Genomic DNA, 57,671 nt, shown 5'->3' on the forward strand with positions numbered 1-57,671 from the left:
CTATCGCGGTTTGGCGAAGAATACGAATCGACTGTATCTGCTAGCGGGCTTTACCAATCTGCTGCGGGCAGATTCATATAGGACGACATAACGGGATAACTCCGTCTGGAGTTTGCTGAAAAGCAAAAACCGGACGGAAAACAGAGGAATACACAGGGGGTTTCCACCCCAGAAGCCAATAAATAGAGGCTTCGGAAAGCGGCGTGGAAATTCATGAGTTGTTCAGAGCTTCCCTAGAAATTCACACCCCGCTAATAGACTTACTAAAAGAGTCATCTGAAGATCGTTCATCCACTGTCAGGCGTGTTTCAGCAGAAATTCTCACAAGAGAAATGGACAATCTAGGTATAAAAGCCAGAGTTTTTGCTGAACGTTTTGCTTCAGATAACTCACACGCCGTATCTGAACGGGGTGATTTTGCCTTAAGGCAATTAAATGAGACAGAGAGTGCCAATGCCTCTTAGCAAGCGCATGTTGTCGGACTGGGGTTCTACCCCTCTACACTGGATTACAAAATTCCAGCAGAGTATGAGCGCAAATGCGCATAGTTAGAGTGTCGACTTTTTGTGGGTAAGACCAGCAACCAAAGAAGGAACAGATATGAATGAGAATAGATTTGTAATAGCTGCATTAATTGTAACTTCAATATTTCTACTATCTGAGCCCGCCTTTGCTGGGCCTGGAGGAAAAATCGCAAGCGCTGCTTTCGAAACATTTTGGGGTCGGATTGCTCTCGGGTCATTGACGATAATTTTTCTTCCTTTGATCACATACATTCTGCTACGTGAAAAGCTATCCGAGCGAAGAGCTCGGAAAGATCTACGCTTTATGGCTGCGCATTGTTCACAATTTGAGTGGTTAAAAATACAAGAAAGAGTAAAAGACTGCTTTTTTCGTGTTCACTCAGGCTGGGAGGATGAAGACCTGTCTGGTGTTAAAGAGTGGATGACAGACTGGTATTGGCAAAATCAACAGTTGGCGCATCTAGAAAGATGGAAAAAAGAAGGTTTAAAGAACATATGTGATGTGAAGAAAATAACTAATATCAAACCTCTGCTCTTTGTGCATAGGAACCATGGCCAAGAACATGAAGATTCGATGGTTGTTATTTCAATTGAAGCGAAGATGAAGGACTATCTAGAAGATCTAAGGTCTGGGAAGGTTGTTGAGGGAAGTAAACGATACAAAGAAGTGGGAACGATCTGGTCTCTGACTATGAGCAATGGCCAGTGGAAAGTTTCAGATATAGAAGAAGGTAGCATGTCTCTAGCTTATGCAAAGCTTGTTAAGGATTTGCCAGATATAGAGACCACAGTAGTTTCAGATTTGAGAGCCTAACAAAGTTCTGCTAGGGACAAATGATCTTCCCCCGCTTTGACGGACACCAAAGTCAAACAGAGGCGGCATCTAATTCCCAAGCACTACAATCCCCCGGGGGCATGACTGCACTTGCGAGACGAGCTATCTCCAGCTTGAAGTCGCGATTGAAGCATTATAACGGCCGACTCAATGGACATCTCTGTCTCGAACAGCGACTTCACCACCCAAACTGCTGTCTGGGATTAGTAGTCCACCACAAGGCGTACAGCAGGTATCTTCGGGGCGGGCTGTGATAGGCATTGCGCCCAAGTATCGGCGGAACGACAGCCCACGCCTCGGGGGCGCGGGCTAATCAGGAGAGGGAAATCAGAGGGCTGCGGTGGCCTGAACCGAGACTGCGCGCAGGGCCGCCATGTCTTTGAGCCAGACGATATCGGCTGGGGCCACTTGCGTGCCGGTGGCGCCGGACAGGGCCGCGCTCAGTTTCTGCAGTTGCTCAGCCTGAGCGGCCTTTTCTTCCAGCGGCAGCTCCACCCACAATTGCCCATCCTGATCGATCACGGTGCGGCTGTCGTTTTCGCCCACCGCACTCAGGTGGCGGTCGATGGCGGAGGAGCCTCCGGCGGGCAGGTAGATAGTGCCATTGGTGAAGTCCACCGCGAAGGCGACGATACCCGGCAGCACGCCGAACAGCAGCGCGGCGCCATCGAGAATCACAACCACGGGATCGATGCGCCCGCCGCTCTGCCCCTGACGCTCGGGGTAGAGGAAGTAACCGCAGGCGGTCAGGTTGACGGCGAAGGCGAGCAGGCAACTTGCGGCGATGCCGCGTTTCACTTTCTTATGCATTTCTGTGATCTCTCTTGTGTGATCTTCGGTAGTCTTTCTTCTGTGGTCTCTCTGCCGAGGGTATCGGCCGGGCTGCCCTGGCGGTGGGATAACGGCCCGTTTAGGGGTGCCCGGAGATTGCCCCAAGCTTACCGAAAGGCTGGCCATGCGGAAAGTGGCGCCAGCCCGGCCTGTGGGGTACAGGTCGCAAAGCGATAAGGAAACGATCTGTGTCGCGCTGGGCTGTGTTGTGCTCCCCAATGTCTGCACTGGAAGACAGGGTTGAGAACTTGACCACTCCAGCGCCAATTATCCCTCTTGCAGCCTGCAGCCACCTCGCGCTGGCTAAACTTTAATCAGCACCAGCTGCGGTATGTCAGGGAGCAGTAACCGATTTCTGACAGTGCGGGATCGTGCGCTTGTGATCTGGCCAAGGCAGTTAAGTAGTCGTCAGGGTTTCACCACCGGAAATTCGAAGGAGCAGTAGTCGCAGCAGGTGCCGCCAGGGATTGGCTAAGAGGCACGGTATCGTTCGCGGTACCGTGCTTTTTATTGCCTGCCGCCTGCGCCTCAAGGCGCATCAGCAAGACGCATCAGCAAGGCGCCATCAGCAAGGCGCCACTGGCAAGGCAACAGCAGCCCTGCAAAAAGCCTTCGCTTGCCTGTATCCTTGCCCGATTGATCGAACGGGAGTCCCCCTTAATGCATATCAGCAGCGCTTTTGACAGCGGCAATATCGAGGTCGTGAACGCCGACAGCCATCCTGTGGAGCTGGCCATCCGACGCGACAACAATTCCGATTTTTACCAGTGGTTCCATTTCCGACTCGAGGGTGAGGCGGGCAGCCAGTATCCGCTGCGCATCGTCAATGCCGGCAAGGCCGCCTATCCGCAAGGCTGGCAGAATTACCGCGTCTGCGCCTCCTACGACCGCCAGAACTGGTTCCGCATCGGCGCCGAGTACGATGGCGAAGTGCTGGATTTCACCGTCGAGCTGGAGCAGCCGAGCATTTACCTGGCCTATTTCGCCCCCTTCTCCTGGGAGCGCCACCTGGACCTGATCGGCTGGGCCCAGGGCAGTGAGCAGGTCGATGTGGAAACCCTGGGGCAGACCCTGGACGGCCGCGACATGACTCTGCTCACTATCGGCAATGCAGAGACCGCCAAGCACCGCGTGTGGATGATTGCTCGCCAGCACCCCGGCGAGACCATGGCCGAGTGGTTTGTGGAGGGCTTTCTGGAAGCACTGCTGGACGCGGCCAACCCGTCCGCCCGCGCATTGCTGCAGGACACCGTCTTCCATGTGGTGCCCAACATGAACCCCGACGGCAGTGTGCGCGGCCACCTGCGCACCAATGCGGCCGGAGCAAACCTCAACCGCGAGTGGCTGGAGCCCAGCATGGAGCGCAGCCCCGAGGTCTATCTGGTGCGCCAGAAGATGCTGGAGCTGGGCGGCGATATCTTCCTGGATATTCACGGCGACGAGGCCCTGCCCTTCAACTTTGTGGCCGGCAGCGAAGGAGTGCCCGGCTACGACGAGCGCCATGCGATGCTGGAGAAAACCTTCAAACAAGCCTTTGTGGCGGCGAGCCCCGACTTCCAGACCGAGCGCGGCTATGACCTCGACAAGCCCGGCGAGGCCAATATGACCGTTGGCACCAACTGGTGTGGCCACCAGTTCCGCACCCTGGCGCTCACCCTGGAAATGCCCTTCAAGGACAATGACAACCTGCCGGACCCCGTCGAAGGCTGGTCGCCGGCACGCTGCCAGCAACTCGCCCGGGACATTCTGTTCCCGATCCGGGAGACTTTGAAAGTCCTGTGATCGGCAGGGCCCGCAGGCCCAGAGCGATGCAGGCTTATATTCAGGCCATATAAGAAGGCTACTACAGGCAGCAGCGGGGGCTGCTGCCAGATACCATCCAAATAAACAGATCCTCTGCCAGCGGGCGGATATTCAGCACAGAATCGTTCGGTCGCAACCACTCTTTTTGATAAGTTATCCGCTGATAAAGAAGATTAGTGGTAAAGCTCATGGAAATTTCCCCCTTTTGGCGCGGACTCGGCCTGACCGCGGCCATCGCCAGCCTTAGCGCCTGCGGCAAAGACGCCCCAGCCCCCGCAGATGCGGCCTCTGCCGACAGCCAGATTCAGGTCATGGCAGATGAACTGCACCAGCACATCGCCGTACTGGCCTCCGATGAATTCCTGGGCCGCGCCCCGGCCACCGCTGGCGAAGAGCTTACCGTCAACTATCTGGCCGAACAGTTCGCGGCCCTGGGGCTGGAACCCGGTGCCAGCGATGCCGACGGCGAACCCAGCTGGTTCCAGAGCGTGCCGGTGGTGGAGATGCAGATCCAGTCCACACCCCTGACCATCTCCGGCAAGGGTTTCGAGCAGGCGCTGCAGCCCCTCGGCGACATGGTAGCCTTCACCCAGCGCCAGACCCCCTCCTCTGCCATTGAAGACAGTGAATTGGTGTTCGTGGGCTACGGTATCGTGGCGCCGGAGAACGACTGGAACGATTACGCCGGCGTGGATATGACAGGCAAAACCGCCGTCATCCTCGTCAACGACCCGGGCTATGCCACTCAGGACGATAACCTCTTCAACGGCAATGCCATGACCTACTACGGCCGCTGGAGCTACAAGTTTGAAGAGGCTGCCCGCCAGGGCGCCGCCGGTGCCATCATCATTCACGAGACCGGCGCCGCCGGCTATCCGTGGGAAGTGGTCAGCGGCAGCTGGTCCGGCGCTCAGATCAGCCTTGCGGCGGCAGACAAGAATGCCGACCGCGTAGCGGTGGAATCGTGGATCACCCAGGACGCCGCCCGCACACTGTTCGAAGCCGCCGGCCTGGATATGGACAGCGAAGTCGCCGCCGCCCACCAGCGCGGTTTCAAGCCCAAGGCGCTGGGCCTCACCGCCAGCGTGGCGCTGGAGAACAGCCTGCGCACTTCCGACTCCCGCAACGTGGTCGCCAAGCTGGCGGGCAAGAAATACCCCGAGGAAGCGGTGATCTACACCGCGCACTGGGACCACCTCGGCGCCCATGACCATTCCGATGGCAACGCCCAGGGCGAAGACCATATCTTCAATGGCGCTGTCGACAATGCCACCGGCACCGCCGGCCTGATCGCCATCGCCCGTCAGGCTATGGCACTGGGCGAGCGGCCAGACCGCTCCCTGCTGTTCGTCGCCGTCACCGCCGAGGAATCCGGCCTGCTCGGTTCCAAGTACTATGCCGCCAACCCGGTCGTGCCACTGGAGAAGACCGTTGCCGGCATCAACTTTGACGCCCTCGGGGTACTCGGCCCCATGCGCGATGTGGTTGTTGTGGGCTACGGCAACAGTGAACTGGAACCCATGCTGGAGACCGCCGCCAAGGGCCAGGAACGCTATCTGGCACCGGAGGAGCACCCCGAGCGCGGCTATTTCTACCGCTCAGATCATTTCAGCCTGGCGAAAAAAGGCGTGCCGATGCTGTACTTCAAGTCCGGCACCGACTCCATCGATAAAGACCGCGAGTGGGTTCGCGCCAAGGGACAGGAATACCTCGCCAACGCCTACCACAAGCCCGCCGACGAATATGATCCGGAGTGGAATCTGGAGGGCACGGCCATGGACCTGCAACTGGGGCTGGAGCTGGGCCTGAAGCTCGCCAACAGCCGCGACTGGCCCAACTGGTATCCGGGCAACGAGTTCCGCGCAGCCCGCGATGCGAGCGCCGAAGCCCGCCAATAACGGCTCTGTTCCCCATAAAAAAACCCGGCGTTGCCGGGTTTTTTTTAAGTTCGCACCGCACAACTCCAGGCTGAGGAATTCTTGTCTCGCAGCCGACTTCCCCCCGCCCTCTCGCCAATTCCTGCCCTTATCTACCGTCTGCCATTTTGCTGTTGCTGGAAAATTTCCATGAGTGGGCTTGCTCGACTGTTTTCTTCCTGCTCACTTCTGGCTATTTCCTTCTGACGACTTCCAGCTCTTCATGTCTTTTACAAAACCGGAGCGGCTCGGTGGTGTTCATTGAGCGCGAATACAGCATGGGGATTACTGGCGACAGGAGCAAAAGCCTAGAGTGTCTGCCTAGAGTCTCTGCCCCGACCGTTGTCCGCCTTTCAACTTCCCTCCGCTTGTCGACCTCTATCCGCTTTCGACCAATATCCATTTCTCGATCTCTATCGGGTTCAACCAGCATCCGTTCGCGGACCTTTCGCGGTCAGCACCCGTCGCCGGCCTTGATCGGCCCGCTGAAACTTTGCAATCGCGCCCAAAAGCCCGCCAGCAGAAAATGACACACATAAAAAAACCCGCTGTTGGCAGCGGGTTTTTTTGACACGGATAAAACGCTTTTATCAGGCGTTTTCCAGCGCCTCGATCTTTTTCAATTCCTCGTCGCGCAGTTCCCGACGCAGAATCTTGCCGACATTGGTCTTCGGCAGGTCGTCACGGAATTCCACCTGCTTCGGCACCTTGTAAGCGGTCAGGTTGTCGCGGCAATAAGCGATCAGTTCCTCTTCTGTCAGGGCATCGTCGGCCTTCACCACGAAGATTTTCACGATCTCGCCACTCTTCTCATCGGGAATACCAATGGCCGCCGCTTCGGTCACTTTGTCGTGGGCGCTGACCACGTCTTCGATCTCGTTCGGGTAGACGTTGAAGCCGGACACGATGATCATGTCTTTCTTGCGATCGACAATCTTGATGTAACCGTCGTCCTGGATCACTGCCATGTCGCCGGTGCGCAGCCAACCTTCGCTGTCGATGGTTTCAGCGGTGGCTTCTTCACGCTGCCAGTAACCCTTCATCACCTGCGGGCCGCGAACGCACAGCTCGCCGGGGGTGTTGTTGGGCAGGTCGTTGCCGTTCTCGTCGATCACCTTGACTTCGGTGGCCGGCACCGGCTTGCCCACGGTACCCAACTGCACCGCTTCTGCGGGGTTGAGGGATACTACCGGGGAGGTTTCGGTCATGCCGTACCCTTCGGTCACTACACAGCCGGTCATTTCTTCCCAGCGCTTGGCGGTATCGCGGGTGAGCGCCATGCCACCGGAAGCGGTGGTATGCAGACGGCTGAAATCCAGCTCGGCGAAATCCGGATTGCGCATCAGGCCATTGAACAGGGTGTTGAGGCCGACAAAACCGGTAAAACGCAGCCCTTTGAGGGTCTTCACGAAAGCCGGAATATCGCGCGGGTTCGGGATCAGTACCGAGTGGTTTCCGGTTGAGAACAGGGACATGCAGTGAATGGTAAAGGCGTAAATGTGGTAGAGCGGCAGCGGCGCGATGTAGGTTTCCTCGCCCTCTTTGATGGACTCTCCGAGCGCTTCCCGTACCTGTTCCATGTTGGCAACCAGGTTGCGGTTGGTGAGCATGGCGCCTTTGGCGACCCCGGTGGTGCCACCGGTGTACTGCAACACTGCGATATCTTCCGGGGTGCGCTTGACGTCGCTGTGGGGCTGCTTGCCGCCCAGGTTCATGGCATCGCGGAAGTTCACCTGGTTGCCGAAGGAAAACTCCGGCACCATTTTTTTGACGTACTTGGCCACGCTGTTGATCAGGGTACGCTTGATCGGGCTGTGCAGGTCGGCGATCTCGCTGACAATCACCTGCTCCACGCCGGTCTCTTCAATCACCTGGGAGGCGGTATCGGCAATATTTGCCAGCACCACCAGCGCCTTGGCCCCGGAATCGTTGAGCTGGTGCTTCAGCTCGCGACGGGTGTACAGCGGGTTGGTGTTGACCACCACCAGACCGGCGCGCAGGGCACCGAATACCACAACCGGATATTGCAGCACGTTCGGCAGCTGCACGGCGATGCGATCGCCGGGCTTGAGGCTGGTGTGGTTCTGTAAGTAGGAAGCAAAGCGGCCGCTCAGCTTGTCGATATCGGAGATGGACAGGGTATGCCCCAGACAGGTAAATGCGGGCCTGTCACCGAACTTGGCGCAGGCGTCGGAAAATACGTCAATGATGCTGCGGTCGAGGTCCAAATTTCTTCTCCCGGTCCTGTTGTTGTTTTCTCTCAGTCCGTTTATAGCCGACTTACGGCGTTACGGATCGGTTAATTATTGTCTATACGTGCCCCGGCGGTGAATTAATTGCCTCGCCGGGGTTTATCGCCCCAAATACCGCTTCTGCGGCGGGGTTTTTATCCTCCCTCGCGGGCTTTTCACCCTGGGGAATTTGAGGCTCAGGCAGCCGGAAAAAGGTCTGCCAGTGCCGCGGCCAGATCCCGGTCTCCGCTATAGCAGAGATCGCCGAGTAGGAACGCGTGCCGCGCGCTCAGCGTGCCAGCCAATATCGCCTGCAGAGTGCGCTCGGACATCTCCAGAACCAGTTGCGGCGCTTTGGCCTGACCGAACTCTGAAGTGACTGCCAAGTCCTCACCGAGTGGGGGCAGCGCGACGTAAAAGTCGCTGGCATCCGGAAGCCGGAACTGTACCCGAGTGAGTGGGTGCAAACAAGAGAGCCTTTGAAGGCGCTCAATAACGGCGGCCGGCAACTGCATAATGCGGTCCTACGTCTAAAGCGGGAAATATTGGCAGAGCAGAAAATGCAGACCCCGCCAACGCAATGGCGCTGTGGGTCCGCATAAAAAAACCGCCGGCAACAGCCGGCGGTTTTCATTGGTACTCAGCCTCAGAAGGCGAAGTATTCGGCGTCGAGTTCCATCAGGTTCTGCGCACCGCTTTTCATCGCAGCGGCATGGGTAGCCGTGCGCGGCAGAATCCGATCGAAGTAGAAACGCGCAGTCGCCAGCTTGGCGCGGTAGAACTCCGCCTCGCTCTCACCGGCGGCCAGCTTCTCACTGGCCACCTTGACCGCTCGCGCCCACAGGTAACCCAGTGTGACGTAGCCGGAGTACATCAGGTAGTCGACGGAGGCCGCACCCACTTCGTCCGGGTTTTCCATCGCCTTGGCACCCACGTGCATGGTGAGGTCGCCCCACTCCTTGTTGAGCTCCTGCAGCTTGGCCACGAACGGCGCCAGCGTTTCGTCCTCGGCTTCGGCCTGGCAGAACTTGTGCACCATCTTGGTAAAGCGGCGCAGCAGCTCGCCCTGACTCATCAGAACCTTGCGGCCCAGCAGGTCGAGCGCCTGGATACCGGTGGTACCCTCGTAAATGGTGGCGATGCGCGCATCGCGCACGTTCTGCTCCATTCCCCACTCGGTGATGTAACCGTGGCCGCCAAAGCACTGCAGGCCCAGGTTGGCCGACTCGAAGCCGGTCTCGGTCAGGAAAGCCTTGGCGATCGGCGTCAGGAACGCCAGCAGTTCCTCGGCTTCCTTCTGCTCCTCTTCGGAACCCTTGTTGGTGCGATCCACCTGCTGGGCACACAGCAGCACCAGCATACGGCCACCCTCGGCGAACGCCTTCTGGGTCAGCAGCATACGGCGCACGTCCGGGTGCACAATGATCGGATCGGCGACACCGTCGGGGTTCTTGGGCCCGGACAGGGAGCGCATCTGCAGGCGATCCTTGGCGTAGGCCAGGGACTTCTGGAAGCCCGCTTCTGCGTGGGCCAGGCCCTGCAGGGCGGTGCCCAGGCGCGCGGTGTTCATAAAGGTGAACATGCAGTTGAGGCCCTTGTTCGGCGGGCCGATCAGGAAGCCCTTGGCGCCGTCGAAGTTCAGCACCGCGGTGGCGTTGCCGTGGATGCCCATCTTGTGCTCGAGGGAGCCGCACACCACGCCGTTGCGCTCGCCCAGGGAGCCGTCTTCGTTAGGCAGGAACTTGGGCACGATAAACAGGGAGATGCCCTTGGTGCCCGCCGGCGCGTCGGGCAGGCGCGCCAGTACGATATGGATGATGTTCTCCGCCATATCGTGCTCACCAGCGGAGATAAAGATCTTGGTGCCGGTGATGGCGTAGGAACCGTCCGCATTGGGCTCGGCCTTGGTGCGCAGAATGCCCAGGTCGGTGCCACAGTGCGGCTCGGTCAGGCACATGGTGCCGGTCCAGGTACCCTCGACCAGCTTGGTCAGGAAGGTGGCCTTCTGCTCCTCGGTGCCGTGGGCCTCAAGGGTGTTCATGGCGCCGTGAGACAGGCCCGGGTACATGCCCCAGGACCAGTTGGTGGTGCCGACCATTTCGCTCATGATGGTGCCGAGGGACTGCGGCAGGCCCTGGCCACCGTGTTCGAGAGCGTGGGCGAGAGACGGCCAGCCGGCCTCGACGAACTGCTGGTAGGCCTCTTTGAAGCCGTCCGGCGTGGTCACCTCACCGTCTTTCCAGGTGCAACCCTGCTGGTCGCCCACGGCGTTGATGGGCGCCAGCACGTTTTCACAGAACTTGGCGCCCTCTTCCAGAATGGCATCCACCACATCCGGGGAGGCTTCGTCGTATCCCAGGGAGGCGTAATGCTGGTCCCAATCCAACAGCTCGCGCATGGCAAAACGCATGTCGCGCAATGGAATCTTGATATCAGTCATCCTGCTACCCTCAGTTCGCTGTTTGTTCACCGACCGGATTTGAAACTACCCAGTCAGTTTTGTGACTAGTTTTAAGGTTTCGTTCATCATAGTAGCAATGGACAAATTTGCTCTATGGCGAAATCCGTCCAAAGCGGTAACAAATCTAGGCGGGATAGAGGCTGGATAGCAGGATTGGTCAGGGGCTGAGCAGCCGGGCAGGCGGCGAGGGCCGCTCACCGGCAGTGGCGACAATAGCGAATCTCAGCCGGCTTTGCGACTGCGATATTCCCCGGGGGTAATCCCCGTCCACTTCTTGAAGGCGCGAAAAAAGGCGCTGGCCTCATCAAAACCGAGCATTTCCGCAATCTGCGCATTGGAGAGATCGGGGCAGCTCAGGTAATGGAAGGCGGCCTCCATGCGGCATTCGTCCTTCAGTTTCTGGTAGGAAGTACCCTCCTGCTGCAAGCGGCGGCGCAGCGTCGTCACCGACATATTGAGGCGTTCGGCCACCACTTCCGCCGCCGGCATGGACTCGCTCACATCGCGATTGAGGATCGTCTTGACCTTGGTCTTGATACTGTTGGCGCTGCCATCACTGATCACCAGGTGATAGGGAGCGGTGCGGATAAAGTCTTCCACCGTCTGCGGGTTCTGCACCACCGGGTAGTCCAGGTAGCGACTGTCGTATTCGAGCGCATTGCAGGGCTGCTCGAACATCAGCTCCCCGGCCTCGCTCTGGGCGAGGGTCTGGAACTCCTCCGGGCAGGGAAAGGAAAAGTGCAGGCGCGCCAGCGGTATTTCCCGACCGACCAGCCAGCAATAAAAACGGTGCCAGACCGCCAGTGTGGTGCGAATGACGCTGGGGGAAGTTTCGGCTATCAGCCGCTCGTATTCGCCGTCCCTGAGGGAGCTGATACCGCGAATCGCCACCCGCTCGCGCCCCTCGCCGGCGGATTCCAGCACGGGCTTCACCTTGAAACCCCGGCAGATCTCCATGAACTCCGCACTGAGAGTGATCGCCTGGCGGACCGTGGCGCAGTTCACCACGGTCAGGCACAGCAGGCGGAAGGAACCGGAGCGCACCCGGCCGCCGCTCAGCATGCCGAACCACTCATCCTGCACCTGCCACATGACCCGCTGATACAGGCGCCCGTACTTGAGCGCCGAGAAGGCCGCGGCTCCCACCAGCTCTTCCTCGCTGATATTCACCGCGGCCAGCAGCTCCTCGCGGCGACAGCCGTGCCGGGCCGCCTCATCGAGCAATCGCTCCAGATAGGCGATGGGAATGCGAATATCCTTATCCAGCGCGCTCATTTATTTTTTGCGCCCGCGCAGCCAGCTCAACAGGGCACCGAAGCCGAAGGCCGCGGCGATAATAACCAGTAGAAACCCCAGCAACAGCGCGAGGTAGGCCAGCACATCGGCCACCGGCAGATCCCAGCTCCAGATGGCCGCCGCCACGAATGCAGCGCAGGCGAGCACGCTGATAGCAAACGAACGTCGATTTTTTTTGGTCATGCCTCGCCTCAATTCCGGATTAAATATGAACGCTTGGTCGCCAATTCATGGCGACACTAGGCTTGAGGTACACAGGACGATACCCGTGCGGCGCGGCATCGTGAGGCATCGACCGCCGGGTGTCAACGACCCGAGCGCAACCCCCCTCGGAGGGCTCCATGCACAGGCGGCTAATCTATCGCAGCGAAGACCGCGCCACACTGCGCCGGCTCTTTGCGCTGGTAGTCGCGCTGGCCACCCTGATCGGCGCCCTCCTTCTCGGCTTACTGATACTGACCTGAGGCCACTGCGGAGTGGCGAACTGCGCGGTTCACCCTTTCTGCTCACTTGTCCGGCTCACCGGCCCAACTCACCGGCCCAACTCACCGGCCCAGCTAATCTGCGCCTGGGTCTGCGTCTTCTTCATCACTGCCCACCAGCCCTCCGGATACCAGCCTGGCGGGGTCGAGGAGCTTGCTGAGCCTGTCTTCATCCAGGTCCGTCATTTCCCGGGCGACATCCAGCACCGGCCTGCCACTGCGGTAGGCTTCCTTGGCGATCTCAGCGGCCTTGCTGTAACCAATCACCGGGTTGAGGGCCGTTACCAGAATGGGGTTCCTCGACAGCGCCCGCTCGATATTGCCCACGTTGACCGCAAAGGTGGCGATCGCCTTGTCAGCCAGCAGCCCGGCACTGTGGCTCAGCAGCTGGATGCTCTCCAGCAGCGTGTGAGCGATCAGCGGCAGCATCACATTGAGCTGGAAGTTACCGCTCTGCCCCGCCACCCCGATCGTGGTGTCGTTGCCCATCACCCGGGCTGACACCATGGCCACCGCCTCGGCAATCACCGGGTTGACCTTGCCCGGCATGATGCTGCTGCCCGGCTGCAGGGCCTGCAGCTCGATCTCTCCCAGCCCCGCCAGCGGGCCACTGTTCATCCAGCGCAGGTCGTTGGCAATTTTCATCAGCGCCACCGCCAGTACCCGCAACTGGCCGGACAGTTCCACCGCCGTATCCTGACTGGCGATGGCCGCAAACGAATTATCCGCCGGCGCAAACTGATGACGGCTATTGGCGCTCAGCTTCTGCGCAAACAGGCCTGCGAATCCCGCATGTGCATTCAGCCCCGTGCCAATCGCCGTGCCGCCCTGGGCGAGCTGCGAAAGCCGCGGCAATGTATCGAGAATCCTGTCGCGGCAATGGGCCACCTGCGCCGACCAGGCCTGCAACTCCTGGCCAAGGGTCAGCGGCAAGGCGTCCATCAGGTGCGTGCGGCCTGTCTTCACCACCCCCTCCACGGAGCGGGCTTTTTCCAGCAGCGTGCCGTGCAGGTGCGCCAGGGCCGGCAGCAGCCCGTCGCGCAGCGCCAGCAGGGCCGACACATGAATGGCGGTCGGAATCACATCGTTGCTGCTCTGCCCCATATTCACATGGTCGTTGGGGCTGACCTCCAGACCGCTATCACGCCGGGCGATATGGGCCAGCACCTCGTTGACGTTCATATTGGTGCTGGTGCCCGAACCGGTCTGGTAGATATCCACCGGAAACTGCCGGCGATAATCCTCCTCCGTCAGGCTGGCACAGGCATCGATAATCGCCCTCGCCATTTCCTCCGGCAGAAGTCCCAGCTCCCGATTGGTCTCGGCGGCGGATTGCTTGATCAGTACTAGCGCGCGGATAAACGCCTCCGGCAGGCCCACGCCACTCAGCGGAAAATTGTCCAGCGCGCGCTGGGTCTGCGCGCCATAAAGGGCCGACGCGGGTACCCGCACCTCTCCCAGGCTGTCTTTTTCCGTCCGAAATTTCTCGCCCGTCATTTGCGTGCACCCTATTTCGTGAAATTGAAAGCGCCGGGTAGCGGATAGCCGTTACAGAGGCCCTATTTCCCACAACGCTTTACCCACAACACCGCCAACAGAATAAACAGGGTAGCAATGGGGGCAGGAGCGGGTCCACACCACAGCGGCACCCGCCTCACCGGTTATCACACAGTCAAATTCCCGCCACCAGAGCGGCAAAGGACGACGCCAAACAAAGCCGGCGGAGCAGGCTCAGAACAAGGGCAGATAATGGGAGCAGGTCAGGAAATCAGCAAAATCGCCAGTGACACAAGGAGAGAAGCGCTAGCAGAGAAGCACCAGGGAAGAGACACCAGGAAATAGCTGCAACACGGGCGGCGAAAATAATGCCCACGAATCGGGTAAAATTTTGGCGCGCAGCGAGGACGAGACGCAACGGCAAAGAGTGGTAATGGGATCTGTATCTGAAGAGGGCCTGTAACTGAAGAGGGAGCCGCAGCTAAAAAGAGAAGTGTCACTAAAAGAAAGCTGCAAGCAAAAAATAGCTGTAATTGAGGAAGTCTAAAAACGCCAGGTAGGCAACCTGAAAATAAAGTGGAAAATAAACGAGGAGCAGGAGAAGGAGAAGGAGCAGGAGCAGGAGCAGGAGCAGGAGCAGGAAAACTAAGGGGAAAACCGCAGGCTAAATACTCACCCGCCCTTCCTGGGTCCACTCACAGCGAACCTGCATATCGCCACAGCCCGGTTCATGGTAAAGACCCGGCACCTCCCAGGTGAAAGAATGGGTACCCGACAATTCTGTCTCCAGGTGGACCGTCGCCGACACCCAGTACATTTTATTCAGCAGCTCTTCAAACTTCTCGATCCAGTGGCGCCACTCATATTCCACCGCACGATAGGAAGCGCCGAAATGAATCACATCGGTCTGGTACTGGGACTGCTTTACCTTGATGGTGGGGACGGAGAACATATCGCGGCACAGAAAAGGCCACTCATCGGCACTGGGCAGCGACAGCACCGCCTCGCGATTGACACGCCGACGATCAGCGCCACCAGCGAGGCTGTTACTGTCTTTAATGCAGCCGTAAACAATGGATTCCTGATCGCCCACCTGTTCCTTCCTCAGTACCGCGCGGCGGGGCAAAAACTGCCCGGCCAAAATTCTCAGGATCATCCACTTTAACGGCGGTGGCGCAATAAAGCCAGATCCGGTTTCACACAGAGAAGAAAAAACACTCCAGCCCTCACCTGTCAGCGCACAGCCACTCAGATCTCGATACCGTAATCCCGCAGGCGCACGAGGAAAGCCTCCTCATCGAGCACCGGAATATCCAGTTCGCGGGCTTTGTTCAGTTTGGACCCGGCACCGGGGCCGGCGACCACGGTATCGGTCTTCGCCGACACGCTGCCGGCGACCTTGGCGCCCAGGCGCTGCAGGTAGTCCTTGCCCTCACTGCGCGACAGCAACTCGAGCTTGCCGGTCAACACCCAGGTCTGGCCGGCCAGGGGCTGCGACTCGCCGTCGCTCACTTCCGGCTGCCAGTGGACACCAGCCTGTCGCAGCGCCTCGACTTCCTCCTGGGCGTGGGGCTGCTGGAAAAACTCGGCCACGAAGTGTGCGACCACCGGGCCTACATCCTCCACTTCCTGCAACGCTTCCTCACTGGCCTGCATCAAGGGTTCGAGGTCACCAAAGTGGCGGGCCAGGTTGCGCGCCGTGGCCTCGCCCACTTCGCGGATACCGAGGGCATAGAGAAACTTGGGCAACGTGGTGTCCTTGCTGCGCTCAAGGGCCTCCAGCAGGTTCTGCGCCGACTTCTCGCCCATGCGCTCGAGCCCCGCCAGCTGCTCGCGGCTCAGGTGGTAGAGGCCGGAAACCGAATGCAGCAGGCCCTCGTCCACCAGCTGCTCCACCAGCTTGTCACCGAGGCCGTCGATATCCATGGCCTTGCGGGAGGCGAAATGCTTGATGGCCTGCTTGCGCTGGGCGCTGCAGATCAGTCCGCCGGAGCAGCGCGCCACCGCTTCGCCGGGGGTGGATTCCACCGGTGAGCCGCACACCGGGCAGTGATCCGGGAAGAGGATCTCGCGGGCATCTGCCGGCCGCTTGCTCTCCACCACCGACACCACCTGCGGAATCACATCACCGGCCCGCCGCACCACCACCTGATCGCCGATTTTGACCCCGAGGCGCTGGATCTCGTCGCGGTTGTGCAGGGTCGCGTTGGACACGGTCACGCCACCCACAAACACCGGTTTCAGGCGGGCAACCGGCGTCACCGCGCCGGTGCGGCCCACCTGGAACTCCACATCCAGCAGCTCGGTCATTTCCTCCTGCGCGGGAAACTTATAGGCCATGGCCCAGCGGGGGGCGCGGGCGACAAAGCCGAGACGGCGCTGCAGCGGGATGCTGTTGACCTTGAACACGATGCCATCGATATCGTAGGGCAGGCCCGCGCGCTTCTCGCCCAGCTGACGGTGGTACTCGATGCAGGCGTCGATATCTTTCGCCACCAGCATCTCGCGGTTGATGCGAAAGCCCCAGCGGTTCAACTGCTCAAGAACCTCACTGTGCCGGTCCGGCAACTCCGCCCCCTCAACCAGGCCCGTGCCGTAGGCACAGAGTTCCAGCGGTCGCTGCGCGGTGACGCGGGAGTCCAGCTGTCGCAGGCTGCCGGCGGCGGCGTTGCGGGGATTGACGAAGGTTTTCTCACCGGCCTTGCGCGCCCGCTCGTTCAGCTCGGCAAAGCCCGCCTTGGGCATGTAAATCTCGCCACGCACTTCCAGTACTGCCGGCACATCCTGCTCACGCAGGCGCAGCGGCACCGAGCCGATGGTGCGCACATTCTGGGTGATGTCTTCGCCGGTGGTGCCATCGCCCCGGGTCGCGGCCCGCTCCAGCACACCGTCGCGGTAGAGAAGACTGATGGCAATGCCATCGAGTTTCGGCTCGCAGGCATACTCCACCGCATCCGGATTGTTGAGTCGCTCGCGCACCCGGCGGTCGAACTCACGCAGCTCATCGTCATTGAACGCATTGTCGAGAGAGAGCATGGGAATCTGGTGCTGGACCTCGGCAAATGCCGTCAGTGGCGCCGCGCCCACGCGCTGGGTGGGGGAATCGGCGGAAACCAGCTGTGGATACTCCGCTTCCAGATCCTGCAACTCACGCATACGGCGGTCGAACTCGGCATCCGGCAACTCCGGCGCATCGAGCACGTAATACTGATAATTGGCCCGCTGCAGAAGCTCGTGTAACTCCTGCGCGCGCTGGCGTTTTTCTACCGGGACATTGTTGGTGGTCATCGTTTCTCAGCGAAGCCTGAATAAATTTTCACAGGGAATCACAGCCCGGCGGGGATGCCGGGCCAGCCGCCTGGGGCGGTGTCGAAGCCTCAGGCGAGCGCCCGGGCAAGGGCCTTGCGACGGCGGAATTCCACCACCCGCTGGCGGTAGTGTTCGGCAGTCTGGGCGGTAAACACGCTGCGGTTTTCGTCCTTGAGTTCGCCGCCGAGCTGGGTGGCGATTTCACGGGATACCGACAGCATCAGCTCGAAGGCTCGGATCGCCTCCATCTCCACCGGCAGGGCCAGAAACAGGCTGATTCCCGGGGTGGCGAAGTCCTCCATCTGGCCCAGGTCAAACACACCCGGCACCACCATATTGGCGAGGCTGAACACCACCGGGCCATCGTCGGCGCCATCCTGGTGGTAATGGAAAATATTCATTTCACCGAAGCGCAAGCCGCTCGACAGCAGAACCCGCAGCAGGTCATTGCCCTCGAAGTAATCTCCCTCGGGCGCCATGATATTGATGATGAGCACTTCTTCGGCGTTACCGCGCTCCCGGCGAGCGCTTTTTGACTGGCTCGCCGGCTTCTCTTGGGCGCGGGATTGCGGCAGCGGCGCGGCAGCGGCTGGCCCGCACTCGCGGCGGGATACCTGCGGGTTCCGCTGCTCGCCCGCCACGGGCACTTGCCCGGCCGCAGTTTCTTGTGACGCCGGGCGCGCGGCGGCTTCCTGCGGCGCCGGTTGTTCAGCGGCACTCGGTTCGACCTCACGCGCCACGTCCACATCCGCCGTGGGTTTTGCCTGCAGCGCGTCGAGGCTTGCGGACTCATCCAGTTCCGGCTCCAGGCGGTCGTCCAGCGGTACAGAATCCATCAGCGTCGGCACCTGCTCGTCCAGGTTGAGTGACGCCTGCTCCGGCACCTGGCGTTGGGGCTGGTTTTTCGAGTGGGGTTTGCGGGAAGACAGGAAGCTCTCCTGCACCTGGCGATTAACCGTGAGCGCCTCCTCAAAGGCGCGGCGCTGCACCACGCGCACACTGCCGGGCAACTCGGCAGCTATCTGGCGGCGCTTGGCTTCTTCCTCCGGGTCGACATAGTCCTCCTCGGCCTCGGCCTTCTTCGCGGCAAGTCTCGACTTGCGCGAAGGGATCAGCTTCGCCTTGCGGCTATCGCCTGCAGCGCCGGCATCACCGTCGCGCTTTACGCCCGGATCGCGCTTTGCTCCCGGGTCGCTTTTTACCGCCTGATGGCTCTTGGCAGCTCCGCTGCCAGCTGCTTTACCGGCTTCATTTTCTTCATCGGCGTAGAGCTCGCCGTGCATGGCCCGGGATAGCTGCTCGGACTCCCGCAGCGACGCCCGGTGGCGCAGATAGGCCCTGCGCGCGCCGTCGAGCACCGCCAGCAGCAGAATCAGAGCCAGAATTGTAATCAGCCAGTTGCCCATGATCGCGCCTCTCCCGTACGCGCCCTCAAGCCGAAGCCAGCTCGGCGGCCTCTTCCACGTTCACCGATACCAGACGGGAAACCCCCGGCTCGTGCATGGTGACACCCAGCAGCTGATCCGCCATTTCCATGGCGATCTTGTTGTGGGTGATGTAAATGAACTGCACGTGCTGGGACATTTCCTTCACCATGCGCGCATAGCGGCCCACGTTGGCATCGTCCAGCGGCGCATCCACCTCGTCGAGCATACAGAAAGGCGCCGGATTCAGGCGGAAGATGGAAAATACCAGCGCGATGGCCGTCAGCGCCTTCTCGCCACCGGACAGCAGGTGGATGGTGCTGTTGCGCTTGCCCGGGGGGCGGGCCATGATGGCGATCCCCGTATCCAGCAGGTCTTCCCCGGTGAGCTCCAGATAGGCGTGACCGCCGCCGAAAACCTTGGGAAACAGCTCCTGCAGACCGGTATTGACCTGATCGAAGGTCTCCTTGAAGCGGGTGCGGGTTTCCCGGTCGATCTTCTTGATGGCGTTTTCCAGCGTCTCCAGCGCGTCGATCAGGTCGCCGTACTGGCGATCGAGATACTGTTTGCGCTCGGACTCCTGCTGGTATTCGTCGATGGCGGCCAGGTTGATGGCCCCCAGGCGGGCAATGCGCGCCGCCACCAGCTCCAGGTTTTCCTGCACCATGGCAATCGTCAGGTCTTCCGGCAGTTCTTCCAGTACGCGCTCGATATCGTGGTCGCTCTCGCGCAGCTGTTCCACCAGCCCGTTGCGCTGCACCTCGAGGGTCTGCGCGGACAGGCGCTCCTGCTCCAGCTGGGCGCGCACCCCCTGCAGGGCGGACTCGACCTTATGGCGCTCCTGCTCGCGCTCGCGCAGGCCGCTTTCCACTTCTTCCAGTTTCCTGCGCGCATCCGCCAGTTCCGCCTCCACATCGAGACGGCTGGCCAGCTTTTCTTCCAGCTCGGCCTGGTAGTCCTGGGACGGGTCCTGGGCCTCCTCCATCTGCTCCTGCAGCAGTTCACGGCGGCTGCGCAACCGCTCAACCTGTTCACGCATCACCTGCAGGGTGCGCTCCAGGGAAATTTTCTGGGTGCGCACAGACTGTTCGCGCATGGCCAGTTCGTGGGCGCGGTCCTTGTCCTCGCGGGCGCGCTGGCGGGCTGAATCCAGCGCTTCGCGCAACTCGTCGCGGCGCGCCAGCAGGGTCTCGCGGCGGTCGGTGTCGTCGCTCATGGCTTCCAGCGCTTCCTGCAGCATCAGGCGCGCTTCAGACAGAGACTCCGCCTCCAGTTCCAGCTGCTCGCTGACCTCGGCCAGCTCCTGCTCGACCCGGCTGCGGCGCTCACTCATCTGCTCGGCGCGGGCGCGGCGGGCAGACAGCTGGCTGCGCAGTTCCGCCTCGCGGCGGCTGAACTGCTCCACCTCGTTGCGCGCCTGCTCGATGGCCTCATCGAGTTCTGCCAGCTGTGCGCGGACCTGTTCGCGTTCCGCCGCCAGCTTTTCAATCTGTTCCTCGCAGGTGGCGAGGGACTGCTCCAGCTCCTCCAGCTCCTGCTTGCGGGCCAGCACCCCGGACTCCGCATCGCTGGCGCGGCTGACCCGCAGCCAGTTGGGGCCGAGCCACAGGCCGTCGCGGGTCACAATGGATTCGTGGGCCTTCAGCTGAGTGCGCGCCGCCAGTGCCCCGTTGAGGTCGTCGGCGGTATAAATGCCGGAGAGCACACCGGACAGGGACTCCGGCCCCTCCACCACCGCACCCAGAGGCGGCAGGGCTCCGGGTTCGGAAGCGCTAACCACACCGCCATCAATAAAGACCGCCTGGCCGCTCTCCAGGTCGCCGAGTGCGGCGGAAAGGCTGTCGAGCCGCTCCACACACACGGCCTGCAACTGGGCGCCGAGCACTGTCTCCACCGCCTTTTCCCAGCCGGCGCGGGCGCTGATCTGGTCGGCGAGACGCGGCTTGTCGGCCAAGGCCTGTTGCTGCAGCCAGTTTTCAACCGCCTTGCCCTGCCCCAGCGCGGCCTGCTGCAAGGCTTCCAGGGATGCCTGGCGGCCTCGGGAGGTCTGCAGTTGCAGGCGCAGCTGGTCCAGCTCGCCGCCCAGCTCGCGGTCGCGGCTGCGCAGCTCGCCGAGTTTTTCGTTTTTCTCGACAACCGACTCGCGGCGCTCCAGCGCCTGCATTTCCAGTTCCGCCAGCTCCTCGCCGAGCTGCTCGGATTCTTCGTCATCGCCGCTTTCCTGCAGCCCGGATTGCTCCGCCTGCAATTTGTTGATGCGCTCCTGCAGGCGCTGGCGGGAGGTTTCCAGATGCTGGATACGGGACTGCTGCACCTCGGCCTTCTGGCGGGAGCCGGACGCGCCCTGGTTGAACTGGTCCCACTCGTTCTGCCATTCGCGCATCAGCTCTTCGGCAGCCAGCAGCGCCTCGGCGGACTCCTCCTCCGCCGCCTGCACCATTTCCAGATCCGGCAGTATCACTTCCAGCTCCGCATCGAACTGCTCGGCCTTTTCCTGATCGGACGCCAGCCCGGTTTCGGCCTCCTGGAATTCCCGCTCGGTCTGCTGTATGTCCGACTGCAGGCGGCTGTTGCGCTCGCGGGCGTGGGAGATGCTCTGCTCGATACGGGCGATATCCGCGCCGACCGCGTAGAAACGCCCCTGCACTTCATTGAAACCGTCCGACAGCTCGTGATAACCCACGCGCTTCTGTTCGATTTCAGTGTCACAGCTCACCTGACGGGTGACCAGCTCTTCCACGGTCAGCTCAAGCTCACCGATCTGCTGCTCCTTCGCCTTGGCCTGTTCATTGAGGTCGCGATACTTGAGCGCCTGCAGGTGCGCTTTGTGGGAGCGCTCCTCTGCTTTAAAGCGGCTGTACTTTTCGGCGGCGGCGGCCTGGCGTTCCAGGCGGGCCAGCTGCCGGTCCAGCTCGTCGCGGATATCGGTCAGCCGCTCCAGGTTTTCCTTGGTGCGGCGCATGCGGTTCTCGGTGTCGCGGCGGCGCTCCTTGTATTTGGAAATACCGGCGGCTTCCTCGATATAGACACGCAGGTCCTCGGGCTTGGCCTCGATCAGCTTGGAGATCATGCCCTGTTCAATAATGGCGTAGCTGCGCGGACCGAGACCGGTGCCGAGAAACAGGTCGGTTACATCGCGGCGGCGACACTTTTCGCCGTTGAGGAAATAAGTGTTCTGCGCATCGCGGGTGACTCGGCGCTTGACGGAAATCTCGGAGAAGCCGGCGTAGGCGCCGGTCAGCTTGCCTTCGGAATTATCGAACACCAGCTCGATGGAGGCCTGGCCCACCGGCTTGCGGCCACTGGAACCGTTGAAGATCACATCGGTCATGGAGTCGCCGCGCAGGTTTTTTGCGGACGACTCGCCCATCACCCAGCGCACGGCGTCGATGGTGTTCGACTTGCCACAGCCGTTAGGGCCCACCACGGCGCTGAGGTTGGAAGGAAAATGGACAGTGGTCGGGTCAACGAAAGATTTAAAACCCGCAAGCTTGATGCACTTCAGACGCATGTATTCTGTAACTCGGTATTGGTTTTATGTCGGCGAGCTGTGGCCAGACCAAACGACGATTGTACATGGGGGCGTCACTGGTTTCAGCGCTAATTTGCCGCCACCGCGGCCTCACAACTCGCGATCGATACGGATCTCCTGCGGCTCGCCCCAGCGCGCTTCCGGCAGCGCCTCAATGGAACCCTGCCAGTCGCCGGGGGCGGGCCTGGCATCGCCGTGCAGGGCCAGGCGAGCCACCAGCTGAACACTGTCCACCGCGGCCAGCGAGCGGCTCGGCATCATCGCCCGCGACTCGTCCAGCACCACCTCTTGCGGCAACTGACCGGCCTGCAAGCGCACGATGGCCAGCGGCATCGGGCTATCCGCGCTGCGGGCGTAGACGAATACCGGCGTATCCGCCGGAGCGGAGACACCCTCGGCGAGGCTTACCTTCACCCGGATTGCCGGGCCGTCCCCGACTGCGGCGGAGGCAGCCCGACCATTCACCGCACTATCCTGCTCACTGCCTACCTCACCAAGCGCCGCACTCTCACCAGCGTTTTCGCCCAGCGCGCGCTCCGCACGGGCCACACCCGCCGCCAGCGCCTGGGCCGCCATGGAACTCGGACTCAAACGGCTCAGCGCGCGCTGCCAGTGCTCGCGGGCGGCGCGATAATCCCGCGCCTCGAAGGCGGCGATGCCAGCGAGCCCCAGCGCGGTGCCATTGTCGGCATCCACCGCCAGCGCCTCATCCACCAGCTGCTTCACCTCATCGGTGATCTTTGACTGCGCGGCAAAAAACAGCGCCTGAGCCAGCTGCGCCTTGACATCGGCGGCCCCCGGCTCGCGCTCCGAAACATAGCGATAGGACGCCACCGCAGCGGGCAGGTCACCGGCGGCCATCAGCCGCTGCGCCAGTACATAGCGACTGGTCAGGTCATCCGGGTTGGCGCGGGTCCAGGCCTGCAGCTTTTCCGTCAGCGCCTTTTCCGCATCCGGATCAGCCGCCCCCTGCTGGCTGGCCAGCAGGTCGCGATGCAGTTGCAGCCCCTGATAATGACCGGATTGCAAATAAAGGATACCGGCAGCCAGCGGCAGCAATACCGCAAGACCGATCAACAGTGCGCGGCCACTGCCGCGGCCAGCCCGACCGGCGTCTTCGGCCTCTGCCGCCAGCAGGTTGCGGGCCATCTCCGCCTCCAGTTGCGCAAACTGCTCACGATCAATCGCGCCGCTTTGCAGGGATGCCTGCAGCTCCGCCTGCTGCTCCCGGTAGAGCGCCGCCAGGGTGTGGCGCTTGCCGCCCCTGCGCTCGACCCCGGCGCCGCGCACTGCGGGCCACAACATCACAAACGCCAGCGCCAGCGCCAGCACGGCCATCGCCAACCAGAGTTCAGTCATCGCCATCTTTCCCACGTCGGTTACTCTCGCCAGCATCCGCCCCGAGCAGTTCTTTCAGGCGGCGGCGCTCAATATCGGTCAAGCCGGGCTCAGCATTATCCTGAGCCGCGCCCCGCCCACTGCGCGAGCGCACCACAATCACCACCAGCGCCAGCAGGCCCAACGCGGCAAAAACACCCGGCGCCAGCCACAGGGCCACCGTGTTGCGCTGCAGCGGGGGGCGATAGAGCACAAAGTCCCCATAGCGGGCCACCATGTAGTCGGTAATTTCCGCGTCGGTGAACCCCTCTTCCAGCAGGCGCCGAATCTCCCGGCGCAGATCGTTGGCCACCGGAGAGTCAGAACCCGCCAGGTTCTGGTTCTGGCATTTGGGGCAGCGCATCTCCTCGACCAGCACCCGGTAACGGGCCTCCAGTTCCGGTGTCGACAGAGGCTCCGCATCCACCGCCGCAACTGCCGACAGGGACAGGCACAGCGCGCAGAGCGCAGCAATAAACAGAGCGGACCAGCGGTTTGGTCTCAAGGGGGCCTCCCTCACAGGGGTTGCGGTGGAAATTTGCGCGATTATAGCAGCGCCGTCGCGGCCATCCCATGCCCCCGTAAAGCCGAAAACCAGCGCAACTTATTGAAAGACAAAAAAATTTTCACACAAGCGTTGACGCACCGGAAAATATCATTACTATACGCAGCTCCTGACGCGGGGTGGTTAGCTCAGTTGGGAGAGCGACGGCCTTACAAGCCGTAGGTCACAGGTTCGACCCCTGTACCACCCACCACTTCCTCCCACCTGCCTGGCAGGTTAAACAGAGGAAGCAAGGAATGCGGACCGGTAGTTCAGTTGGTTAGAATGCCGGCCTGTCACGCCGGAGGTCGCGGGTTCGAGTCCCGTCCGGTCCGCCACATACAAAAAAGCCCTGCTCTTGCGAGCAGGGCTTTTTTGTATGTGCTGAAACAGCGTTTCCTTTCCCCGGCCTCCCCAATACCGCTCCCAGCCCGAACAACTCCTCTAATTACAGTCGTCCAAGCGTCGCCCCGCGATCAACTCAGCCATAATCAGCCTGGGCATCAATCTGTACACTGATTTTCTGGCCCACTGTTAAATCAACTTGCAACGGCCATAAAACGATAACGCCTCCCTGGCTGCGATCTATACAAAGCAGCCAGAGGAGTAGTTTGATGAGAATTACCCGGGTTAAGCTGAGTAAATTAACGTCAAAATTTTACTCTGACCCTAATTTTTCCGTTTTTCAGAAACTACCCAGGCTGCACCGAATGTGCCAAGCGTCGAAATTTTATTCCAACCCAAATGATTCGCTGATTTTTAATCGGCTATAGCCTGATTGACCCTGTGAGCTGCCTGAAGGCGCTTGCCCATTTTTGAATTGCCTTCACGCGCTATAGCCTCGTCCATAAATGCGCCCATAATGGCTTTGCCGAATTCTTCCGAAGGCAGTTCTTTGAGTTTAGCCAAGTCTTCTTCGGCTTGTTCGTCTGCTGCGCAAATCCAGGCATAACGTAATACCATCAACGCGGCGAACAGCACCCAAAACGCAGCGGAGCCGAGAAGAGACCACCAAAATCCCCAAAAATACCAACCAGACAGTGTCGTGACGACAAAGCCAACGGCGGCTGTAGCACAGGTACAGACAAGCCGTGTCGAATAAAGCTCGCGGTTGGTATAGCCATGTTTATCGAATTTGAGAAGTTCGGCAATGGGCTCATAGTCCTCTTCGTCCACGACCAGAATATGGGCACACTGGTCGTTACTAGGTAGATGCAACAGCCGCTTCGAAAAGTGTTTATTCAAAACGCGATCGATAAACGCGGTGAATTCGCTGCTGACACAATCGTCTCCTTGCGGCCAGATATGTTTTTCTTTCTGCTCGCCCACCAGTATGGCGATACCGGCCTTCTCCTTGCCGAAGTCAAGTGCAGATTTTATTTTTCGGATTTTTTTGCGTTCACCAGCAGCGCAGAAAATCTTGCCAGCCAGACTGGCATAGTCTTCAGCATTCTCTATGCACTCGGTGTCGAATACCAGCAGGGCCGGGGCTTCTGAGTGGTCGATGGCAGTATACAGGTCCTCCATTACCCCATCATCGTCTTTGCTGACTTCAGCGTCGAGTAATTGATATTTTTTCAGCGCCAGAAAGGCAGCATCCAGCAGTTCGTCACGGGTTGACTCGAAGGTGAGGTTGACTAGGTAGTTGATCATTGCTGGAGTCCTTTCTTGCGTTTAATCGAATATTGGGGTCAGAGTGAAATTAAGGCGCCTTTTTCATCTTTACCTTTCTATGTAGGCACCTTTTAGCTGCAATCTGCCAATCCGGCAGACAATATGGAGAACCTGAAGCATAATATTCGCTCGATATTCACCAGGCAACTTATGCTTCAGAATTGTATTTTGAGCTAAACTTTCACGACCCCAATTTTCATGACCAGAATTTTAATCGCTCTCTTCCATACCAAGCTTTGACAGTATGTATCAATATCTGAAACCTACAGCGATCATCGATTTCGATTTCGATAACCCTGCGGTGCAGGTAAAAGCGAAGTCGCTTCGCGGCAATTCGAAATATCGTGGTCACGAAATATTGGGGTCAGAGTAGAATTAAGGCGCCTCACCCATCACACCAAAGCAGTCTCACTTCAAACCATATTACCTCAAAGCTTACGAAGGAATCATGCAACATATTTTTACTTCGACCCAGATTTTTCAAAGGAAAATCACTGATGGAATCACTCATGATCTGGCCGGGAAAATAGGCGCCAAAATCTTACCCTGACCCTAATTATTCTAAACCGGTCAGGCTGGTCTTTCGTCGAACCAGAAAGTGGTTTACAGTGCCTGCGAGCTGGGTGAAGCCTCTGTTTGTGGCGCTAAAGCTGGATATGCGGATTTCAAAACAAATATGGCACCTGAAAATATTTACATCATAAGACCAATAGGTGGATAGATGACGTTTAAACGTTTTGTAGTTGACCTGGCTAAAAAGCTAAAGCCACCCGGCGATGGATGGAAATTTACACGGTCTCAGTTCCGTAGAAAAATCAATCCATCGTGTGTGGATTTTATTGACCCGGTATGGACTTTTGAACCCTACGGAGCTGTTTCCTTTCAGCCAGTCGTTGGGCTCTATTTGCCAGAGGTTGAGGACATATGGGTCGAAGTTAGTGGGTACAAAAGGAATGATAACTTTACATTTTTCAATAAGATACCTGATGCTTCCGCAGAGAAAGCGCATATTACTTATACGCCGACTCTATATCAGAATAATTATTCTATAGAGTCTGAAATTATAGATGCGGCATGCGGGGTATTTAATATTATATTCCTCTATGCAGAAGAATACTTTAGTAAAATTCATGGTGAAAATTCTACGATGAATTCTATTTATTCGGGTGTTATCCCAAAGGAAAGGGGCAATCAGTCGCTAAAATTTGCAATTGTTCGCGGTTTACTGGGAGATGTTGATTATATCGAAAGATATTGTGCAAATGAAATTGACCCGGAGGGTCCAAAGGATTTTGAAATTGCCAATCGGATTCGCGAGTACTTTAATTCAAAAAGTTAAATTAATTTCCTGATTCTCCAAGCTGTCGCTGGATTTATAAAGTGGATTAGTTCAGACCAAATCTGACACCTCTCCTTGAAAAGAAGGGGTTTACCGGTTTTGATGAAGGTGCCTAAACCCAAAGTCAAAACCAAGGATAAACCCCATGATCCATACTAACGATCGCATCATTAAACACAAGACCGGGCTGCTCAATCTGGCGGAAGAACTCGGCAACATCTCCAAAGCCTGCAAGATGCTCGGTGTGTCGCGAGATACTTTCTACCGGTACAAAGAGGCAGTTTCCAGTGGTGGCGTGGATGCACTGCTGGAGAAGAACCGGCGGGTACCAAATCACAAGAATCGCGTTGATTCCGCTATCGAGGAAGCGGTGCTGGCACGAATATTGGGGTCAGAGTGAAATTAAGGCGCTTTTTTCATCTTTATATTTCTATACAAGCACCGTTTAGCTGCAATCTGCCAATCCGGCAGACAACATGGAGAACCCGAAGCATAATATTCGCTCGATATTCACCGGGCAACTTATGCTTCAGAATTGTATTCTGAGCTCAACTTTCACGACCTCAATTTTCATGACCAGAATTTTAAGCGCTATCTTCCATACCAGGCTTTGACAGTATGCATCAATATCTGAAACCTACAGCGATCATCGATTTCGATAACCCTGCGGTGCAGGTAAAAGCCAAGGCGCTTCGCGGTAATTCTGCCGATGATTGCGAAGTGGCACGGCGTTGCTTTGAGTTTGTTCGCGATGAAATCAAACACAGCTGGGACCACAAGCTAAATCCGGTGACTTACAAGGCTTCCGATGTGCTAAGACATGGCACGGGTTACTGCTTTGCCAAAAGCCATCTGCTGGCTGCTCTGCTCCGCGCCAACAGTATTCCCAGCGGGCTTTGCTACCAGCGGCTTGCCATGCCCGGTGACGTGCCGTCATTTTGTCTACATGGACTGAATGCCGTGTATTTAAAAAAATTTGGCTGGTATCGAGTGGATGCGCGAGGTAATAAGGAAGGCGTCAATGCGACTTTTTCTCCCCCCAGGGAGTGCCTTGCTTTTCCGATCTGTGCCGAAGGTGAAGCTGACTGCCGGAAAATATGGGCGGACCCTTTGCCTGAGGTTATGCATGTACTCCAGAGAAGTGAGACCTATCTGGATGTGGCAAACAATCTTCCTGATACCGAGGCCGTCATCTAACCAGTCAGCACAGCGCGGCGGGATACAAGTCGTGAATGGATTTAACTCCGGGTAGATTCAAGTCACGGCTGGATTAAGGAATGAATGGAGGCAGGAAAATGGCCACTTCCTTTATTCCCCGATATAGCTCTTTCTCACTCTGCGGTTTAGCTCCCGCAGCCTCGCGCCTGCAGACTCCCTCCTCTCGTATCCTCCCGCAGACGTCCCTCTCGCCACTCCTCTTTCTGCCCCCCCCCTTTCCGCCCCCCCTTCTGCACCCTGCTAGTGCAACGCTTGCTTTGCCTGAGCTTCATCAGCCCCTCAACCCTTACAGACACTCCATCACTGAAGCAGCCATGCCGCCGTCACTGGTTCGCAAGGCCGACAGGAGACTGGCGCTGCTTATACCCTATTCACGCCACCATTGCGGGACTGGCTTCTTCACTCTGTCTTCGCGCCCATGCTGCGGCTGCTAGTCTGCAGGGGTTTCAGCAAGAGGTGCTCTGCGCCTGCGGCACGAGAAACCCGCCTGTTAGCTGGCTTTAAAAACGGGGGAATTACCTACACTGCTAGCATTAATGGCTGTGGTGCTGTTGCACCGCCTCAAGAGTCGAACGGATGCATTTTCTTTGGGTGGCAGTGACGTCTCTCCTCTCGGCGATTGCGCTGGCGGATGAATTGACGACCGTTTCCGTCGATCAGGCGCAGGCTCCATTTCAGACTGCGACCCTCTCTGCCGACAAGCTGTTGGAACTTGGTCGCGCTGCGTTCCGAAATGGCGATCACTACCAAGCCCTGCGCCACCTCGGTCGCGCGCGCGCCCTGGCGCCAGACAATGTGCATATCCGCCGCGCCATCGCCGATGTGATCATGGAGCTGAATGCACCGTTTGGTGCCGCCGCCGCTTTAGAGGGCGATGCGGATATTGGTATCCGCAGCCGTCAGGCGGCATTGAAAGTACGCTGGGGCGCACAAATCGAGGCTGCGGACCCCAGGGACCGCTTTGCCGGTACCGACGCTGCCATCGCTGAACTCGAGACCCTCTTAATAGAAGCGGAGCGATCGCACCCCCAGGATCGGGGCCTGATGGTGCGGCTACAGCGGGATCTGGTGGTGGCTCTGCGTGACCGGGAACGCTGGCAGGATGTGCTGGCACTGGCAGGCCAACTCCGCGCGCAGGGCGATGATATTCCGCCCTACGTACGGGAGGCCGAAGCCGATGCCCTGCTGGCGTTGCGCCAGCCAGCCCAGGCCTTCACCGCCTATAACGAAGTGGTGGCCGCAGACCCCCAGAACCGCAATCCCCGTGTCGGCCGCTTCTTCGCCGAAATCGAAATGGAAGATTTTGTTGCGGCTTTCGCCACCGCCGACGCCCTCGCGGAAGAGGGTGGCGCCTGGGGGCAGGCTGGCGTCGATAGCCGCTCGATGAGAAATACCACCTGGCTCGATAATCAGGCACTTGCCGCCGCGGCGCGGCGCTTCGGCGACATGCCCGCTGAAGCCTGGCGGCGCATTGCCCCGCTTGCCGATGCCGCACCCGCTGCGGCCTGGCTGCGCGCCGAAAAGGCAGAGACCGCCGCCGCGCGAAACTGGCCGCGCCTGAGCCATGAAGAGCTGCTGATCGCCAACAGCCTGGCGCCGGGTGATGTCGGCATCCGCCTCGCGCTTGCGGAATCCCTGCTGCGCCGCCGGCAGTGGCGCGCCGCCGAGGAGGAGGCTATCGCGCTTGCGGAGCTGGTGCCGGGCAATGGCCGGCTGGGCCGCCTGCAGCAGGATATCAATACCTATCAGCGGGCGGAGCTGCGCGCAGACGTTCAACGCCGCTTCACCCATGGCGGAGGTTCCTTTGCCGACGGCGACGAGTTCAATGCCGTTAGCCGGATCTTTTCGCCCCCGCTTAGCGAGCGCCTGCGGCTGTTTGGCGAGGCCGCTCACGACACCTCCAAGCCCACCGACAAAACTCTGGTCCGCGACCGCGTCGGCGGCGGTATCGAGGGGCGCTGGCCGGATGTGACGGTGGAGCTCGGAATCTGGTCCAACAGTGGCGAGCTGGATCAGGGCGGCGGCAGCGCCCTGGTCACCTGGCAGGCGGACGACCACTGGCGCTTCGAACTGGGTGCGCAGCGCTACTCGCAGGACACACCGCTGCGCGCTCTGGCCGCTGGCATCCGCGCGGATTCCGCCAGCTTTTCAGGCTCTTATGAATGGCACGAATCCACGGCCCTGTCGGCCACCGCAGTGGCCTCCAACTTCACCGATGGCAACCAGCGTCGGCAGCTTTTGATCGACTTTGGCAACAAAGTCTACGACTCGCCCAAGCTGGATATATTTATCCGTCCGGAACTCTACAGCTCACGCAACAGCCGCAAAGATGCCCCCTACTACAATCCCAGTCGCGACGCGGCCGTGAGTCTGGAGCTGGATATCCAGCACCGTATCTGGCGCCGCTACGAGTGCAGCCTGCAACAGCGGCTACAGTTGAATGTGGGTGGCTACTGGCAGGAGGACTACCCCAGCGGCACCATTGGTACCGCCATCTATTCCCAGTCCTGGCGGGTGGACCCGCTCAGCGAGGTGCGCTATGGCATCTCCAGTGCCCGGCGCCGCTATGACGGTGACAACGAGTACTCATGGAGCCTGTTTCTGGGCTTTACGCGGAGGTTTTGAGCGTGAGAATCCGCATTGCCAGACTGTTGCTGCCCACTCTTTTGCTGCCCACCCTGTTGCTGCTGACAGTATCCACGGCCGCCGTTGCCGGGCCTTCCGGCACTTCTGAATCTGCCGCCGCGGTTTCACCGGAGTTTGTCACCGTCACCCTGCACGACATTGCCGATGATCCCGCCCAGCTGGATGATTCCGGCATCAGCAGCGACCGGCTGGTAAGCTTTTTTGAATGGCTCGCCGGCAACGGCTGGCAGGCGATCAGCCTCGATGACATCGAGCGCGCGCGCAGCGGCGGCAAACCGCTGCCGGAGAAAGCCATCCTGATTACCGTGGACGACGGCTACAGCAGTCTTTACAACCGCATCTACCCTCTGGCCCTGAGCTACCGCACTCCGATCGTTGCGGCACTGACCGGCAGCTGGCTCGACACGCCTGAAGGCACCCCGGTGCAATACGGCAACCGCACCCTGCCCAGGTCCCACTTCATCAGCTGGGAGCAGGCGCGGGAGATGCAGGATTCCGGGCTGGTGGAATTTGCCTCCCACAGCTACGACCTGCACCACGAAGTGCAGGGCAATCCCCAGGGCAACCGCCTGCCGGCAGCGGTGACAAGACAGTACATTCCCGGGACCGGTTACGAGAGCGAAGCCGCCTACCAGGCCCGCCTGTATCGTGACCTGCAGCGCTCCCGTGAACAGCTGCAGCGCCAGCTGGGTAAAGCGCCACGCGCCATCGCCTGGCCGTTCGGACGTTACAACCAAACAGCTCTCCACCAGGCCGCCGAGCTAGGCTACCGCCACTCGCTGACCCTGGACCCGGAGCCGTCGCGACTATCGGCCATGGACCCCGATGCGCTCTATGCCATCAACCGTTACCTCCCTACCGACAACCCCAGCCTGGGTGAATGGGTAACCGCGATGCAGTATCGCGACCCCAGGCCCAACGCCCAGCGCCTGGTGACCATTAACCCGAGGGATTTCGACAGCCAAAGCCCCGAACTGACCAATCAAAAGCTGGGCGCCGCTATCGACTCGCTGGTGGCGCTGGGGGCAACTGGTGTGGTGATCGACGCAACCGTACCCGACCCCAGCGGCGGGCTGGCCGCCGCCTGGTTCCCCACTCCCCAGCTACCGCTGCAGCGCGATCTGCTGTCGCGGCTGGCGGCACAGTTGAAAGCCCGCGCGGGAGTGCAGGTTCTGCTGCGACTCCCCCACCGCGCCGCCCTGCGGACACTGGGCAGTGAGCAGCAGGTAGTGGAGCTGTTCCGCGATCTCTCCCGGCAGATTCCCGCCGACGGGCTGATTGTGGAAGATGCCCCGGCGCTGAACGTCCAGGCGCCCGTCGACGACCTGCCGCCCTGGCAGGTGCGCGCAATGCGCGACAACTGGGACACCGCCCACTGGCCAAAGGCGGATGCGCTGGCCCTGCAGGCTTTCCAGGTCGCTGAAACGGAGCGTCCGGGATTACAGCTGATCTGGCTCGCACCGCCGCAGCACAGCCTGTTGCAGCCGTCGTCACTGGCAGACACGACCCTGGTTCCCGCATCGTTGCACGCGCCCCTGCCGCTGCCCGCCGGAGTCGATCACTTCCCCGCCGATGGCGGCGATACCAGCCGCCGCACAGGCGTGTGGTGGGGCGAATCGTCCCCACCGGACAGCAAGTCCCTGACAGCGGCCGTGCGCACATTCCAGCAGCGCGGCGGCACCATCTTTGGCTGGTCGCCACAGGACCTTATTGAAGACCGGCCGCCGGCCAAGGAAATCGCGCCCGCCGTCTCGGCGAGAACTTTTCCATCCCCGGAGGCATTGGCACAGTGAACTGGGAAAGCCTGCAGGAAATCGTGGGAATCTTCTGCTTCGGCTATCCCTTTGTGATGGCCTACTTCTGGATGGTGGGCGCGCTGCTGTACTACTTCGTGCGAGAGCGGCGCCAGCCCATGCCGAGTGACACGCCATCACTGGAGGATTATCCGCCGGTTTCCATTCTGGTGCCCTGTTTCAATGAAGAGGGACAGCTGGAGGAAACCTTCGCGGCACTGGCCGAGGTCAAATACCCCGACTATGAAGTGATCGCCATCAACGACGGCTCCAGCGACCGCACCGCGGAAATTCTCGACAGTTTGGCAGAGCAGATGCCCAACCTGCGGGTCATCCACATGGCCAGCAATCGCGGCAAGTCCACCGCACTGAATACCGGCGCCATGGCCGCGCGCAGCGAATTGCTGGTCTGCATCGACAGCGACACCCTGATCGAGGAAAACGCCGTGCTGTGGATTGTGCGGCGCTTCCAAAGCGATCCGCTGGTGGGCGCTATCGCCGGCAATCCGCGGATTCGCAACCGCTCAACCATGCTCGGCCACTTACAGGTGGGTGAGTTTTCCGGCATGGTGGGACTGATTCGACGGGCACAGAGCGTGTACGGCACCTTCTATACGGTTTCCGGGGCCATCTGCGCCTTCCGCAAGCGGGCGCTGCACGAGGCCGGCTGGTGGGCACCGGGCGCACTCACCGACGATGTGGATGTGAGCTGGCGCATTCAGCTGGCCGGCTGGAATATCGCGCTGGTTCCCAAAGCGGTCGCCTGGATACTTACCCCGGAAACCCTCGGCGGCCTCTGGCGGCAGAGGGTGCGCTGGAGCGAGGGGGGCACCAGTGTGACCCTGCGAGCGACACCCTACCTGTTTCAGCGCCGTGGACTGCGCATGTGGCCAATCTGGCTGAACTTCATGGCCGCTGTTTTATGGTCCTACTCAATGTTGCTGATGCTGGCCATCTGGGCTGCCAGCCTGCTCCAGCACAGCGTGAATGAACACCTTCTGCGTCTCGGGCACCTGTTGAACGAGTGGAGCCCGGAGCTGGCGGTGACCTATCTGCTGCAGATGCTGGTCGCCGCTTTTCTGGACGGACGCTATGAGCATGGCGTTTTCCGCAGCCTGCTCTGGGTCATCTGGTATCCACTGATCTATTGGATGCTGCAAGCCGCTGCGGCGGTCGTCGGCCTGCCCAAAGCGATCCTCAATTTCAAACGGCTGACCGGCACCTGGAGAAGCCCAGACAGAGGGTTCCGGTAAGGGTGAAAAATCCACAGATTATTGACCAGAGCAAAGTCAGCTGGTGGATTCGCAGCCGCGACCTGCTATTGACGCTAGTCGCCTGGTGCGTACTGCTTTACCTGCTGCTGCCGCTATTCCAGATGCTGTGGATTGGCCTGCAGGTGGAACTGGGCATTCAGGACAAATTGCCAACGAGCCGCGCGCGGCTGTTTTTCGAGGACCTGAAACTTTTCCTGCAACTCGTTGGACTGCTGACCCTCTGGCTCATCAGCGCTTCGGCCCTGCGCTACAAGCGGCTGAACACCGCCCGCTGCCTCACCGAGCAGCCAAAACCGCTGCCGAAAGACCTGCAAACACAGCACCATCAGATATCGTTTATGCAGCTGAACGCACTGCAAACCCAGAAGTGTTCCGTGGTGGAAACCGACAGCAACGGCAAGGTGCTTTCCGTTCGAAAAAAATAGGGCCGCGGTTTCCGCGCCCGGCGCCTTCGCCAAGTCCATACCCAAGCACATCCCCAAGCACATCCCCAAGCAACCCCGGCACTGGCCGAGCTACCCATCCTCTGCCACCAACAATCCAAGTGCGAATTTATTTTCGGCAGGCATTGACTCGGCCAATTTAGGCAGTAATATACGCAGCCCTTCGGGGTGGTTAGCTCAGTTGGGAGAGCGACGGCCTTACAAGCCGTAGGTCACAGGTTCGACCCCTGTACCACCCACCACTTCCCCCCACCTGCCCGGCAGGCTGGAACAGGGAAGCGAAGAATGCGGACCGGTAGTTCAGTTGGTTAGAATGCCGGCCTGTCACGCCGGAGGTCGCGGGTTCGAGTCCCGTCCGGTCCGCCACATACAAAAAAGCCCCGCTCGCAAGAGCGGGGCTTTTTTGTATGTGTTTGCCGATGGCAAAGCCAACTGGGGCAACGCGAGCCCAGCCATCGCCTAAGCCCGCCTTGCTGCTGTGCCCCTGACCTCTGATCCCGGGACCAGAAAACCTACTCGGTGGTCACCGTGGTCTTGAGGGTGACTTCGCCCGAGAGCGAGGCGGAGATGAGGCAGTGGGACTCCGCCTTTTCCAGCAGGCGCTCGGCTTTTTCCGTATCCCCGCCTGCCGGAATCACCATATGGGCATGTATCAGAAACCCGGTGAACCTTACCCTGCCATCGCTCTTATCCAGCGTGCCCTCCACCGTGCAATCCAGGCTCTGCCACTCGAAGCGGGAATGGCGTGCAACCGAGCGAAAGGTCAGCACCAGACAATCGGCAACGGCGGCGACCAGCAGCCCCTCTGGAGACCAGCGGTCACCGGGGCCATCGAACTCTTTCGGCGGGGCCGAGAGGATGGGCTCCAGCCCCTCGGCGGTGACCCGCACCTCGCCCTCTGCTCCCGCAGTGGCAGCGACCCGGTAATGATGGGGAAAGTCCTGCATAACCAATATCCACTTTTCATCCATTGATTACCGGCAGGTTAGCGCCCGGCCATGCCCATCACAAGAACAACCGCCGCGGGCTTCCCGCGCTTACCCACTTTGAACAGGCTCGAATATCAGACCGGCGACCATTGAGAGGCATTCCGCTGAGAGGCCTATAGGAGACAGGAGCGATAGGAGACATAGGAGGTGCCGGTACAGGCGAGAGGCATACAGGTGCGCTTTTCAGCGAGTGCTTTTCAGGAAAGTGCTTTCAGGGGAATTCTTTTCAGAAAAGTACCTTGCGCAGGGCGAAGGCAAAATCAGCCGGGGGAATCGCCCGGGCTGTCGGCCATCTCGCAGCCCTCCGCCAGCAGCTGCGCCCGCAGGCCGGGCCAGCTATCAACGGGGAGGGTAATGTCCACGGTTACACAATGGCCGTAAGCGGGCTCGCCACAGTGTCCGCCAGCCTGCGACACGAGAAAACGCAGGCGCGATTCCTGAGCGAAACCGCAGGATACCGTCACTGACAGTCGCGGCACGAAGGGGCGCAGCTCCACCTGCTGCAGGGCCGCTCCGACAGCACCTCGGTATGCGCGCATCAGGCCTCCCACCCCCAGCTTGGTGCCACCGAAGTAACGGCTGACGATGGCGCCGACATTACCGATTTCCTGCTTCAGCAGCAGTTCGAGCATCGGCCGTCCGGCACTGCCGCCGGGCTCGCCATCGTCATCGGACATCATCACCGTGGGATTGGCGGGGTTGCCGATCACCAGGGCGGTACAGTGATGGCTGGCATCGGGATACCGGCTGCGGGCGATTTCCAGCTGCCGCATAAAAGCCGCCCGGTCTTCCACCGGACCCAACCAGCAGATAAAGCGGCTCTTCTTTTCTTCGGTCTCACTGACAACGGGAGAGCAGGGAATCCGATAGCTCACCGGCAAATTCGTCCCAGGTCTGGTTTTGCAGTTTTTCGTAGAGCGGCTGCAGTTTGGTCTGCCAGATACGCTCGTCCACCACTCCCACATGCTTGCAGCGGATCATCCCCTCGGCATCCACCAGGAACGTCTCCGGCGCGCCGAAGACGCCGAGGTCGAGAGCCAGCCTACCCTCCCGGTCGGCGACACTGAACAGGTAGGGATTGTGGAATTTCTCCAGCCACCTGCGCGCCTCGGCGTCGTCATCCTTGAGATTGACACCGACAATGGGCACCCCCTGTTCCGCCAGCCCGTTCAGGTATGGATGCTCCACCCGGCAGGCGATGCACCAGGTGGCCCAGACGTTGATCAGATAGGGCTTTGCCGGCAGGTCGGACTTCCGCGCCAGTGTTTCGCCATCGGCGACCTTCGGCAGCGCAAACTCCGGCACCGGCTTATTCAGCAGCGCCGAGGGCATATCCTGCGGGTTGAGGGACAACCCGCGCCAGAACAGCAGCGCCAGTGCGGCGAAGATAATCAGCGGCAGAAAGAGTTTCAGTCGCGCCATGAATTCCTCTTTTCCTTTCAATCAGGCCGTCGCCGCTACAGTCGTGGCCTCGGCGGCCCGGGCCGCTTTGGCCCGGCGATAGCGCTTGTCCGCCACGGCGATGCCGCCACCCAGGGCCATCAGCACCGAACCCAGCCAGATCCACACCACAAACGCCTTGTACTGCAGGCGGATGGCCCAGTCGCCATTGGGGTTGCTCTTGTCGAGCGGTTCGCCCAGCGCCACGTACAGGTCGCGGAACAGGCCGGTATCGATGGCGGCCTCGGTCATGGTGTTGCCACCGGAAAAGTAGTTGCGCTTCTGCGGGTAGAGCTCCGTCACCGGCTCGCCATCGCGGCTGACAAACAGCACCCCCTCGAAGGCGCTGTAGTTGGGGCCGCGCACCTGGCGCACGCCATCGAAGCGAAAATCAAATCCGGCCACCTGATGGGTATCGCCGGAAGACATGCGCACATCCTTCTCGACACTGTAAACGGTGGTCAGGGCCACGCCGAGCACGGAAAACGCGAGGCCGATATGGGCCAGGTGCATGCCAAAATAGCTGGCGCGCTGGCGCCGCAAGCCCGCCAGGAGGTTCGGCGCATTGCGGCTTTTGGCGAGGATATCCGCCGCGCTGGCCGCAGTGACCCAGACGCCGGCGAAGATGCCCAGCGCCGCGCCCCAGTGGAAGTCACCGAGGGTAAACGGCAGCACCAGTGCGGCCACCAGCGCCACCACCAGCGGCAACTGCCAGGCACTCAGCAGCTGCTGCCAGCGGGTATCTTTCCAGTTGGCGTGTATGCCAAGCCCCAGCAGCACACACAGCAGCAGCATCAGCGGCACAAAGAACAGATTGAAAAACGGCGGGCCAACACTGATCTTGCCCCAGTTGAGCGCGTCCGCCAGCAGGGGGTACAGGGTGCCGGTCAGCACCATGCCCATGATCAGCACCAGCACAATGTTGTTGCCGAGCAGGAAGGTCTCGCGGGAGCGAAACGAAAACACACTGCCGGCGCTCACCGCCGGTGCCCGCAGGGCGAAGATCAGCAGCGAGATACCCACCACAATGGCGAGGAAGGTGAGGATAAAACCGCCCCGCAGCGGGTCCGTGGCAAAGGCATGCACCGAGGTCAGCACCCCGGAGCGCACCAGGAAAGTTCCCAGCAGGCTGAGGCTGAAAGAGAAAATCGCCAGCAGGATGGTCCAGCTCTTGAACAGGCCGCGCTTCTCCGTCACCGCCAGCGAGTGCATCAGCGCCGTGCCCACCAGCCACGGCATGAACGAGGCGTTCTCCACCGGGTCCCAGAACCACCAGCCGCCCCAGCCCAGTTCGTAGTAGGCCCACCAGCTGCCGAGCGCGATGCCCAGTGTCAGGAAGGCCCAGGCCACCGCCGTCCACGGCCGCGCCCAGCGCGCCCAGGCCGCATCCAGCTGGCCGCCCAGCAGCGCCGCGATGGCAAACGCGAAGGCCACCGAGAAGCCCACATAGCCCATATACAGGAGCGGCGGGTGAATGATCATGCCCGGATCCTGCAGCAGCGGATTCAGGTCATTGCCCTCCATGGGTGGGAAGGGCAGCAGGCGGTCAAAGGGGTTCGAGGTCAGCAGGATAAACAGAAAGAACCCCACCAGCACCACGCCCAGCACCGACAGCACCCGCGCCACCAGTTGCGCGGGCAATTGCCGGCTGAACAGGGCCACCGCCGCCGCCCAGCCGGCCTGAATCAGCAGCCACAGCAGGATGGAGCCCTCGTGGCCGCCCCACACCGCGGTAACCTTGTAATGGAGCGGGAGAATACTGTTGGAGTTGTTGGCCACATAGGCCACGGTGAAGTCGCTCTGGACAAAGGCCACCGTCAGGCAGACATAGGCCACTACGGTGAACCCGAGCACCCCCAGCGCCAGCGGCCGCCCGGCGGCCATCCACAGCGGGCGGGCGGCATAGCTGCCGGCCATCGGCACCACGGTCAGCGCAAGCGACAGCAGCAGGCCGATCAGCAGGGAAAAATGCCCGAGCTCCGCGATCATATCTTGGCTCCGTTGCCGCAGCTGGCTTCCGCCGTCATGGTCTCGGCCACTTCCGGCGGCGTATAGTTTTCATCGTGCTTGGCCAGCACCTGGTCGGCGCGCACACGGCCGTCCTGCAGCAGGCGACCGGTCACCACCGCCGCCTCGCCCTCGGCAAAAAGGTCCGGCAGGATCTTGTCAAACACCACCTCCAGTTCGGCCTTGCCATCGGTGAGCACAAACTGCACATCGAGGCTGTCATCGGCGCGCACCACACTGCCCGGCACCACACAGCCGCCGGCGCGAATACGCTTTTCCAGCGGCACTTCACCGGCGGCGAAGGCACTGGGTGCATAGAAGTAGTTCATGTTGCTGCGCATGGCGTAAGTCACCAGGGCCACAGCCACCGTGGAGAGAACGACCAGAATCAAAACCAGTATCAGGCGCTGTCTGCGAACGGGATGCATCGTAATCTGCTAGCTCCGAATCAATGAAGGGTTCCTGTGGGGCTCGCCGGGCGAGCTGCCCGGATCAGGCGGGTTCTGTCTCGCGGGCGCGGCTCGCCTGCACGGAGCGGCGACGGCTCTCGATCCGCCGCTGCCGTTCCAGCTCGCGCTGCAACCGCCTGCGCTGCAAGCGCGGGTACAGCGCCACTGCAGCCAGTGCCGCGAAAGTCACACCGTAGGCGGCCCACACAAAAATGCCGTGACCGTCCATGTATAAGAATGCCGTCAGGCTGTCGAACTGAAACTGCATCGCCCTACCCCGCCTTGCCTTCGCTCAAAGACTCGCCGCGCATGACCTGCTGTACCCAGCTGGTGCGCCACTCCCTCTGCAGGATTTTTTCCCGAGTGTGGGCGATCAGAGTCCAGGCATACAGACAGTAAAAACCGATAATCATGGTCAGCAGCGGGTAAAACATACTGGGGTCGATGCTGCTCTGCTGGGTAAATTTGATCGTGGCCGGCTGGTGCAATGTGAACCACCAGTCCACCGACTTGTAGATGATGGGGATATTGACCGTGCCCACCAGCGCCAGCAGCGCACAGGCCTTGTCCGCCACCTGCTCGCGGCTGAAGGCGTGCGACAATGCGATGACGCCGATATAAAGGAAGAACAGAATCAGCATGGAGGTGATGCGGGCATCCCACACCCAGTAGGTGCCCCAGGTGGGTTTGCCCCACACCGCGCCGGTAAAGAGCGCGATAAAGGTCAGCACCGCGCCGAGAGTGGCGGCGGCCCGCATGACCACAAAAGAGAGTTTCATCTTCCAGATCAGGCCAATCGCACCGCTGATGGCCATGATGTAGTAGCCCGCCAGAGCCAGGAAGGCGGCGGGAACGTGAATATAAATAATGCGGTAGCTGTTGCCCTGCTTGGCATCCTCGGGGGCAAAGCCCAGCCCCCAGATCGAACCGGCGCCGATCAGCAGCAGACTGGCCAGAGCCAGCCACGGCATCCAGGCGCTGGTCTTTTGGTAGAACCAGCGCGGCGAACCCAAGCGGTGAAACCATTGCCAGGCCAAGGGGCATACCTCCAGATTAATTGTCCAGGCTGATGCGAATCGCACCCGCTGCCGCCAGCGGCGCCAGGGCGGTTCCGCCGGCCAGCAACGCCGCCAGAATAGCCAGCTGGGGGCCGTAGGCGTAGCCATCCAGCGCCGCCTGTACGGCGCCGGTGCCGAAGATTAACACGGGCACATAGAGGGGCATAACTATCAGCGCCAGCAGCAGGCCCGCGCGCCGCAGCGCCACGGTCAGCGCCGCGCCCACCGCGCCGATCAGGCTCAAACTGGCGGTGCCCAGCAACAGCGACAGGAACAGCGCCGGATAGCCAGCCGCGGGCAGGTTCAACATCATGGCCAGTAACGGCGACAGCAGCGCCAGCGGCAGCCCCGTCACCAGCCAGTGCACCGCCACCTTGGCGAGCACGGCAAAATACAGGGGCTGGGGAGTCAACGCCAGCTGCTCCAGCGAACCATCCTCGAAATCGCTGCGAAACAGGCTCTCCTGGGACAGCAGGGTCGCCAGCAGCGCCACCACCCAGATCATGCCCGGCGCCAGCCGCGCCAGCAGCTCCGGCTCCGGGCCTACCCCCAGGGGCAACAGGGCCAGCACCGTGACAAAGAACAGCAGCGGGTTGGCAATATCGGCGCTGCGACGCAGCACCAGCAGCAGCTCACTGCGCAACAGCGCCAGAAAGCCCGGCACGCTTCGAGCCGCCGGGGCATAGTCGATCAGGGTCCGCTCAGGCGAGGACATCGACGCCCTCCTCTGCCAGCGGCGCCACCTGCGGGCTGGCGTAATCGCTCAGATTCAAGGTGTCCAGACCGGCCAGCGCCACCGGCTGGTGGGAGGTGAACAGAATGCTGCCGCCGCGGCTCAGGTGGCAGGCCATCTGCCCCTGCAGGCCGGAGACCCCCGCCACGTCCAGCGCCGCCAGGGGCTCATCGAGAATCCACAGCGGCGGCGCGGCGGGCAAAAACAGCCGCGCGAGCGCCACGCGGCGATTCTGGCCGGCGGACAACTGCTGGCAGAGACTGTCTTCAAAACCGAACAGGTCCACCTGCTCCAGCGCCCGCATCGCCTCATCGCGCCCGGCGCCGTACCAGGCCAGATTCTCGAGCGGCGTCAGGCCGCGGCGCACACCGGCGGCGTGGCCGATATAGAGAAGGTGCGCGCGCAGGTCCGGCAGCGCGCCGGGATAGTTCTGCCCATTCCAGGTGATCTCGCCGGAAAAGTCACCGGCACTGCCGATCAGGGTGCGCAACAGGGTGGTCTTGCCGGCCCCGTTGCTCCCTTCAACCTGCAGCGCCTGCCCCGCGGCCAGATCGAAATCCAGCCCGGCGAACAGCACACGCCCCTCCCGCTCACAGCAGAGCCGGCGCGCGCGCAACAGGTTGGAGGAAGGGGACTTCGGGGTCATGACGCGAATCTGCCACGCAGAGCTGATGAAAAACTGAGCGGCATTATACCGGCTATGGCAGCAAATGCATTGATTTAGCCGCGCCGCTTCGGGTGATGGCAGCGGTGCCATTGAGCGGCGCCATTGTTAGCTGCTCCGCATCCCGAGCCGGCTGGCGCTTACTAGACGCCAAGTAGACGCCAAAAGCCGTCCCCGCCAGTTCCGCGACATCCACCGGCCAGCCCGGCAGCCGCCGATGCCGCTCTCAGCGGATATCAAACAGCCGATCAAAATTGGAGACTTGCAGAATAGCCCCCACATGGTCATTGGCGTTCAGCAGGGTGACCGTCTCCGGGGGAAGTTCGGTATTTGATCCGAAGCAGTGATCGCGCAATAACAGCAGCATACCCAGCGCCGCGCTGTCCAGGTGTGTGGTATGGGCGAGATCGATACTGAGGCGGCTCGGTGTTTGCGGCAGGCTGCTGTAGCTGTGCAGGAAGTCCCGGTGCAAATTGAAATTAAACCTGCCGAACACACGAATCGTCAGGTGGCTTCCACAGGAAGAAATCTCCGAGGTCAGCCTCGAAGCATCGGGTCTGTCGTTTGCCATTTGGAAGGTCCCTCTTCCTGGCGTTTTTTCTTACGCTGGTTTTATCGTTGTTGTTATTTGCCTCTATCAGCGCCCCGCGCCATGTGTTGTGGCGCTCGTGACTGCGTTGCCATCGGATCTTCTTAACAGAGTCTTCTTAACAGAGTCTTCTTAACAGAGTCTTCTTAACAAAGCCTTCTTAAGAGGGCCTTCTTAACTGGATCTTCTGGCGGATCTTTTCAGCCGGGTCCTATGCCGGGAGTTTTCCCGGTGCTTTCCAGGTGCTTTCCCGGTGCTTTCCCGGTGCTTTCCCGGTGCTTTGCAGCCCGACCTGCAAACGGCAGGCTAGGGGAAGGGAAAGTAGCCCAAGTAGGGCCAGGGCAAGTAAGGCAGGGCGCATCCTATCACACGCCTGCTTGTGAGGTTTTTTACTTCTTTTAACCCTATCTCTCTTTTATATATCTACATCCTGCCTCTAAACAGCTACATCCATCTAGACAGCTACATCTCGGCAGCTAAATCTCGGCAGCTACACCTCGACAGCTACATCTAGGCACCCGGAACCCGGTATCTCGGTGGCCGGTGTCGGCATTTCCCTGGCTCGACAGGCACTGATTCGCGGGTCTGGGGCTATTGCTGGGTTGGTTTGCAGGTTCCGGCTTGCACCGCCTGCCTTTTATTCTGGACGAGGACAGGGCGAAAGCCCTCAAGGGTTTCACGGTCTTTACCGCGCCAATCAAGTTCACACCGCAACAAGTTCACACCGCAACAAGTTCACAACCGTAAAAAGGCGAGAGGCGCCGTCTCCGGCGCCTCTCGTTTCTCTCATCAAAACTCTAAGTCGTAGTCCATTAACTCACGCCTGAGGCGCATTTCTTCTAGTTTGTCCTCCACCATCCGCCGGGCATCCGTGGGTGGTTGGGAGGTTGCCTGACGAAGTATCTCGTTGGCGATGTGTGGGATGTCGTCGTGATCAAATTCAAAGTCTTTTTCGCTAACGTTTCCGCTCATACGAAACTCCAGAATATCGATCTGCTAAACGCAGAAACACCCTTGTTTTTGTTGTTGTGCCACTGCAGATTAATCAGCTTCAAGAGCCCCGGTCAAGAAAAATTTACAGCGCGGAAACATCTTTTTTAGCGCCCTGGAAGCACCGTTTCACGACAGAAAAAACATTCCCCCAACAAGCCCTCTACAAGTGCCAAATTAGCGCCTTTCCGCGACGAATTTGCGACAGTTTTTCAACGTTGCCATGAAGATGCGGAAGGCACCGCTTCGTTACCTTTTTGCGACTGCTGTTACCAGGGGTTACACAGCGACCGCCGCATACCTGCGCGACCGAAATCGGCCCCGCTCCACCGCTCCCCTCTGCTGGAAATCCCCCCCAGAAACCAGCGCAGCAGAGGCCACTGATAAGCGGTTGCCAGACCATGAAAAGGCCGTTGAGAGATCATAAAGGGACAGGCGCAAAAAGCGGCGATACAGATGGCAGACACCACCCCATGACAGCGAGAGCCGCTGGCGCTAGAATAGCGCCCCTCTTGTGACTGCCTGAGCGGTTATGACTGGATATTCTGCATTGCCTGTCAGGCCTGAGCAGCTTTCCAGTTCGGGAATATCCGAGGCCAACACTGGTCCGGTAGCCCGATACCGCCGATAGCCCAATATTGGGCCACTATTAAGGCCATCAGAAAGTCATCAGACTCCCGAAGCCCCCGTCGGTTAACAGGATAAACCACGGACCTCCTAAGTCCGCACTGCAGGTTCGAGTCCTGCCGGGGGCGCCACTTCCTCAATTCCTGACACCCCTGACACCCCTGACACCCGCGCCTCCTCTCGTTTATGGAGTCTGCACCTGCCTAAGAACCGAGCAGGCCGTGGCGGCTTATCGGTCCGCCTGCGGAGAACCCTCCGGTGGGTAATCCAGGGTATTTTTGCGTTTGCTGCGCTGTTCCGGGGTAAAGGTTGGAAACGGCATCTCGTGGGCGGCCGCCCAGCCCCGCACCTGCGCCTCGGCCGCCTCGCTGCGCGCCATATCCAGGCCGGTGTCCTTCGAGTAATAGAGCGTCCGCGAGGGGAAGGCGAAGCCGGTTCCCGCGTCGCGCACAATATCCAGAGTGCGCAACAGGATATCCTCCCGCACCGCCCGGAAATCGAAGTAGTCGTTGGTATTGATATCCACGCGCACCTCCACATCCAGCGAGCTGTCACTCATACCGACGAAACGCACTGAGGGCTCCTCGTCCACCACCCGGGGGTGGGCAACCAGCATTTCCCGCAGGGAAACCAGCACAAAGCGCAGCTGGTCCACCGTGGTTTCATAGCGAAGGCCGAGTGTGGCGAGAAACAGGATCGTCGAGCGCGTGCTGTAATTGACGATATGCATCTTGGAGAAGTCGGCATTGGGTATCGTGGTGAGGGTATTGTCGACCCCCCTGATGCGGGTGGAGCGCATACCAATCGACTCCACTGTGCCGATGCGCTGAAAGTCGGGGCCCGAGTCCTCTCCGTAACGGCAGAAATCCCCCACCCTGACCGGCTTGTCGCCAAACAGGTTCAGGCTGCCGATAAAATTCTCCAGTGACCCCTGCGCCGCCAGTGCCACCGCGATACCACCGACGCCAAAGCCCGCCAGCAGGCTGAATAGCGGCGCACCCAGCCGCGCACTGAGAACAAAGAGAATGGCGATAATGGCAATCACGCCCAGCGTGCGAGCGACAAATCGCAGCAAGTGCGCGTCGAGGCTCTCCCCCTCCACCCTCGGGGAGCGGCTGATAAATACCTCCACGAGGACCATCGGCAGCTGCCAGACAAACCATGCCAGCGCAAAATAGAACAGCGCCTCGCCCCCCAGCGACAGCCATTCGGCGACCACGTCCGTCAGCGTCAGCTGCTGGCTGACAAAAGTGATCAGCGGGCGGATGCTGACCAGCAGGCTCAGCGGCAGAACAAATCGGCTCAAGTGCCGCCGCTGCTCATCCCGGCCCGACAGCCGCAGCGACACCCGCCGGATCAGGCCCAGCGCCAGTACATACAGAGCCAGCACAACGCACAGCGCCAGCCACTTCCAGACCGCCTGGCGGAAGATGTCGCGCTTCATCCACGCGGGAAAACTCTGGATCAGGCCCGGAGAAATCAGCCAGCCGGACATGCTCAGGTAGGGACGCATCTCCGCGTAGTTGCGCAGGGGGATCTCGCGACGATAGGCAAGATGACGGGTGCGCCCATAGAACTCCGCCGCGCGGGCAACGGTGTCGGCGGAGAAGACAAATTTCCCGGTCTGCGGGCCCTCGGCCACCCGCACCAGGGTGATGTCGGTATGGGGGATGGTCCAGCTGACGGATTTGGCCACCCCTCCGTCATCGCGATCACCAGCCACGCCGGACTGGCCACTGGCGCTGTCACCGCCCAATGACGGCTTGCCCGTCGCGCCGCCCAGATCCCCCTCCTCCACGGCAACAGCGGCCATCTCGGACAGGGTTTCCGTGCCGGGAATCTCCTCCAGCGGCGGCAGCTCGATGCGGCTCAACACTTCATACAGGTAGATCATTGCATCACTACCCATCTCCTCCCGCGCTGCCGGGGGAATCTCGCTGAGATCGAGCAGCTGCATCACCTTCTGCATGCGCCGGCGCACCTCCAGGGCGACCTCCTGGGCCGGCTCATCCCAGAACTGTTCCACCACCAGCTCGGCAATGCTGTCGGTCTCGGCGAGGAAGCTCTGTATTGTGGCGCGCGGGGTGTCGTGCTGCAGCGGGCTGAGCGGGTGCTCCTCCAGCATACCGGCCGCCACCTCCGCCTCCTCTCCCAGGCTGCCGGCAGCGCGACTTTCCGTCCCGGCTTTTTTTGCCTGCGGCTCCGCCTGCGCAGCCTGAACAGTCAAAGCGGCCACCAGCAGGCACAGGCCGGCAGCGAGCAGCCGGCCCCACCGAGCTGAAACAAGGGAAATGCTGTAAGTGCTGTAAGTGCTGAGAGAGCCCCGCATAGACATGGCGCTGTCGAATCATCCCCCGGGCATTGGCTGCGCTGAACCGGCGCACTGACGTCGGTTCAGCGTGCGGATGCTCAAAACATAGCCGACAGGGGCGGCCCGGGCGGATCTGAGGCGTGGCCTGAAGGCGGAAATGTCGGCGCTTTCTGCCGGCTGCGCGGTATTCCCCCTGTTGCCACCCTTTCTCTCTTCTCACCACACCCCTGGGCAGGCTATTTCCCCGACAGCAACCGCCATACCCGGCCTATACCCAAGCCCCGGCCCAGCCTCTATCCCGACCACGCCCCTGTATCCGCGCCGCCGCAGGCGGGCGCGGGAAGGGTTCTGTCGGTGTCTGGCGCCCTGAAACCTGGCGCCTTAAAACCCGCACCCGGCCACCAGCTACCGCTCCGTTCATTTGATTTTTTTATAGCGCCAATTTAAAGCTTAAAATTCTTCAATCACTGCGCACCCACTAGTATTCCCTGCTAACGTCGGGTTCGCTGCACGGCGGGCTCACTGCACATAACACCCCAAAGCACTTTTCATCACACAACCCGGAGGCTCCATGAAAGTCCTGATGGTTCTCACATCCCACGATCAACTCGGCGACACCGGCCACAAAACTGGCTTCTGGCTCGAGGAATTCGCCTCGCCCTACTATGTGTTCCGGGACGCCGGTGCTGAAATCACCCTCGCCTCCCCCAAGGGCGGCCAGCCGCCTCTGGACCCCAAGAGCGATGCGCCGGATTTCCAGACCGCCGCCACCGAGCGCTTCCAGAAGGACGAGGCCGCACAACAGGCGCTGGCCAATACCCTGCCCCTCGGCGAGGTAAGCGCCGACGATTTCGATGCGGTCTTCTACCCCGGAGGCCACGGCCCCCTGTGGGATCTCGCCGAGAGCGAAGTTTCCCGCGCCCTGATCGAGACCTTCTTCCAGGCCGGCAAGCCCGTTGCCGCGGTCTGCCACGCGCCGGGGGTTTTCCGCCACACTCTGGGCAGCGACGGCAAGCCGCTGGTCAGCGGCAAGCAGGTCACCGGCTTCAGTAATTCCGAGGAAGCGGCGGTGGAGCTGACCGATGTGGTGCCCTTCCTGGTGGAGGACATGCTGAAAGGAAATGGCGGCATTTACTCCAAGGGCGACGACTGGCAAAGCCACGTGGTGAAAGACGGCCTGCTGATCACCGGCCAGAACCCGGCCTCTTCGGAGGGCACTGCGGAAGCCCTGCTGCAGCTGCTGCGCTAGGTCATGCTCCGGTAGACTCTGCTCCGACGGATACCGATCGGTTGGAAGCCCTCCGGATAACCGTCCTGATAACAGCTCCCGAGCCATACCGCCGGGGCTGTTATCACAGTACGGCCTGTGGTCGGCGACTGCCGGGCGAGCAGAATCTTAATCCGAACCTGCCCCTCAACAGCGCCTTCGCCTGCCGGCTCAGCCGCAGGCGGCAATGACAAACGGGTTGTGGTTCCCCTGCACCGCCGCGATCCGGCGATCCCGCTCACACTCCGCGGGATCGACCGGGTCATTGCGATGCCACGCCTCAAACAGCCTTAACTGCGCATCCGCAATGGCCAGACCATACGCCCCGGCCATATAGAAATAGGTGCGCGCGATATCCCCGCGCCGATGCCGCGGCGGCTCCACCGCGCGCTGCTTGAAATCCACCCGGAATGCCACCGCCCCATACTGCCCGGAAGGGTAGCCACCGCCGCTGCCAAACTCCGTGAAACGGTAATTGCTGCGATCGCCATTGAGCTCGCCGATGGCCGGCACCAGGTTATGCAGATCCGCCTCGGCCATGGCGAAGAGCGGGTCCGAGTCCGCGCAGTTACGGCGTCCGCCCTGCTGCCAGCACTGGCGCTGGTGACCGATGGCCCAGGCCGGTACCACATGCTCCCACTCGATACGACTGGCCCGGTTGGCGTTCTTGCGCGGCTTGTAGCCGCAGCTGTCCCACTCCGGCAGCAGTTTTTTGCCGCTGGCGCGAAAGCGGCAATTGGCATAGAAGCTGTACTGCATATCCGGCGAGTGATAGACCGATTCCTGCAGAACCCGCTTGGCCTGCCGGAAACTGGTTATTTGATCGCCGCGCACCGGCGCCGTGTGCGCGGGCGCGGCCGGGGCAGGCGCTGTGCGGTGACAGTGGCGCTCCCCGCGCGCGCTGTCGTTATGGCAGCCGCTGGCATCCACCCCGCCACCGTGGGCCAGCGCAGTGAAAGGGACCAGAAAGGCCAGAGGAATAAGAGAAACCAAACAGAAAATCAGCCGCGGCGCCCGCATAAAACATCCACCATTATTCGAATAATAATTAGTAGATTTTGACGCCAAAAAACGCACTCAGCCAGTGCAAAATACACAGCCGCCCCAAATGTTCACTGTTCTTTCTGTGCAGGGATTTGCGGAGAACTTCTAAAGAAATTACCGGCTTCTGTATCAAACTGTTGTTAAATCACTACTTTTGAAGCGAAATCCCCCCAGCCACTAGCCCCGCCACTGACAACTATAAAGATCTAGCCCCAAATAGATAAAAACTATTTTTATGCAGTTTCCACTGTCGCCGGAATCGTGGAACCTGTCACTTGAAAACTCTTGTTCCACGTGGAGCTGATCGAATTTTGTGCCATGAGCGCAGCCCTCTGCCCGCGCTGTTACTCATCAGCGCCCAGCCCAAAACCAGCCCAGCCCAGCCCAGGCCAGCTACCAAGACCAGCTCTCACACCACACCCAAAGCAATATTTGATGCCCACCACCGCAGCAAAAATTCACCTCATCGATACTGTATATATAAACAGCACTCGCAACCCGCAAGAACCTTTGCACAGACTGCCCGGCAGCGCAAAAGGGCCGCACGAAAAACACATGAAAAACAAAAAACTGAATAAAAAGGCTGTATAAAAAAGCGCAGAAAAGACTGAATGGAAAAACCGCATGGGAAGGCCGCATAAAAGGAATGCGCAAAGGGAATGCGTAAATAGAGTGCGAGCAAGGAGTATGTGAAAGGAATACGGAAAGAGCGTGCAGGAAATCAGATTAGGCAGTCACAGCAGGAAAACGATATTCAATAACAGCCAGCTACCCGGTGCGGGCCACCGGTAACTGGCGAAAGTCCGTGGTGTAGGCCGGCGACAGGTGCGCCCGCTTCATTTGCCACTCATCCGACAGCCGGGCACTGGCCAGCACCACGCCACCCCGGCCGAAGCGCTGGTTGATATCCGCGAGGCAGGCGGACAGGCGCTCTTTATGGTCATGATGGTCGAGGTTATTCTGCTGAACGCGATTATTCTGCTGGCTTGGGTTATCTTGATTATCACGGTTATCTCGGTCACCGCAGGCGCTTCCAAACAGATCGTGCTGCTGCTCCCGGGCCCGCTCCAGAGCCGAGAAACAGACGGAGGCGCGCCGGTATTCCCGCCCCGCTAAAAACACTTCTTTGAGCGCACTGCGTGCGGCGGCGGTCAGTACCTGCAGGTCTTTTACCGCTGGGCGAAACTCCGCGTGGCCGGATAAATACCGCCAATCGCCACCGGGCTCCCGGGCCTGCACACTCACGGTCAGGCGGCCGGTCACGCCATCCTGCGCCGACAGTTTTTCACCGGCCAGCTGCACATGGTTGGCCACCGCCGCCATCACATCATCAAACTGCGTGAGCCGCCGGCCAAACATTCGCCCCGAGACAATCTCATGTTTGGCCTGATCCAGCGGCGCCAGTTCAATACAGGGAACGCCCTGCAGCTCACGCAGCGTCCGCTCCAGGGTCACGCCAAACGCTTTGCGAATCGTCGGCACATGCGCCGCTGCCAGGTCCCAGGCGGTATGGATGTCCAGCATCGCCAGGCGCCTGGCGATGCGGCGCCCCACGCCCCACACTTCGCCCACCGGCAGCTGTTTTAACAGCTGCTGGCGGTGATACTCGCTGCCCACCTGCAATACGCCACCGGGCACGCCCAGCGTCTTGGCAAAGTGGTTGGCGGCCTTGGCCAGCGTGCGCGTTGGCGCAATGCCGGCGCAGCAGGGCATCGAGGTCCACTGCTGTACCGCCGCGACCAGGCGCTGGCAGTGTTCGGCGAGCCCCGCACCAAAACCGTGAAAATGCAGGAAGCTCTCGTCGATACTGTACTGCTCCACTTGCGGGCAGAACTGCTCCAGCGAAGCCACGAAGCGCATCGACATATCGTGATAGAGCGCGTAGTTGCTGCTGCGGGCCACCACGCCCCGGGCCCGGAACAGGTCGCGCACCTCGAACTCAGGCACCCCCATCTTCACCCCCATGGCTTTCACTTCCGCACAGCGCGCGATCACGCAGCCGTCATTGTTGGAATAGACCGCAACCGGTTTGTGCCGGATAACCGGGTCAAAGGCGCGCTCGGAAGACACATAGAAGTTGTTGACGTCCACCAGGGCGATCTGGGTGGCGCAGTGATCCCAGCGTTTCACGCTACCCCCGGTGTCTGGTGAGGCTGGCGATAACCACCCCATCCAGATCGTATTGCGGTGCGCGCTCCAGAACGATGTCCGGGTAGGCCGCGTTGCCGGCCACCAGCCGCGGCGGCCGGCACCGGTACTGCTTGACCAGAAAGCCGTCGCTACAGCCGGCGATGACGATATCGCCATCGTGCAGTTCGCTGCTGCGATCCACCACCAGCAGGCTGCCGTGATCAATACCGTGGGCAATCATGGAGCGCCCGTCAGCCTTGACGAGATAGGTGGCATGGGGGCGGCGCACAAGCCAGTCGTGGATTGAGGCCGGCTGCCGGCCGGGGTCCGGGCGCCGCCGGAACAGCCGAATGGAGGCGGCGACCACGGTGGCGCTCTCACCGGCAAGCAGGCGGCGGTCGCACTCCCCGGACCACTGCAACAGGGGCTCTTCCCCCCCCACCCAGAGCCAGTCGCCCGCGACCGGGCGCAATGACTGGTCCAGCACCTGATAACGGCCACTCTCCCCCTCCGTGGTGACCAGCTGGCAACTGGCGCGACTGGGCCAGAGCCAGTCGTCCAGTATCAGGGGTTTGGCCGCATAGGCCGCCGCCGGCGACGGGAATCCGGCCGAGACGGTGACGGGTAACAGCGGAACGGGGGTGACTGTATGCATAACCAGTATTCTGGTCTGCCCCCGCGTCCCGGTCAAGAAGCATGGCGCGCCAAAACCCCTCTCCAGTGTTCAGCGAATCAACCGGAATCGGTTCCCCGGTGGCCACGGCAAACATGAGGCTTGCACGGCAAGCTGGCCCGGGAAGGCACAAAAAAAGCGAGCCCCAGACGAGGCTCGCTTTGCGTTGGCGGAACTCGGGTCATCAATGGCCCGCAGGCCGCCCCTGATACTCAGGCTGTGCTGAAAGTACAGCCTGAGACTCCGCAGCGTCAGGACTGCCGCAGGTCAAACCGGTCCAGGGTCATGACCTTGGTCCAGGCTTTAATGAAGTCCTGCACGAACTTCTGCTCGTTGCCGTTCAGGGCGTAAACCTCGGCCACGGCGCGCAACTCTGAATTAGAGCCGAAGATCAGGTCCACCGGGGACGCGGTCCATTTCTCCCGGCCGGTTTCGCGGTCATAGCCCACGTAAAGGCCGTTTTCCTCCGGGGACTTGCGCCACTGGGTGGACATGTCCAGCAGGTTGACGAAGAAGTCGTTGGTCAGGGTGCCGGGGCGATCCGTAAACACGCCGTGTTTGACATCCTTGTGGTTGGCGCCAAGGGCGCGCATGCCGCCGACCAGCACCGTCATCTCCGGCACGCTGAGGGTCAGCAGGTTGGCGCGGTCAACCAGCATATCCACCGGCGTGTAATGCGCTTCGCTGCTGTAGTAATTGCGGAAGCCATCGGCCTTGCGCTCGAGGAAAGCGAAGGACTGAACGTCGGTCTGCGCCTGCGAGGCGTCGTTGCGACCGGGCTGGAAAGGCACGGTGACGCTGTGACCGGCCTGCTGCGCCGCCTGCTCGATGGCCGCCGCACCGGCGAGAACAATCAGGTCGGCCAGCGAAACCCGCTTGCCTCCGCTCGCCTTGCGGTTGAAGTCCTGCTGAATGGCCTCCAGCCGGTCCAGCACCTTGTCCAGCTCCTGCGGATCATTCACCGCCCACGCATTCTGCGGCGCCAGACGGATACGCGCACCATTGGCGCCACCGCGCATATCGGTACCGCGGAAGGTGGAGGCGGAAGCCCAGGCGGTGCGCACCAGTTCCGGCACGCTCAGGCCGCTGTCCAGTACCCGCGCCTTCAGTTTCTTGATATCGCGCTCGTCGATCAGCTTGTAGTCCACCTCGGGGATCGGGTCCTGCCACACCAGCACTTCGTCCGGCACTTCGTCACCCAGGTAGCGGATACGCGGGCCCAGGTCGCGGTGGGTGAGCTTGAACCAGGCTTTGGCGAAAGCCTGTTGGAACTCCTCGGGGTTTTTCTGGAAGCGCTCGGAAATCTTGCGGTATTCCGGGTCGAAACGCAGCGACAGGTCCGTGGTGAACATCATCGGCGCGTGGCGCTTGTTGGGTATATGGGCGTCGGGGATGAACTTGACCTGCTCGGCATTCTCCGGCTCCCACTGGGTGGCGCCGGCCGGGCTCTTGGTTTTCACCCACTCGAAGCCGAACAGGTTGTCCAGGAACTGGCTGCTCCAGGCAATCGGGTTGGCGGTCCAGGCGCCTTCCAGGCCACTGGTGACGGTGTCTTCCGCGTTGCCTTTGCCGCACTTGCCCTGCCAGCCGAGGCCCTGTGCCTCAATGGGGGCGCCAGCCGGGTCGGCACCCAGGCAATCGCCTTTTTTAGCCCCGTGCGCCTTGCCGAAGGTGTGACCACCGGCGATCAGCGCCACGGTTTCCTCATCGTTCATGGCCATGCGGCCGAAGGTCTCGCGGATGCGCTCGGCGGCGGCTTTCGGGTCCGGGTTGCCGTTGGGGCCTTCCGGGTTGACGTAGATAAGACCCATGTGGTCGGCCGCCAGCGGCTTCTCCAGCTTGTCGCCCTTGAAGCGTTTGTCGTTGCCCAGCCACTCGCGCTCGGAACCCCAGTACACCACATCGGCTTCCCAGTCGTCTTCGCGGCCGCCGGCAAAGCCGAAGGTCTCAAAGCCCATGGATTCCAGCGATACGTTGCCCGCCAGCACCATCAGGTCAGCCCAGGAAATACTGTTGCCGTACTTCTGCTTCACCGGCCACAGCAGGCGGCGCGCCTTGTCGAGGTTGACGTTGTCGGGCCAGCTGTTCAGCGGCTCGAAGCGCTGCTGGCCGCCACCGGCGCCACCGCGTCCATCATAGACTCGGTAGGTGCCGGCGCTGTGCCAGGCCATGCGGATAAAGAATGGGCCGTAATGCCCGTAGTCCGCCGGCCACCAGTCCTGGGAGGTGGTGAGCACGGTCTCGATATCTTTCTTGACCGCATCCAGGTCCAGCTTGCTGAAGGCTTCGGCGTAATCGAAGTCCGCGCCCATGGGATTGGATTTCTGCGCGTGCAGCCGCAGCGGCGCCAGGTCGAGCTTGTTGGGCCACCAGTCCTGGCTGGACATTGTGCTGTTGGAAATCGTGGCACTGGACGCGCCGGACTCGGGTGCCGCGTGGGCGTTGGCGGAGATGGCCGTTGCCAGCGCCACGGCCAGAGGAAGGGCTCTCTTCAACATGAATTGCGTTCCTTATCGTGTTTGTTGGTGTCAACAATCGAACGGGCAAATCCTATAGCGCCACGCAATACGCTTGAAATTAGACCTGGTTATTGCCGTGATAGCGGCGGGCAATGTCCTGCCTGCCGCCGCTCATCCGCCGCCCCGGGACCGCGATAAAAGCAGGTTGTTTTTTGGACAAAACGCGCAGAGCGACACGACCAGAGCACACCTTTTCCCGCAGGCTGCGACGGCGATCACTTTCATTGCCCAGCGCCTTTGGGCTCCGCTCACCGGCTCTTCGTCATCGCCGGGCCTGTATCACCGGCTTTGCTCCGAGCTTCTCCTGTACCCTCACTTTGCCCCTCATCTTCTGCCTTCTGGCTTCTCTCTCCACTCTTCTCCTCTCCACTCGCCCTTCTCTCTTCTCTCTTCTTCCTTCACTCTGCACTCAGCACTCTTCTCTTCACTGACGCCCTCCCCCTCGGGCGCGCGCTCCTTTACGTATGTGTCTTGACGCTTATCTTCGTTTGCATCTTCGTTTGCCGTTTCACCCGCCGTTCCCGTGTCACACCTTCCCTCTCCGCGCACCCTTTCCCTGTCGCAGGAAGCGCTCTGGCTGTTTGTATCAGCGTCACTGGCTCGCACATTTTTGCGACATGGGAAAAAACTTTTCCGCGGCCGCATCCAAATCCGTGCCCGGCCTCGTCCATCAAGCGAGAGGAAAAATGGCATTCGTCGCCGATCCGGCTCACTCCAGCTTCAGGGCATAGCCAATTGCCACTGGTGCGTGATCTGATCAATTCAGATTCACACCGGCCTATTCGCTGATGAATTTCTCAACTCAGGCAAGATGAGAACAATGAAGAAAAAAATCCTTAACGCTGTGGCGCCAGTGGCAGTGCTGATGCTGGGCATTGTCGCCGTGCAGCTGATGAACGCCGCCAAGCCGGCCCCGGAAAAAAAAGAAGAAGAGCCGCGCCGGGTTTCGCTGCTCTATGCAGAGGCGCATAAAGATTCGGTGCATCTTGCCGTAACCACTCAGGGGGAGGTTCGTGCGCATACCGAAATCGATCTCATCCCACAGGTCTCCGGCCGCATCACCAATATTTCGGCAGGCTTCGCCGACGGCGCCGGGTTCGAGGCGGGCGAAACGCTGATCCAGCTGGACGACGCCGACTATCAACTGGCACTGGCCCGCGCCGAGGCCGGTGTCGCCCAGGCGGAAGTCCTGTTGCTGCAGGCCAAAGCGGCGGCGGCGATCAAGCGCCAGCAGTGGCTGTCCATTCATCCCAACCGGGAGCCGACACCGCTGCAGGTGAACCTGCCGCAGGTGAAGGAAGCCGAAGCGGGCCTGCGTTCGGCCAGGGCGGAACTGGCCGACGCGAAACTCAATCTGGCGCGGACGAAGATTCAACTGCCGTTTCGCGGACGGGTAATCCGCCGTGATGTGGGCGTGGGTCAGTATGTCACCGCCAATACGCCGCTTGGCCGTGTATTCGCCACTGACCGGGTGGAGGTGCGCCTGCCCCTGACCGACACCCAGCTTCAGGAACTGGGACTGCCGATGGGCTTTGAATCCTCGCTGCAGACTCCGGGGCCGGCTGTGACCTTGTCCGCTCAGGTCGGGCGGCAGCCGCGCCAGTGGCACGGGCGCATCGTGCGCACCCAGGCGGCCGTGGACCAGCAGACCCGCCTGATTTATGCCGTGGCCGAAGTCCACGACCCTTACGGCGAGGGCGCCAGCGACGGTGTCCCGCTCGCGGTGGGCCTGTTCGTCACCGCCGAAGCCGTGGGCGTGCAGGCGCATCAGGCACTGGTGCTGCCGCGCAATGCGCTGCGCAACGCCGACAAGGTGTACGTGATCGACGAGAACAACCGCCTCGATATTCGCACGGTGGACGTGCTCTCCACTTCCGAGGATCGCGTGGTGGTGGCCTCGGGCCTCGCGGATGGTGAGCGCGTGGTGACCTCCACTATTGCCAACGCGGTGGACGGCATGGCGGTTCAGCCCATGACCCAGCTGGCGCAGAAATAACGGAGCTTACCCATGAATAGATTGATTGAGTGGTGGGCCAGCAACAGTGTCGCCGCCAACCTGGCCATGCTCGGTATCTTTGTGGCCGGTCTTCTCGGCTTTGGCATGATGGAGCGGGAAATGGACCCGCAGGTGCGCTTCCCCGGGCTGGAAATCAGCGTGCCCTGGCCGGGCGCCGCGCCACAGGAAGTGGAGGAACAGATTGTCGCCCGCATCGAGGAGGCGGTCAGTGACCTGGACAATATCGAGTGGGTGCGCTCCACCTCGGCCGAGGGTTTTGGCCAGGTCTATATCCTCGCGGAGTCCAATGTGGATTTCCCCCGCTTTATGAACGACATCAAGATTCGGGTGGACGGGATTTCCTCGTTCCCCCGCGATATCGAGCCGCCGCAGGTACAGCAGTGGGTCAACCGCCAGGAATTTATTCGCGTGGCGGTGCACGGCGACCTCGGTGAGCGGGAACTGAAACGGCTGGCTGAACAGCTGCGTCGGGAGGCGGCGACCCTGCCGGCGGTGTCGGTGGTGAATCTATTCGGCACCCGCATGGAGGAAGTCTCCATCGAAATCAGCGAGCTGGCCCTGCGCCGCTACGGCATGACCTTTCAGGAGGTGGCCGAGGCCATCCGCGCAAGCTCCCTCAACCAGTCCGCCGGCACCGTGCGCACCGAGGTGGGCAGCTACCAGCTGAAGGTGCGCAACCAGGCCGACTCCGAGCGGGAGTTTGCCAATATCATCGTGCGCCAGACCGCCGATGGCGGCACCATTCGGGTGGGCGATGTGGCCACCGTGGTGGATGGTTTCGAGGATAACGAGATACTAGCCACCCTGAACGGCGAGCCGGCGGTGCTGCTGCAGGTGATGAGCACCGAAACCATGGATATCCTCACCGCCTCGGAGTCGATTCGCAGCTGGATCGCCGAGCGGCGCAGCACCCTGCCCGGCGGTGCCGAGCTGACGCTGTGGACCGATAATGCCGAGGATTTCCGCAGCCGCCTGGATACCATCGGCTCCTCCGCCTTTCAGGGTCTGCTGCTGGTACTGCTGGTGCTGGTTTTCAGCCTGCGCCCGAAGGTCGCCTTCTGGGTCGCGATTGGCATCGCCACCGCCTACGCCGGTGCTTTTGTGCTGCTGCCGAGCGTGGGCGTATCGCTGAATATGCTGTCCACCTTTGCCTTCCTGCTGGTACTGGGGATTGTCGTCGACGATGCCATCGTGGTCGGAGAAAGTATTCACACCCAGTCCCACAACCCGGAGTTCCAGCATGAAGGCGGCGGCCTCAAAGCCGCGGTGCTGGGTACGCAACTGGTGGCCAAGCCGGTCATCTTTGCCGTGGTCACCACCATCCTCGCTTTCCTGCCATGGATTTTTATCAGCGGCTCCACCAGCGAGTTCACCCGCCATATCACCTGGGTGGTCATCCTCGCGCTGCTTTTCTCGCTGATCGAATCCCTGTTTATCCTGCCGGCGCACCTGCGCAAACTGAAGCCGCGCACGGAGCTCGGGCGCTTTGGCCGCATCCAGAAAAAGATCGCCGACGGCATCGTGCACTTTGCCGAGACCCACTATCGCCGCACCGGCCAGTGGGCCGTGGATCGCCGCTACCTGACCCTGAGCATTTTTATTGCGGTACTGATGATCGGCTTCGGCATGTTCGGCAGTGGCTGGGTGAAGAAAAGTTTTATGCCGGAAATTGAATCCGATGAGGTGATCGTCAACGTGGTCATGCCGGAGGGCGC

44 protein-coding genes, 5 tRNA genes and 1 pseudogene (1 of these 50 running past the window's edge) are annotated in these 57,671 nt (G+C 60.6%); 20 read left to right on the forward strand and 30 right to left on the reverse strand.

Annotated features, from left to right (window positions below; genetic code table 11):
• Positions 1-203: 203 nt before the first annotated feature.
• Together ABEA58_RS12375 and ABEA58_RS12380 are read left to right on the forward strand one after the other, a co-directional pair.
• On the forward strand, positions 204-464 hold the full coding sequence (locus tag ABEA58_RS12375; RefSeq protein WP_345551951.1) for a hypothetical protein: 261 nt from the start codon (positions 204-206) through the stop codon (positions 462-464).
• 136 nt (positions 465-600) lie between these two features.
• On the forward strand, positions 601-1,338 hold the full coding sequence (locus ABEA58_RS12380) for a Tim44 domain-containing protein (RefSeq protein ID WP_345551953.1): 738 nt from the start codon (positions 601-603) through the stop codon (positions 1,336-1,338).
• 348 nt (positions 1,339-1,686) lie between these two features.
• Here ABEA58_RS12380 and ABEA58_RS12385 read toward each other — a convergent pair whose 3' ends face one another.
• On the reverse strand, positions 1,687-2,169 hold the full coding sequence (locus ABEA58_RS12385) for a hypothetical protein (protein WP_345551955.1): 483 nt from the start codon (positions 2,167-2,169) through the stop codon (positions 1,687-1,689).
• 681 nt (positions 2,170-2,850) lie between these two features.
• Between ABEA58_RS12385 and ABEA58_RS12390 the strand changes: the two genes are divergently transcribed.
• Positions 2,851-3,972 carry a M14 family metallopeptidase gene (locus tag ABEA58_RS12390; protein ID WP_345551957.1) on the forward strand — a complete coding sequence of 374 codons (1,122 nt, stop codon included), beginning with the start codon at positions 2,851-2,853 and terminating at the stop codon, positions 3,970-3,972.
• Between the two features lie 209 nt (positions 3,973-4,181).
• A complete protein-coding gene (locus ABEA58_RS12395) occupies positions 4,182-5,891 on the forward strand; it encodes a M28 family metallopeptidase (RefSeq protein WP_345551958.1) in 1,710 nt (569 codons plus the stop codon).
• A gap of 608 nt (positions 5,892-6,499) precedes the next feature.
• On the opposite strand, the gene ABEA58_RS12400 is transcribed toward ABEA58_RS12395, so the two are convergent.
• From ABEA58_RS12400 to ABEA58_RS12420, 5 genes are all read right to left on the reverse strand, one after another.
• Entirely contained in the window at positions 6,500-8,137 is a 1,638-nt protein-coding gene (locus tag ABEA58_RS12400; protein ID WP_345551959.1) for an AMP-binding protein, read from the reverse strand.
• A gap of 200 nt (positions 8,138-8,337) precedes the next feature.
• Positions 8,338-8,607: a hypothetical protein gene (locus ABEA58_RS12405; RefSeq protein ID WP_345551961.1), complete on the reverse strand. Its 270-nt coding sequence runs from the start codon at positions 8,605-8,607 to the stop codon at positions 8,338-8,340.
• 179 nt (positions 8,608-8,786) lie between these two features.
• Complete coding sequence (locus tag ABEA58_RS12410) at positions 8,787-10,580, reverse strand: acyl-CoA dehydrogenase C-terminal domain-containing protein (protein ID WP_345551963.1); 1,794 nt, start codon at positions 10,578-10,580, stop codon at positions 8,787-8,789.
• A gap of 243 nt (positions 10,581-10,823) precedes the next feature.
• The gene (locus ABEA58_RS12415; protein WP_345551965.1) at positions 10,824-11,876 is read right to left on the reverse strand and encodes an AraC family transcriptional regulator; all 1,053 of its coding nucleotides are present in this window, start codon (positions 11,874-11,876) and stop codon (positions 10,824-10,826) included.
• On the reverse strand, positions 11,877-12,080 hold the full coding sequence (locus ABEA58_RS12420) for a hypothetical protein (RefSeq protein WP_345551967.1): 204 nt from the start codon (positions 12,078-12,080) through the stop codon (positions 11,877-11,879). It abuts the gene before it with no gap.
• 158 nt (positions 12,081-12,238) lie between these two features.
• On the opposite strand from ABEA58_RS12420, the gene ABEA58_RS12425 reads away from it, so the two are divergent.
• Positions 12,239-12,361 (forward strand): hypothetical protein, encoded by a 123-nt coding sequence (locus tag ABEA58_RS12425; protein ID WP_345551969.1) that lies wholly within the window; start codon positions 12,239-12,241, stop codon positions 12,359-12,361.
• A gap of 93 nt (positions 12,362-12,454) precedes the next feature.
• On the opposite strand, the gene ABEA58_RS12430 is transcribed toward ABEA58_RS12425, so the two are convergent.
• The 7 genes from ABEA58_RS12430 to ABEA58_RS12460 all read right to left on the reverse strand — a co-directional run bounded on the left by ABEA58_RS12430 (position 12,455) and on the right by ABEA58_RS12460 (position 24,023).
• A complete protein-coding gene (locus ABEA58_RS12430) occupies positions 12,455-13,876 on the reverse strand; it encodes a class II fumarate hydratase (protein WP_345551971.1) in 1,422 nt (473 codons plus the stop codon).
• Between the two features lie 664 nt (positions 13,877-14,540).
• Complete coding sequence (locus tag ABEA58_RS12435; protein WP_345551972.1) at positions 14,541-15,032, reverse strand: hypothetical protein; 492 nt, start codon at positions 15,030-15,032, stop codon at positions 14,541-14,543.
• Between the two features lie 92 nt (positions 15,033-15,124).
• Positions 15,125-17,164: an NAD-dependent DNA ligase LigA gene (gene ligA / locus ABEA58_RS12440; protein WP_345551974.1), complete on the reverse strand. Its 2,040-nt coding sequence runs from the start codon at positions 17,162-17,164 to the stop codon at positions 15,125-15,127.
• A gap of 89 nt (positions 17,165-17,253) precedes the next feature.
• Positions 17,254-18,591 carry a cell division protein ZipA gene (gene zipA / locus ABEA58_RS12445; protein WP_345551976.1) on the reverse strand — a complete coding sequence of 446 codons (1,338 nt, stop codon included), beginning with the start codon at positions 18,589-18,591 and terminating at the stop codon, positions 17,254-17,256.
• A 25-nt stretch (positions 18,592-18,616) separates the two neighbouring features.
• The gene (gene smc / locus ABEA58_RS12450; RefSeq protein WP_345551978.1) at positions 18,617-22,120 is read right to left on the reverse strand and encodes a chromosome segregation protein SMC; all 3,504 of its coding nucleotides are present in this window, start codon (positions 22,118-22,120) and stop codon (positions 18,617-18,619) included.
• Between the two features lie 111 nt (positions 22,121-22,231).
• Positions 22,232-23,500, reverse strand: coding sequence for a c-type cytochrome biogenesis protein CcmI (gene ccmI / locus ABEA58_RS12455; RefSeq protein WP_345551980.1), 1,269 nt, complete (start codon positions 23,498-23,500; stop codon positions 22,232-22,234).
• Positions 23,493-24,023 carry a cytochrome c-type biogenesis protein gene (locus ABEA58_RS12460; protein ID WP_345551981.1) on the reverse strand — a complete coding sequence of 177 codons (531 nt, stop codon included), beginning with the start codon at positions 24,021-24,023 and terminating at the stop codon, positions 23,493-23,495. The genes ccmI and ABEA58_RS12460 overlap by 8 nt, the downstream gene beginning before the upstream one ends.
• Before the next feature lie 177 nt (positions 24,024-24,200).
• Here ABEA58_RS12460 and ABEA58_RS12465 point away from each other — a divergent pair.
• Positions 24,201-24,276: transfer RNA gene (locus ABEA58_RS12465), tRNA-Val, on the forward strand.
• 47 nt (positions 24,277-24,323) lie between these two features.
• Positions 24,324-24,400, forward strand: a tRNA-Asp gene (locus ABEA58_RS12470).
• A gap of 421 nt (positions 24,401-24,821) precedes the next feature.
• On the opposite strand, the gene ABEA58_RS12475 is transcribed toward ABEA58_RS12470, so the two are convergent.
• A complete protein-coding gene (locus tag ABEA58_RS12475; protein ID WP_345551983.1) occupies positions 24,822-25,715 on the reverse strand; it encodes a hypothetical protein in 894 nt (297 codons plus the stop codon).
• A gap of 742 nt (positions 25,716-26,457) precedes the next feature.
• Here ABEA58_RS12475 and ABEA58_RS12480 point away from each other — a divergent pair.
• From ABEA58_RS12480 to ABEA58_RS12520, 9 genes and pseudogenes are all read left to right on the forward strand, one after another.
• The gene (locus ABEA58_RS12480; protein ID WP_345551985.1) at positions 26,458-27,075 is read left to right on the forward strand and encodes a hypothetical protein; all 618 of its coding nucleotides are present in this window, start codon (positions 26,458-26,460) and stop codon (positions 27,073-27,075) included.
• A gap of 145 nt (positions 27,076-27,220) precedes the next feature.
• Positions 27,221-27,451 (forward strand): annotated as a pseudogene (locus ABEA58_RS12485) (helix-turn-helix domain-containing protein); the annotation flags it as partial.
• 242 nt (positions 27,452-27,693) lie between these two features.
• Entirely contained in the window at positions 27,694-28,272 is a 579-nt protein-coding gene (locus tag ABEA58_RS12490) for a transglutaminase-like domain-containing protein (protein WP_345551987.1), read from the forward strand.
• Positions 28,273-28,869: 597 nt separating this feature from the next.
• The gene (gene pgaA, locus ABEA58_RS12495) at positions 28,870-30,918 is read left to right on the forward strand and encodes a poly-beta-1,6 N-acetyl-D-glucosamine export porin PgaA (protein WP_345551988.1); all 2,049 of its coding nucleotides are present in this window, start codon (positions 28,870-28,872) and stop codon (positions 30,916-30,918) included.
• A 2-nt stretch (positions 30,919-30,920) separates the two neighbouring features.
• Complete coding sequence (pgaB, locus tag ABEA58_RS12500) at positions 30,921-32,732, forward strand: poly-beta-1,6-N-acetyl-D-glucosamine N-deacetylase PgaB (RefSeq protein ID WP_345551990.1); 1,812 nt, start codon at positions 30,921-30,923, stop codon at positions 32,730-32,732.
• A complete protein-coding gene (gene pgaC, locus ABEA58_RS12505; RefSeq protein ID WP_345551992.1) occupies positions 32,729-33,985 on the forward strand; it encodes a poly-beta-1,6-N-acetyl-D-glucosamine synthase in 1,257 nt (418 codons plus the stop codon). The genes pgaB and pgaC overlap by 4 nt, the downstream gene beginning before the upstream one ends.
• Positions 33,986-33,987: 2 nt before the next feature.
• A complete protein-coding gene (gene pgaD / locus ABEA58_RS12510; protein ID WP_345551994.1) occupies positions 33,988-34,431 on the forward strand; it encodes a poly-beta-1,6-N-acetyl-D-glucosamine biosynthesis protein PgaD in 444 nt (147 codons plus the stop codon).
• Positions 34,432-34,615: 184 nt separating this feature from the next.
• Positions 34,616-34,691 (forward strand) — tRNA-Val (locus ABEA58_RS12515).
• Positions 34,692-34,738: 47 nt separating this feature from the next.
• Positions 34,739-34,815 (forward strand) — tRNA-Asp (locus tag ABEA58_RS12520).
• Positions 34,816-34,961: 146 nt separating this feature from the next.
• Here ABEA58_RS12520 and ABEA58_RS12525 read toward each other — a convergent pair.
• The 11 genes from ABEA58_RS12525 to ABEA58_RS12575 all read right to left on the reverse strand — a co-directional run bounded on the left by ABEA58_RS12525 (position 34,962) and on the right by ABEA58_RS12575 (position 43,350).
• A complete protein-coding gene (locus tag ABEA58_RS12525) occupies positions 34,962-35,396 on the reverse strand; it encodes an OsmC family protein (RefSeq protein ID WP_345551996.1) in 435 nt (144 codons plus the stop codon).
• 302 nt (positions 35,397-35,698) lie between these two features.
• Entirely contained in the window at positions 35,699-36,313 is a 615-nt protein-coding gene (locus tag ABEA58_RS12530; RefSeq protein WP_345551997.1) for an IMPACT family protein, read from the reverse strand.
• Complete coding sequence (locus ABEA58_RS12535) at positions 36,276-36,860, reverse strand: DsbE family thiol:disulfide interchange protein (protein WP_345551998.1); 585 nt, start codon at positions 36,858-36,860, stop codon at positions 36,276-36,278. Before ABEA58_RS12535 ends, ABEA58_RS12530 begins: the two co-directional genes overlap by 38 nt.
• A 21-nt stretch (positions 36,861-36,881) precedes the next feature.
• Positions 36,882-38,867, reverse strand: a complete 1,986-nt coding sequence (locus ABEA58_RS12540) for a heme lyase CcmF/NrfE family subunit (RefSeq protein ID WP_345552000.1) — start codon at positions 38,865-38,867, stop codon at positions 36,882-36,884.
• Entirely contained in the window at positions 38,864-39,313 is a 450-nt protein-coding gene (ccmE, locus tag ABEA58_RS12545; protein ID WP_345552002.1) for a cytochrome c maturation protein CcmE, read from the reverse strand. Before ccmE ends, ABEA58_RS12540 begins: the two co-directional genes overlap by 4 nt.
• 64 nt (positions 39,314-39,377) lie before the next feature.
• Positions 39,378-39,602 (reverse strand): heme exporter protein CcmD, encoded by a 225-nt coding sequence (gene ccmD / locus ABEA58_RS12550; RefSeq protein ID WP_345552004.1) that lies wholly within the window; start codon positions 39,600-39,602, stop codon positions 39,378-39,380.
• 4 nt (positions 39,603-39,606) lie between these two features.
• Positions 39,607-40,371: a heme ABC transporter permease gene (locus tag ABEA58_RS12555; RefSeq protein WP_345552006.1), complete on the reverse strand. Its 765-nt coding sequence runs from the start codon at positions 40,369-40,371 to the stop codon at positions 39,607-39,609.
• A gap of 16 nt (positions 40,372-40,387) precedes the next feature.
• Positions 40,388-41,107, reverse strand: a complete 720-nt coding sequence (gene ccmB / locus ABEA58_RS12560; RefSeq protein WP_345552008.1) for a heme exporter protein CcmB — start codon at positions 41,105-41,107, stop codon at positions 40,388-40,390.
• A complete protein-coding gene (ccmA, locus tag ABEA58_RS12565; RefSeq protein WP_345552010.1) occupies positions 41,094-41,771 on the reverse strand; it encodes a cytochrome c biogenesis heme-transporting ATPase CcmA in 678 nt (225 codons plus the stop codon). Before ccmA ends, ccmB begins: the two co-directional genes overlap by 14 nt.
• Positions 41,772-42,015: 244 nt before the next feature.
• Positions 42,016-42,360 carry an STAS domain-containing protein gene (locus tag ABEA58_RS12570; protein ID WP_345552012.1) on the reverse strand — a complete coding sequence of 115 codons (345 nt, stop codon included), beginning with the start codon at positions 42,358-42,360 and terminating at the stop codon, positions 42,016-42,018.
• An 807-nt stretch (positions 42,361-43,167) separates the two neighbouring features.
• Complete coding sequence (locus ABEA58_RS12575) at positions 43,168-43,350, reverse strand: PA3496 family putative envelope integrity protein (protein ID WP_345552014.1); 183 nt, start codon at positions 43,348-43,350, stop codon at positions 43,168-43,170.
• 700 nt (positions 43,351-44,050) lie between these two features.
• Here ABEA58_RS12575 and ABEA58_RS12580 point away from each other — a divergent pair.
• Positions 44,051-44,126: transfer RNA gene (locus ABEA58_RS12580), tRNA-Arg, on the forward strand.
• A gap of 98 nt (positions 44,127-44,224) precedes the next feature.
• Here ABEA58_RS12580 and ABEA58_RS12585 read toward each other — a convergent pair.
• On the reverse strand, positions 44,225-46,222 hold the full coding sequence (locus ABEA58_RS12585; protein WP_345552016.1) for a mechanosensitive ion channel family protein: 1,998 nt from the start codon (positions 46,220-46,222) through the stop codon (positions 44,225-44,227).
• A gap of 655 nt (positions 46,223-46,877) precedes the next feature.
• Between ABEA58_RS12585 and ABEA58_RS12590 the strand changes: the two genes are divergently transcribed.
• Complete coding sequence (locus ABEA58_RS12590) at positions 46,878-47,555, forward strand: type 1 glutamine amidotransferase domain-containing protein (protein WP_345552018.1); 678 nt, start codon at positions 46,878-46,880, stop codon at positions 47,553-47,555.
• A 189-nt stretch (positions 47,556-47,744) separates the two neighbouring features.
• Here the strand turns inward: ABEA58_RS12590 and ABEA58_RS12595 are convergent, their stop codons facing one another.
• The 4 genes from ABEA58_RS12595 to katG all read right to left on the reverse strand — a co-directional run bounded on the left by ABEA58_RS12595 (position 47,745) and on the right by katG (position 53,918).
• The gene (locus ABEA58_RS12595; RefSeq protein WP_345552019.1) at positions 47,745-48,566 is read right to left on the reverse strand and encodes an endonuclease; all 822 of its coding nucleotides are present in this window, start codon (positions 48,564-48,566) and stop codon (positions 47,745-47,747) included.
• An 819-nt stretch (positions 48,567-49,385) separates the two neighbouring features.
• Entirely contained in the window at positions 49,386-50,747 is a 1,362-nt protein-coding gene (locus tag ABEA58_RS12600; protein WP_345552021.1) for a Y-family DNA polymerase, read from the reverse strand.
• 1 nt (position 50,748) lies between these two features.
• The gene (locus ABEA58_RS12605; protein ID WP_345552023.1) at positions 50,749-51,402 is read right to left on the reverse strand and encodes a S24 family peptidase; all 654 of its coding nucleotides are present in this window, start codon (positions 51,400-51,402) and stop codon (positions 50,749-50,751) included.
• A 269-nt stretch (positions 51,403-51,671) separates the two neighbouring features.
• Positions 51,672-53,918, reverse strand: coding sequence for a catalase/peroxidase HPI (katG, locus tag ABEA58_RS12610; protein WP_345552025.1), 2,247 nt, complete (start codon positions 53,916-53,918; stop codon positions 51,672-51,674).
• Between the two features lie 841 nt (positions 53,919-54,759).
• On the opposite strand from katG, the gene ABEA58_RS12615 reads away from it, so the two are divergent.
• Entirely contained in the window at positions 54,760-55,935 is a 1,176-nt protein-coding gene (locus tag ABEA58_RS12615; protein ID WP_345552027.1) for an efflux RND transporter periplasmic adaptor subunit, read from the forward strand.
• A gap of 12 nt (positions 55,936-55,947) precedes the next feature.
• Positions 55,948-57,671 carry the 5' portion of an efflux RND transporter permease subunit gene (locus ABEA58_RS12620; RefSeq protein ID WP_345552030.1) on the forward strand. The gene runs 1,417 nt beyond the window's last position, so the window shows 1,724 of its 3,141 coding nt (coding positions 1-1,724); its start codon is at positions 55,948-55,950; its stop codon lies off the right edge, out of view.

Source organism: Microbulbifer aestuariivivens (genome assembly GCF_039545115.1).
In the GTDB taxonomy this organism is placed as follows: domain Bacteria; phylum Pseudomonadota; class Gammaproteobacteria; order Pseudomonadales; family Cellvibrionaceae; genus Microbulbifer; species Microbulbifer aestuariivivens.

Excerpts from the sequence above, each read along its gene's own strand:
- ABEA58_RS12410 (WP_345551963.1), bottom strand. The coding sequence starts at position 10,580 with ATGACTGATATCAAGATTCCATTGCGCGACATGCGTTTTGCCATGCGC.
- ccmD (WP_345552004.1), bottom strand. The coding sequence starts at position 39,602 with ATGCAGTTTCAGTTCGACAGCCTGACGGCATTCTTATACATGGACGGT.
- ABEA58_RS12390 (WP_345551957.1), top strand. The coding sequence starts at position 2,851 with ATGCATATCAGCAGCGCTTTTGACAGCGGCAATATCGAGGTCGTGAAC.
- ABEA58_RS12420 (WP_345551967.1), bottom strand. The coding sequence starts at position 12,080 with ATGACCAAAAAAAATCGACGTTCGTTTGCTATCAGCGTGCTCGCCTGC.
- ABEA58_RS12490 (WP_345551987.1), top strand. The coding sequence starts at position 27,694 with ATGCATCAATATCTGAAACCTACAGCGATCATCGATTTCGATAACCCT.
- ABEA58_RS12435 (WP_345551972.1), bottom strand. The coding sequence starts at position 15,032 with ATGATCCTGAGAATTTTGGCCGGGCAGTTTTTGCCCCGCCGCGCGGTA.
- ABEA58_RS12385 (WP_345551955.1), bottom strand. The coding sequence starts at position 2,169 with ATGCATAAGAAAGTGAAACGCGGCATCGCCGCAAGTTGCCTGCTCGCC.
- pgaA (WP_345551988.1), top strand. The coding sequence starts at position 28,870 with ATGCATTTTCTTTGGGTGGCAGTGACGTCTCTCCTCTCGGCGATTGCG.
- ABEA58_RS12525 (WP_345551996.1), bottom strand. The coding sequence starts at position 35,396 with ATGCAGGACTTTCCCCATCATTACCGGGTCGCTGCCACTGCGGGAGCA.
- ABEA58_RS12535 (WP_345551998.1), bottom strand. The coding sequence starts at position 36,860 with ATGGCGCGACTGAAACTCTTTCTGCCGCTGATTATCTTCGCCGCACTG.
- ABEA58_RS12575 (WP_345552014.1), bottom strand. The coding sequence starts at position 43,350 with ATGAGCGGAAACGTTAGCGAAAAAGACTTTGAATTTGATCACGACGAC.
- ABEA58_RS12540 (WP_345552000.1), bottom strand. The coding sequence starts at position 38,867 with ATGATCGCGGAGCTCGGGCATTTTTCCCTGCTGATCGGCCTGCTGCTG.
- ABEA58_RS12380 (WP_345551953.1), top strand. The coding sequence starts at position 601 with ATGAATGAGAATAGATTTGTAATAGCTGCATTAATTGTAACTTCAATA.
- ABEA58_RS12480 (WP_345551985.1), top strand. The coding sequence starts at position 26,458 with ATGACGTTTAAACGTTTTGTAGTTGACCTGGCTAAAAAGCTAAAGCCA.
- ccmB (WP_345552008.1), bottom strand. The coding sequence starts at position 41,107 with ATGTCCTCGCCTGAGCGGACCCTGATCGACTATGCCCCGGCGGCTCGA.
- ABEA58_RS12590 (WP_345552018.1), top strand. The coding sequence starts at position 46,878 with ATGAAAGTCCTGATGGTTCTCACATCCCACGATCAACTCGGCGACACC.
- ccmA (WP_345552010.1), bottom strand. The coding sequence starts at position 41,771 with ATGACCCCGAAGTCCCCTTCCTCCAACCTGTTGCGCGCGCGCCGGCTC.
- ccmE (WP_345552002.1), bottom strand. The coding sequence starts at position 39,313 with ATGCATCCCGTTCGCAGACAGCGCCTGATACTGGTTTTGATTCTGGTC.
- zipA (WP_345551976.1), bottom strand. The coding sequence starts at position 18,591 with ATGGGCAACTGGCTGATTACAATTCTGGCTCTGATTCTGCTGCTGGCG.
- katG (WP_345552025.1), bottom strand. The coding sequence starts at position 53,918 with ATGTTGAAGAGAGCCCTTCCTCTGGCCGTGGCGCTGGCAACGGCCATC.
- ABEA58_RS12605 (WP_345552023.1), bottom strand. The coding sequence starts at position 51,402 with ATGCATACAGTCACCCCCGTTCCGCTGTTACCCGTCACCGTCTCGGCC.
- ABEA58_RS12570 (WP_345552012.1), bottom strand. The coding sequence starts at position 42,360 with ATGGCAAACGACAGACCCGATGCTTCGAGGCTGACCTCGGAGATTTCT.
- ligA (WP_345551974.1), bottom strand. The coding sequence starts at position 17,164 with ATGACCACCAACAATGTCCCGGTAGAAAAACGCCAGCGCGCGCAGGAG.
- ccmI (WP_345551980.1), bottom strand. The coding sequence starts at position 23,500 with ATGACTGAACTCTGGTTGGCGATGGCCGTGCTGGCGCTGGCGCTGGCG.
- smc (WP_345551978.1), bottom strand. The coding sequence starts at position 22,120 with ATGCGTCTGAAGTGCATCAAGCTTGCGGGTTTTAAATCTTTCGTTGAC.
- ABEA58_RS12415 (WP_345551965.1), bottom strand. The coding sequence starts at position 11,876 with ATGAGCGCGCTGGATAAGGATATTCGCATTCCCATCGCCTATCTGGAG.
- ABEA58_RS12430 (WP_345551971.1), bottom strand. The coding sequence starts at position 13,876 with ATGACGGGCGAGAAATTTCGGACGGAAAAAGACAGCCTGGGAGAGGTG.
- ABEA58_RS12475 (WP_345551983.1), bottom strand. The coding sequence starts at position 25,715 with ATGATCAACTACCTAGTCAACCTCACCTTCGAGTCAACCCGTGACGAA.
- ABEA58_RS12615 (WP_345552027.1), top strand. The coding sequence starts at position 54,760 with ATGAAGAAAAAAATCCTTAACGCTGTGGCGCCAGTGGCAGTGCTGATG.
- ABEA58_RS12395 (WP_345551958.1), top strand. The coding sequence starts at position 4,182 with ATGGAAATTTCCCCCTTTTGGCGCGGACTCGGCCTGACCGCGGCCATC.
- ABEA58_RS12425 (WP_345551969.1), top strand. The coding sequence starts at position 12,239 with ATGCACAGGCGGCTAATCTATCGCAGCGAAGACCGCGCCACACTGCGC.